The sequence below is a fragment of the Mucilaginibacter sp. genome, assembly GCF_025362475.1.
Taxonomy (GTDB): domain Bacteria; phylum Bacteroidota; class Bacteroidia; order Sphingobacteriales; family Sphingobacteriaceae; genus Mucilaginibacter.
Window position 1 is genome coordinate 115343 of the sequence record NZ_JANYGH010000055.1, and the last position, 57671, is coordinate 173013.

The window sequence follows — 57671 nt, forward strand, 5'->3', positions numbered from 1 at the left end:
TTTCGTGAATTATTTTGGGGCGTTAAATACCTCGGTTAAGGATTTTATAACCAGCGCTGAAGCCGCTTCTCCAAAATCAAGCCCGGAATAATCCGGGTTAAAGCCGCCGATAAAAGGTACTGCCATAATATAGATCCGTTCATTAAAAGCATTATATTCATCTACCACCTGGAATGAATCATTAATCGTGATACCGGGAACATTCAGGTAATACCTGCCGTCACTATCGGTTTTAACTTTTTCATTGCCTTTATCATGCAAAGTTTTCCCATAGTTTTGATCCCGGAAATATAACCTGGCCCGGCTTACCGTTTTATTGTTGATCAGGCCAGGAAAAGGCAATTCTTCAAATGATAAATGCGGCTGTCCGATACAATCTACAAAAGTTTCAAATGCCTCATGTTTTTCCTGTCCGTCTATGCTATAGTGATATATAATACCGCCTGTTTCTACGGGTTCTACTTCGTTATCATCACCAACCGCAACAATATCCAGTACACCCGCTTCGTGCATAGCCAGCATTTCCGCCGCTGAACTTTGTGGCACATAAGCGATCACCACGGAAATCAGTGGCATCAACACTTTTTGTAGCCGGAGCATATCTTCTGCACTAAAATATTTGGCTGGGTAATTCATAGCGAAGCTTAACACGCCCAGCATTTCTTTCCAATAGATCGACACCCTGCGCTTAATTGATTTTTCTGCCTCAGCATATTCTGCTGCTAACAATTGGAATGGGTCCAGCTTTTCCCGGAGCTCCATTACATCGTTTACAAAATCCTCTAAAGTGAAATCTTTGATGCGCTCATAAAACTCCCGATCATTTTCTTTTATACCCTGCCTGAAATTCTTATCGAAAACATAATCGAGTGGCAAAAATCCATCATTGGCTGCTCGTACACTTTTGATTTCTTCCGCAGTCAGCACGGTATTCTTTCCAAAATGCGAGTCTTCTAAATGAAAACGCAATGCCGGCAGCAGGCCATTCCTGGAATGCATCACGATTTTAAAATTCGGTGTATCAGTTTGACCGTGTAGGTGAGCTTACTATTTTTATCTTTAGCAAAATCACCGTTGTAACGTCCCAAGGTCCTGATGGCGTCAACCGCCGTAAGTGAAGAACCACGTACAGCTATTGGGTGGTCAGCTTTAAATCCAAGCTTGACCGGCGGGTATGGTGAATCAAAATAGCCCGGGATCTTTCCCTCATGTTTTTTGGGCCATAAATGGCCGGTGCAAATCACGATTGCATCAAAGTCACGCTTCTCCTGGTCATTCGCAATTACCGTGGTAATTTTGGTTTCTTTATCGTCAATGATATCAGCCACCTCTGTATTAAAGAGAATATTGGTTTGAATACCCTTATCCTTGGCTATCTTTTCCAGCATTTTAAATTGAGCTGTCAAATATTGACCAAATAGCAAACGGGGCAGTGTTTTGTATTCATTGAACCGAGAGGCATCAATATGGAATTTATCTAAAGTGTCCTTAGGTACTGTGTTGATCCAATCCGCAATTGAAGTAACAATTTCAGGGATCTCATTGCCGGATACATTAGTGATATGTTCATCATTAGCCCCTTCCATACTGTAAGGCATACCCTCGCCTAAGCGGCTTCGCTTCTCAAAAATTGTGATCTCCATATTGGGGAGATCTGCATCCACCAATCTTTTATAAATAAAAAGCGCGCTCGGGCCTCCGCCTAAAATTCCGATTTTAAAGTGTTGATGTGTTGCCATAATCTTAATTTTTGAATTCGAGCTAACAACATGTGTTCCAAACAAATGTGTGAGGCAGTGACGAATAAAGTTTTGCTCAGGGAAATACATTTTAGTGTTGAACTAAATAATTTAAGCTTCCTGATACTTGTGTAAAAAATTGGTCAGTTTTTAAACAATTTGTAGAAATAATCCTTTTATAGCTCGATATGGAAACGAAAACATTAACCCCGGGAAATAAGGTCGCCGGAATGGGCGCGATAATAACTGATAAAGGCACTTACTTCAGGGTTTGGGCACCAAACGCAGAAGCTGTATTTATAGCCGGAAGTTTTAACAATTTTGACAAGGGGGCTTGTCCATTAGAAAATGAAGGCAATGGTTATTGGGCGGGATTCGCTGAAAATGCCAAAGCTGGTGATGAATATAAATACTTCCTTCAAACTCCTTTTGGCGAGTTTTTTAGGAATGACCCCTATGCCCGGCAGATGACCAATTCTGTGGGTAACGGCGTGATCTACGACAGTAATTAGTTCTATTGGGGTAATGCAGAATATAATATGCCTTCCTGGAATAAATTGGTGGTATACGAGCTTCACGTTGGCACCTTTAATGTGAAGGAAGAAGGTAAGCCCGGCGACCTTTACGGCGTGATCGAAAAACTACCCTACCTGAAAGATCTGGGCATCAATGCCATTGAGGTGATGCCGCCCTTTGAATTTCCCGGTGATTTTTCCTGGGGCTATAATCCCTCCCAGCCTTTTGCTATAGAATCAGCATATGGCGGGCCGGATGCATTCAAGAGCCTGGTGAAAGCTGCCCATGAATTGGGCATTGCAGTAATTCTCGATGTGGTTTATAATCATTTCGGCCCAAGTGACCTTGACCTGTGGCAGTTCGATGGCTGGTCTGAAAATAATAAAGGCGGCATCTACTTTTATAACGATTGGAAATCAGAAACACCCTGGGGAGATACCCGCCCGGATTATGGGCGTGCAGAAGTTCGCCAGTACCTGCGTGATAATGCTATGATGTGGCTGGAGGAATACCAGGTAGACGGGTTACGCATGGACATGATCCCATATATCCGTAACGTTCATGCAGATGAAAGTCCGGACAGCATGCTGGAAGACGGTATGAGCTTATTGCGGTGGATCAACAGCGAAATTGCTGAAAAATTCCCTTGGAAACTGACCATTGCAGAGGACCTGCACGGCCTTGATGAGATAACGGATAAAGTGGAAAACGGTGGACTGGGTTTTGGCGCACAATGGGACGGCGATTTTGTACACCCCGTTCGCAACGCCATTATCGCACCCGAAGATGAGGAGCGCGATATGTTTGCCATGGAAGCAGCTCTTATCCGGCGCTACAGCGGCAATCCTTTTCACCGGGTAGTTTACACCGAAAGTCATGATGAAGTGGCAAACGGTAAGGCCCGGGTAGCTGAAGAAATCGCTGATGGTGACGTCAATAATTACTACTCAAAAAAGCGTGCTTCGCTTGGGATGTCTATGGTGTTAACAGTGCCCGGTATTCCCATGATCTTCCAGGGTCATGAATTGCTGGAGGATCAATGGTTTTCGGATACCGACCCGATCGACTGGAAACGAAAAAAAGAATTTAACGGCTTCGTTAACCTGCACCGCGATTTGATACGCTTGCGTTTGAATTATAATGGACAAACCGATGGGCTAAGCGGGGAACATTCAGAAGTAATTAGAGTGGATAATGAAAAGAAAGTCTTGGTTTATCAGCGCTGGCAGGAAGGTGGTGCAGGCGATACCACCGTGGTCGTATTGAATTTTTCAGGGCAGGCCTATGAAGATTACCGTATCGGTATGCCTGATCTGGGGCTTTGGAAAGTTCGCTTCAACAGCGATTGGGAAGGCTACGATAAGGAATTCGGGGATTTTAAGGCTTTTGACACGGAAGCAGAGCAGCTGGAATGTGACGGCTATGCGCAATCTACAAACGTTGCCGTAGGTGCTTATTCAGCTATCATTTTGTCACAGGATAAATAATGTTAATTTAAATTATTAATAAATATTAAATTATTAAACAGCGCCGGGTGTAAAGTAAAGACTAAGGGTTTATGTAGTAATAAAGTTGCCTTTAAAGGATAATTTGTTTCTTTCTAACTAAAAATCTAACTTTACTTTACATCCGGCTCGTCCTTTTAAACATTTAAAACTTGTTCAAGAAGGCTGTTTATTTATAGAATAAGTTTATATGTCTAAAAAAAAATATGACTCGGACTTCTGTGGAAGTCTTCCTTTAAATCACATTAACGTTATTCAATCTTACGGCTATTTGCTGGTGGTCGAAAATCACACCTTCAAAGTTTTACAAGTCAGTGAAAACGCGGTAGAATTATTTGATAGGCCTTTACAGGAGATCATCGGGACGTTGCTTGGTGAAGAATTTGATCTAAGTCAGTTGAAGGAATTGCAGGGCCGTTTCGAAACTAAAGCCAATCAAAAAATTCCATTTACCATCATGATTAGCCACCGGAAAACTCCGGTATTGGCTCATTTCAAACCCGGCTATATCATTCTGGAAGTGGAGAAAAGCGAGGTGGAATATGAACGCACTTTCACCAAGGTTTTTGAAGAGGTGAAATATGCCATGGCGGCAATCGAATCAGCTTCATCGGTCATCGAGGTGAGCCAGGCTGCCGTCCATGAATTACGGAAAGTGACGGGCTTCGATGGCATTATGATGTACCGGTTTGATGATGACTGGAACGGTACCGTGATCGCTGAAGAAAAGGTAGATGAGCTTGAAAATTATTTAGGTCATACCTTCCCCGGTTCTGATGTGCCCAAGCAGGCGCGCGACCTTTATTTAAAAAATCCCTATCGGTTGATACCTGATCGTCAGTACGAACCGATCAGGCTGTACCCGGTGGTTAACCCGGTAACTAACGCGTTTATCGACCTTTCTGACTGTAACCTTCGTGGCGTTGCCGCCGTTCATCTGGAATACCTGAAAAATATGAACGTCAAAGCGTCCATGTCTTTCCGAGTGATTGACAATGATAAATTATGGGGCTTGATCGCCTGCCATCATATTGAGCCGCTCTATCTTAATTTTGAGTTGTGCGCAATATGTGAGTTGATCTCCTCGGTAACCTCTAACCGGATCGCTAGTATCCTGCATAAAACAGCACGGGAAATAGAAAGTGATCTCCAAAATCAGCAAACTGAACTTTTCGCTCAGGTCTATACGCTTAATGATATCAACAAAGGCTTATTAAATGCCGGGGGTAATAATTTAATGCACTTACTCCATGCGACCGGCGTCGTTTCAAATTTCCAAAACGATTATCAGCAGATCGGCGCTGTGCCTGACCGGGACATGATCGAAAACTTGTTTCTTTGGCTTCAAAATAAGCAGGTTGAAAAGATTTTTTATACCGATCACCTGCCGGAACTTTTTGAAGAAGCTTTACCTTATCCTGAATTGGCGAGCGGCCTTTTAGCTATTCCCCTCAATCTTGAAAGCGGCGAATTTATTATTGCTTTTCGGCCTGAAGTTGTTCAAACTATTAACTGGGGTGGCGATCCAAATAAAACGATCAATTTTGAACCAGATGGTAAGAAATATCATCCCCGGGCATCTTTTAAGATTTGGAAACAACAGGTAAATAATACTTCCAGTCCATGGTCTAAACAGGAATTAGCAGTTGCTGAAAACTTGAGAACCTTTTTATATGAACTTATCACCAAATCTAAAGGTTAATTAAGTGACTGATATTAAACAAGATTATTTTCTGGGTGCCAGGTCCGCAGAGCTTTGTGTGGTAGCTATTGGCGCGTCAGCCGGTGGTTTGGAAGCAATCAATGAATTTTTTGACCATATGCCGGAGGATTCCGGGCTTACCTTTATCGTTATCCAGCATTTATCGCCGGATTATAAAAGCTTGCTGGTAGAATTGGTGGCAAAACATACCACTATGCAGGTTTTCGAGGCAGCTAACGATCTGAAACTTCAGCGCAATTGTATCTATATCATTCCGAATAAAAAGTTGATGACCATTAAAGGTGCTAAGCTTAAACTGGCCGATAAAATAGCTGACAAATCCCCGAACACTGCGATCGATCATTTCTTTTTTAGTTTAGCCCAGGATAAAAAAGATAAAGCGATTGCCATTGTATTATCGGGCACAGGCACCGATGGTTCTAAAGGAATTGCGGCAATCAAGGAATTCGGCGGAACGGTTATCGTGCAGGAACCAACTACGGCAAAATTTGATGGTATGCCCAATAGTGCAATTACCTCCGGTAATGCAGATCATATCGCGGCACCAAAAAAAATGTACCTGGAACTGGAATCTTTTCTGAGTAAAAGAGCTGAACCGGAATTAAATGAGGACAATTTCGATAATGTTGTCCTTAACGAATTATTTCAGCTGGTAAGTGCCAGCAGTGGTCAGGATTTCGACCTCTATAAAACACCAACCATACTGCGGCGGATCGCACGGCGGATGAATGTGGTGGAAGTTGCCGATTTGAAAGCTTATGTAGAATTCCTAAAAGAAAATGATAAAGAAATTAAACTTTTAGCCAAAGATTTCCTGATCAATGTGACCAAATTCTTTAGGGATAAGCCAGCGTTTGAGATTATGGCGAAAGATATCATTCCGGAGATTATAAGTCATAAAAAAGACGGCGACCTGTTCAAGATATGGGTTTGCGCCTGTAGTACTGGTGAAGAAGCTTACACTATTGCGATACTGATCGATGATTGTTTGGATAAGGCCGGGAGGCACCTGGACGTCAAAATCTTCGCCAGTGACCTCGATGATGCTAGTATTGAAGTGGCCGCAAAGAACAGCTACCCGTTGACCATCGCCAAAGAAATCCCGTCACCACTACTGAAAAAGTATTTCATAAAAGACCGTACCTCCTATTCTGTTATTCCTGCGATCCGTAAACAGATCGTTTTTGCCAAGCATAACGTAGTAAAGTCGCCACCTTTTATTAAGAATGACCTGATCACCTGCCGCAATATGCTGATCTACATGAATAATGTGTTGCAGCAAAAGATCATGGCGACTTTTCATTTTTCCTTACTGAAAGAAGGTTATTTATTTTTAGGTTCCAGTGAAAATGCTTCGAGCATAAAAGATGGAATTACGGAGATCAACGGCAAATGGAAGATCTATCAGAAAACGGGAACCATCAATTACGGGCTACATCACACTTACACAACAGTTACGCCGCTGATCAAAAAAGCACCGGAGAAAAAAGAGGTTAGCAATGCCTTACCTGAAAATACGGTGGAGCAGGATTTTTTAAATCTGATCGTTGAAGAGTTTGATTCGGTTGCGGTATTTATTGACAAAAATTATACAGTCCGGGATACGATAGGTAATTACCGGCAATACCTTAATCTACCGGAAAAGAAGATCGATCTGAATATATTGAACCTGGTTAGCCGCAACGTCGCCGTGATCCTGAATACCGCCATTCGTAAAGCCTGGAAAGAGAACAAAAAAACCTACTTGAACAAGATCAGGATGAGCCGGGCTGGTGAGGATGTGTTTTTGCAGATCACCGTAAAGCCACCCGAGCCTGCCTCAGTCCATGGCTATACCATTCTGATGCTTACGGAAAGTAAAGCTGAGCCGGGCAACAGGGAGGGCATTGCACTTTCCCCGATTGGACCGGAAGATCAGCAGGAACATTTACTGGAGGTGGAAGCGGAACTGATCGAAACCAGATCAAATCTCCAAATGGCTGTCGAGGAAATGGAGACCACTAATGAGGAACTCCAGTCCAGTAACGAAGAACTGATGTCGGCCAATGAGGAATTACAATCCGGTAATGAGGAGTTACAGTCTTTAAACGAGGAGTTGCACACTTTAAATACGGAACATCAGGCTAAGATCAGGGAACTGGTTGAGTTGAATGATGATCTTGATAACTATTTTAAATCAACCGATATTGGCCAGATCTTTATTGACAGCAACCTTAATATCCGCAAATTTAACCCGGCAGCTATCAAGCTGGTTAATCTGATCAACGCAGATATTGGCAGGCCAATCAACCACATTTCCCGTAACATCCAGTACGACAATTTTATCAATGATATTCACGCCGTTTTAGCAAACGGTTCTACCATTGAAAAGGAAATAGAACTTATAAACGGGGCGACCAATCTGATGCGTATTATGCCTTATATCCGCAAGGATAGGCAGAAAGACGGCGTAATAGTTTCCTTTATTGATATTTCCAGAATTACGGAACTCAGTAACATTATTTCCGGTGTATTTAACGCCAGCTCTGCTGCTATATTTGCTTTTAAAGAGATTCGCGAGGACGGCAAAAAAGTATTAGATTACAATTGTATCGCTTATAACGAAGCTGCGCTATCCTTACTATCGCAAACAAATGCTGAGTTCGACGCAAATCCTTCCTATAAGTCACTAGGGCTCATTTCAGGTACGATAAGTTTGGATAAGCTATTTCATGTTGTTGATACCGGCAATCCTTTACAATCCGAACTCCAGGTTGCTGATGGCAATTGGTACCAGGTACTGACGGCAAAAATGAATGACGGTTTTGTAATGAGCCTGACCAGGGTAACAGAAAGAAGAAACGCAGAACAAAAACTTCGTAAAAATTACCAGGAATTGATCACTGTGCGTGAAGGCCTTAAAACGCTTAACCTGGAATTGGAAGACCGGGTGAGTGAGCGAACCCGAAAGCTGGCCGAAAGTGAGGAACGGTTTAACCTGGTGGCTAAAGCGACCAATGATACCATCTGGGACTGGAACCTGGTAGACAATACGATGTGGCGGAGTGAAACTTTTGTCAGCATGTTTGGCTATGAGCGGAATGAAGAGGCCAACTCTATTAATTTCTGGTACGACAAAATTCACCCCGAGGACCGCGAGCAGGTTAAACAGAGCGTCAATGAGGCCATTAACAGCCATCAGAAACAATGGACTTCGGAATACCGGGTTCTGAAAGCCGACGGTGATTATGCGTTTATTTTGGACCGTGTCAGCATTTTGGAAGATGAATACAGTACGCCATTCCGCTTAGTAGGTTCTATTGTAGATGTCACCGCCCGAAAGGAAGCAGAGATCCGCCGTATCGAATTGCTTGACCTGATTAAAAAACAGCGCGACGAATTTTACAGCATCTTTAATAACGCGCCGGCCTTGATCACGATCAGGCGGGGTACGGATCTGATATATGAATTTGCCAATTTATCTTTCCGCGAATTTGTTGGCCGGGAAGAGTACATCGGTCGTAAGTCGGTAGATGTGCATAACGAATTTAACCAGCTGGAGCTTTCAGCAATTGAACAAAAAGTGATCACCAATGGCGAAGCCTATATAGGTAAAGCCTGTCATTTAAAGAAAAAAGCTCTGGGAGATAATGATGTGGAGGACTATTGGTTTGACCTTATCATCAACCCGGTATATGCGGCTAACGGAGAAATAGATGGCATTGCTTTTTTCGGATTTGATGTAACCACTTTGATCCGTGCTAACGAGGCAACGGAAGAGCTGATGCACAAAAAAGATGAATTTATGAGCATCGCCAGTCACGAGTTGAAAACACCCGTTACCAGTTTGAAAGGATCACTGCAGATCTTGCAGCGAATGGCCGTCAAATTGGAAAAGAACGACCAAATGATTTCATTCATTGAGAAAGCGGCTAAACAGACCGGTAAACTGACCGTGTTGCTCGATGATCTTTTGGATGTAACCAAAATCCAGGAAGGTAAACTATTATTGAATTATAGCCGCTTTGATGCCTGGAGCATGGTCAAAGAAAGCGTGGACGAAGTACGGGTTCAGAGTCATTCCCATGAATTGATCATTGATGGCGACGAATGTATCATGGAGATCAGTGCTGACCGCATCAGGTTAGAACAGGTGATGAATAATTTTCTGACAAATGCCATCAAATATTCTCCCAATGGTAAAAAGGTGGTCGTTAAATGTGCTATCGTTAAGAATGAATTTCGGGTGGATATACAGGACTTTGGTATCGGTATACCTAAAAGTAAAAAGGATTATCTGTTTGACCGGTTTTACCGGGTGCAGGAGTCATCTACGCACTTCGCCGGTTTGGGTTTAGGATTATATATCACTGCGGAGATCGTGAAACAGCACCACGGTACTTTAGGCGTGGAAAGTAGCCCGGGTGAAGGTTCGACCTTTTGGTTTTCCGTGCCTATTCATGGGGGGCATTAAATTTTAAAAGGTATATTTTATATATGAATTCAACAAACCGCAAAATCATAATATTTGATGACGATGAATATGTTGTATCAATCTGCCAGTATATTTTAGAAGAAAATGGCTGGGAGGTTCATTTTTATACGGACTGTATTAATGCAATTGAGAAGGTTTCGGCAGTTATGCCTGATATCATCCTCATGGATAACTGGATTCCTGATGAAGGCGGAATTGTTACCACTCAACTATTAAAAAGTTCGCCTGCTTTAAAAAACACACCGGTAATTTATTTTTCCGCCAATAATGATATCCAAGCTTTAGCCAATACTGCCGGAGCGGACGAATTCCTGGCTAAGCGATTTGATCTGGAAGATTTAGAAAGGATTATTGAAGCTTCTTTGAGAAAGGATTAGACCCAAGTCTTATTAAAATTACTGTGTTTTATAATGAATATCAAACCATTCGCTAAATTTCTGAAAAGTTTGATTAGCGGAATTGATCACCTGTTCATTTGTCTCCGGTGAATTCAATTTATCTAGCGCAGATTTAAAAGAAGCCCACATCTTCATCGTATCATCCCCATACCCGTTAAAAAAAGAGGTAGCGTAATTTTCAGCAATACCTAATTGCTTACCCAGCATCTTCTTAATGATCTGGCCACCAAGCGTTGAACCTTCCATGACATATAAAGCACCTAAGGCTTCTGCCGTATTGGTAATGTTGGGCAAATGGTCATCACTGGCGAACATTGGAGTTTTGGCTTTAAGAATTAGCAGATCAGAGGATAGCAAAACCGCCTTCCTTCTTTCAATATAATCAGGCAATGTTTTAGCGCTGATATGTGGATTGATCAAATTTTCCAATCCACCAAAATAGCTGTAAAATAATTGCAGCAACAAAGCATAATCTATTACACTTTGCATAGACCGCATTTTACCGACCAGTTTTTTTTCCAGTTCCTGGTGCTTAACTAAAGTTTGTTCTTTTAATTTTTCTGACAGCATGTGATACGGCTAAGGTAAAGGTTTTTGCTATCGTATCACTATCTTCTTCGGTTAAAAAGCGTAGCAGATCGTACAATAAGGAACCATCTCCGTACAAAGATTGACCAGCTCATCCACAAATTCTCTTTTAAAATTACTTTTGTAGCGAACATTCCGCTGCCCGGTTTGGCTGTATTTAACCTGCTGGATATCCGGTCGCCACAGGGCATCTGTGCAGTCTATGAACTTTAATGGAATAACCTTTGATGTCCTGCTGATATTAAGACAGGGAGGTCTTGTCCATGAAATAAGTTTTTTACTGCGGCAGCCCAGGGTGACGCCAATCAAAAAATTTAAGACATAAACTGTGCCGTTGTTTAATTATTTAAATTATCGTTATAATATATTTATTTAATTAAAAAGTAGACTTTGGACTTAAAATTGTATGTAGGTTAGTTCACCATATAAAAATCTATAACTATGTTTCACCACGTCAAATCTCTACAATTCAATGCCAGGGTTTCCCGCCCTGATCCACGCTTTGCAAACCTTTTATTGGAGCAATTCGGTGGAGAAAACGGAGAGCTGGCCGCAGCCATGCAGTATTTTACACAAGCATTCGGCGCGAAGGTGCCGCACCCCGACAAATACGATATGTTGATGGATATCGCCACCGAGGAATTTAGTCACCTCGAAATTGTCGGCGCTACTATACAGATGTTGTTAAAAGGGGTCAATGGCGAATTAAAGGATGCCGCTGAACAAAGCGAGATCATGGTAGCCATGAATGGGAAGGCTGAAAAAGAAAGTGTTATCCATGCCGCTCTTTCTGCCAATCCCCAATTCCCGATCATAACCGGTGGCGGTCCAACGCCAAGGAATAGCCAGGGGATTCCCTGGTGCGCGTCATATATCAATTCAAACGGCGATCTGACAGTTGATTTACGCACGAATCTGGCATCTGAATCAAGAGCCAAATTGGTTTACGAGCACCTGATGAAATTTACGGATGATCCATATATCCATGAAACACTTTCTTTCCTCATGACCAGGGAAGTGACCCACTACAAAATGTTCGAAGCAGCTTTAAATAGCATCCAGCCCAATTTTCCTCCGGGCGTTCTTGCAGCAGACCCTCGTTACTTGCAAAACGTTTACAACTTATCGGAAGGCAGCGTTCGTGGCCCTTGGAACGAAGGTGAGATAAAAGGTATGGGCAAAGATTTTGTCTACATAGAAAAACCTTTAGAGCAGGTTCAGGAAACTCAGGGCCAGACCAAACTGGCTGATGATTTCAGCAAGGAGTTGAAAGATACTGAAAAACTGGACAAGGAAATGAGCGCTGTAAAAAGTGCCGAAGTGAAGGATGCTGAACCAAGAGGCGTAGCACAATGGAGTACCTATTAATCTTATAAAACGATGAATAATTTAACAACAGGTCAACGTATTACCTCTCCCGAAGGATCGGGAGAGATCTTAACTACTTTTGAAGAAAAGGTCGTTATAAAATTAGATAACGGGAAAACGACCACGCTACCCGCTGCTCAGGTGTCAGCTGAATACAACAACAATGATGGCTTCACTGATTTAACGCAGGAATCACCAGAAGTTGCTGAAGCACGGGCAGAGCATGCCGGAGAGATCGTTGCAAAACTTGACCATTTGGATAATGAAAACTATAACCGGAATAACGAACAAATACCTACGGAAATGTTAGAAAATTCACTTGATGTAATCAACGATCTGATCAAGATCAATAACGACCGTGTAGCAGGCTTCGAAAAAGCGGCTGCTGATCTGGATTCAGAAGATACCGAAATTATTGCTGTATTTAATAAACTGGCCGCTGAAAGCCAGCAGTATGTTACAGAGCTGACCGATATTATACAGCAATACGGAGGTGAGGCCGCTGAAGGCACAAGCACTTCAGGTGATTTGCATCGCGCTTGGATCGACATTAAAGCAACCTTCACAGGGAGTGATCTTTTGGCAGTATTAAATGAATGTGAGCGCGGGGAAGATGTAGCTAAGGCAGCTTATCGTGATGCCTTAGATCCTGAAAATGAATTTACACCTGAATCGGCACAAGTATTAAGGTTACAGCAGCAAGGTATTAATCAAGGTCATGACCTGATCAAATCATTTCGTGACAAGGTAGATAAAGCAGATGATATTGACGAAACGCCATCATCACAGGATCCAGGTTTTCCCTTCAACAACGGTTCGGTAGATTCAGCATCGCAGGAATTTACCTCTCAGCCTACCTATGAAAGTGCAGCCGGGGAATATGACCGCGAAGTAACTTTGGCTCCTGAGCCCGAAAGAATTGCTACAGAAGAAGATTGGCAGGACGAGCCGATCGTCAGTAAAACAGATTCCAAACTTATGGAGTTTTTTGTAAATGAGTTAAAAGACCTTCTTTGGGCAGAGCGTGAATTGGCTGAAACTTTACCGGAAATGGTAGAAGCGGCTACCTCAGCTGAACTTAAAGAGGCCTTTAATTTGCACCTTCAGGAAACTTACACGCATGTAAGCAGGTTAGAACAGATCTTTGGTATTTTAGGGTTGGAAGTAGATAGCCGTAAATGTGATGCGATGGCTGGTATCCTGGATGAAGGCGATGAAATTATCAGGGCCACCGAGGAAGGTACCGCTCAACGTGATGTAGGCTTAATCTTCGCCGGCCAGAAAGCAGAGCATTATGAGATCGCTTCCTATGGTGGTATGATAGCTTTAGCCAAAACCTTAGGCTATTACGATATCGCAGAAACTTTAGTGCTCACTTTGGATGAGGAAAAAACAGCAGACGCTAAATTGACCGAGATTGCAGAAAATCAGGCTAATTACAAAGCCAGTACAGAACCGGTTGAAGATTAATTAATGCCATATTTATTTAAAAAGCCGCTTTTCAGTGGCTTTTTTTTGGATTTTAAATTTGTTATATGGTTATAAAAAAAGCCGCCATCCGGCGGCTTTTGTAAAGTGTTGTTAATTACTTTAGCTCTATCTGGCGGCTCGCCATTTTCGATTCTTCTTTCTTAGCGATATCCACCTTTAACACGCCCTCTTCATAAGCAGCCTCAATGCGGTTTTGATCAGCAAGATCAGGTAAAGTAAAAGAACGTACAAAAGTACTGTAGCTAAATTCACGCTTGCTGAAACGTTTTTCATCAGCATTTGTCTCTGATTGTTTTTCAACAGAGACCTGCAGTACGTTTCGGTCAAGGTTGATTTTAAAATCATCTTTTTTCAAACCGGGCGCAGCCAGTTCTAAATGATAATGATCTGCAGTTTCGCTGATATTTACCGCAGGCACACGGGTCATCAGACGATCATTAAAAAAAGTGTCATTAAAGATTGATTCAAAAACGTCATTAAAGCCTGGCATTAATGCGTTCGCTCCTTTGTTGTTGTTAAATTTTATCAGTGTCATGGCTCTTATAATTTTAATACTACAAAGAGATTGCACAACCAATATGCCAGTCCTGAAAAAGTGAAAAATTTGCAGTTTTGACTGAAAATTTTTCATCTTCAAATGTCAGTTTTTCAGAGACTAAGATTTCTGAGGACGGAATTGGCGGCTACCTCATCCGGTTCCTTCCAGTACGAAATCAATACCAACATTTATGGTATGTGTTGTTTCCCAGCTCAATTTGCTATTAGCCGCGTTCGAAACATAAAATGAGCTTCCGTTTACGGCATCGGTTTGTGCACTAAGTATATCAAACGTAGACCCTGCACCCACATAAGGCGAGTTTCCGGTTATACCATAGGTAGCCCGTAAGCCCAGATCATTTAGCCACGCTATCTCTTTCATACAATCCTCTTGTTTGACCAACTGCGATGTTAGAAATACTCAATTATTTTTAAATTACAAGATAACTATAGTACAATATTATTTTAATTTACAGATATTGGTACTATATTGCACAAATGTAATTACCATTACATTTCGAAGCTATTGATCGAATCGTTGAAATGGCCTGGGAAGACCGCACCTCATTTGATGCCATTAAGCTGTAATTTGGGATTAGTGAACAGCTGGTGATCAAATTAATGCGAAAGGAATTGAAGCCTTCCAGTTTTAGAATGTGGCGGGAACGGGTACAAGAAAGAAAAATACATGGCAGTTTATCCGGTAGATTTAAATGCGACAGTCAAAGTCAAATAAGCGGTAATAGGATCAGTAAAGAAATTAATCACTTTAATGGACACAAAAAAGATTGCCCTGGTCTGGTTTAAAACAAACCTTCGCTTGCGAGATAATGAATGTTTAGTCAGAGCGATAGCTGAAAATGATTTCATCGTGCCGTTTTATTGCCTTGATGATTTACTTTTTGCGACAACCTCGTTTGGATTTAAAAAGACGGAAGATTTCCGGCTGAAGTTTCTGCGTGAAAGTTTGAGGCAACTGGAGAATGAATTAAGGAACTTAGGTTCCGGGTTAGTTTTATTGAACGGAAATCCCGAACAGGAGATTTTTAAATTAGCTGAAGATTATGATGCTCACCGTATTTATGCTGAAAAAGAACGTGCACCTGAAGAGTTGAATACGCAGCAGAAAGTAGCTGCTGAACTTTTAAAATTAAACTGCACCTTTTTAACTTCTGAGTGCCGTAATCTGCTGGATACAGCTGATCTGCCATTTCCAATTACCAACTTGCCCGAAGTATTTACCGAGTTTAGAAAACGAACGGAAAGGACGGTTGCCATCAGGCCCGTATTGCCGATACCAGTTTTTATAGCCTCTCCTGGTCTGCCTCCTATAAATTTAGCGCTGCTTCCGGATCAGGTGATCGCAGACCCACGCGCTGTTCTGCAATATCAAGGTGGTATGTTAGCAGCACATGATCGCTTGCGGCACTATTTTTACGATACGCAGGCATTGTCATCTTATAAGGTAACCCGTAACGGAATGGTGGGTGAAAAGTATTCCTCCAAATTTTCTGCCTGGCTGGCATTAGGCTGTATTTCCGCAAGAGAAATTTATCATGCCATCAAAGCGTATGAAACTAACCATGGCGCAAACGAATCCACGTATTGGTTGTTCTTTGAGTTGCTGTGGAGGGACTATTTTGGATTTTGTATGGAGAAAAACGGATCACAATACTTTTTAAGGGCAGGAAACCAACAACTTAAAGCGGTTGATCCCAATAAATTCAACTCGGCGTTAAATAAATGGGTTAATGGCCAAACCGGTGTGAAATTTATAGACGCCAATATGATCGAATTAAAACTAACGGGGTTTATGAGCAACCGCGGCAGACAGAACGTTGCCAGTTATTTTTGTAATGACCTGAAGCTGGACTGGCGCTATGGCGCAGCTTATTTTGAGCAGCAACTAATTGACTATGATGTTTGTAATAACTGGGGGAACTGGGCTTATCTTGCAGGTGTAGGCCACGGTCCCAAAGCTAACCGGTATTTTAACATTGCCAAACAGGCTGCAACCTACGATCCGAATAACCTGTTTCAAAATCTTTGGTTGACATGAATCACTCCGCAACCCTTATTTTTCCTCACCAGTTATTCCAGCACCATCCGGCCTTGCAAAGAGCCCGCGTTGTCTATCTGGCAGAAGAGTGGTTGTTTTTCCGGCAGTATAATTTTCACTGCCAAAAATTGGTATTACATAGGGCGAGCATGAAATTTTACGAGGACTGGTTGCAGCAACAGGACTATACCGTTCATTATATAGAATCCAATACCCCGGAAAACGATTGCAGGCAATTAATGGCAACCCTGGCTGCTCAGCAAATCGATCAGGTTCATATGGCTGCGGTATCAGATGACTGGCTATATAAAAGAGTGCAGCACGCCTGTGATCAGAATGATATTTCGCTGCGCGTTTACGATAGCCCCAACTTTTTAAATACGACAGAAAGCACGGCCGATTATTTCAGCAAAAAGAAAACTTATTTTCAAACCGACTTTTATAAATGGCAACGGCAACAGCGTAGTGTTTTGCTGGAAAATAATGGCCAGCCCATTGGCGGACAATGGACCTATGATTCGGATAATCGGCAGAAGTATCCTAAAAAAGAAAAAGCGCCAATAATTGAATTACCGGAAGAAAACAAATTCATTAATGAAGCGAAAGATTATGTTAAAACAAATTTTCCAGATAACTACGGCGACGTATACACACCCTGTTTGTTTGTCGTTACCTTTGATGATGCCGCTCAATGGCTGGATGATTTTTTACGGCACCGCTTTGAAAAATTTGGTGTTTATGAAGACGCTATCGTTGCTCAGGAAACCGTGCTTAATCATTCCGTGTTAACACCGATGCTTAACATCGGGTTATTATTGCCCGGCCAGATTATTGAAGCGGCATTATCCGCTGCCCAAGACTACGATATCCCCTTGAATTCTTTAGAGGGATTTATTCGCCAGGTTATGGGCTGGAGAGAGTTCATCCACCTGGTTTACGAACGAGAAGGCGTTAAGCAACGTACCACTAACTACTGGAAATTTAAAAGAAAGATCCCGCATAGTTTTTGGACAGGCGATACCGGCATTGCACCTATCGATATCACCATCAAAAAAATCTTAAAGACAGGCTATTGTCATCATATTGAAAGGCTGATGGTGCTGGGGAATTTTATGCAACTATGCGAGTTTGATCCCGATGATGTTTACCGCTGGTTCATGGAAATGTTTATTGATGCGTATGACTGGGTAATGGTGCCCAATGTTTATGGAATGACGCAATTTGCCGATGGTGGCCTGATGGTGACCAAACCTTATATCAGCGGCAGTAACTATCTAATGAAAGTGAGTGACTACGAAAAAGGCGACTGGCAAAGGATATGGGAGGCGCTTTTCTGGAGGTTTATGCATGTTCACCGCAGCTTCTTTTTGTCCAATCCGCGTTTAGGCATGCTGATTAGCACATTTGATAAAATGAGTAGTGAAAAGCAACAACATCACTTAACTGCCGCCGAAAACTTTTTAATAAAATTGGATCAGTGAAGCAAGTAAATAAGCAAGATTTACCTGCCAAAACCTGCCCGGTTTGTAGCCGCCCTTTTTCGTGGCGGAAGAAATGGGCAAAGAATTGGGAAGAGGTAAAATATTGCAGTGAAAAATGCAGAAATACCAAGTGATCTTTTAACGATCCATGTTTTAAATAAATATGCAGTCAAAATCACCGAAACTTTTGGCCTTTCGGCAATAAGGCAATTGATGGGCGCTAGTTGCTATTTCCCAATACGTCCAACAGGCTGCTCCACGTTACAGCATAGCGGGCATTATCCAAGGTTTCATTGTGCGCACTGAACATGTTGTGGATGTACTGGCTTTGCTGCCAGTTAGCGTATGTTAATTTTCAAGTGCATCTTCAATATTCTGTGAGCCAAGGTATATGTAAGATGTAGCGTAAAGCTTACAAAATGACCTAATTTGCTATTTAGGAACGGAGTAATCAAAGCTTTGAAACGTGCAGTTTATCATCCATATGAACTCAACCGCCTTGATTGCTGATTCCACTTGTATGGCTAATCATATGTTTGGTGAGCCTGTGTAGCCGAAAAGTGGCCCTGAGAAAGGAATTTTTAGCATTGAAAATCTCTATCTTTATAGGACGTAATTCACACATTGTTAACATTTTATATTAATAAAAGAAGATTATGATAAAATATAAACATTTAGGTATACTTTTTTTTATCATGGCTGACACATAAAATGCTTGTTTTATTATTGTGCCTGCCCTCAAAATTCATCACATAACTCTCAAACAATTATTATGAAAAACCTTTCACAAATTAAAGAAACCGACAAATTCAGGAGAATTGCGGTAGCCATCAAGGTCCGATGGAAAAGAAAAACAGATGATCTCTTTAAAAAACAGAACACTCATTTATTTTGGCCGGCAATTAAAACAAAGCGAAAGTCGCTTTTTGAATTTAATGTAGCTGACCTTAATGTCTTTAAGTTTAGTGCAATTTAGTATTTGGCCAATTAATGGCTAAGGCGAGATAGAAACAGTATTTTAAGCTTAATCATCACTATTGCGGCGAACTTGAAATTTACACATAAATTAAAACTATGAATTAAATTCAATTTCATAATAAATTAAAGGCCGCTGATGCTCATGGTTTAAGATCTTATTTTTTTAAACTTTTAAATGATGCTACTGTGGAAAAACATTACGGACAAATTGTGGAAATGCTGGTTAGAAAAAAAGGATTCAGCATTAGTGAAATCGCTCGTTTAACGCATGTTAATCGTAGATCTGTGTATAATTGGTTTAATCAGAAATATTTAAAAACAGAAATAATTTATAGAATTGGACTAATTCTTAAACATGACTTTTCATCTGAATTCCCCAATTTATTTACTAAAGAAGATTTTGGAGAAATTCTTAATTACAAACAACCAGATAGCGATGATCCAATATTCTGGGAATTGCCGACGCACCATGTATGGAAAGACCGATACATTACACTTTTAGAAAACTATAATAAACTGCTTTTAGATTTCACAAAGCTTTACGCTTCTGACAATCAAAATGACGCATCACCCTCACAAATGCGGCAATAACATGTCATAATTAAAATGTTTCAATAGCATACAGGCAGTCTGAAGGTTGCCTGTATGCATATTTATCTGGTACAAGTTTGCAATACTTAAGAATGAATTTGGCTTGGGGTTTGGCCTTCAGTTATTCTATTATTACTTTACTACTATGTGTAATGCCTGAATAGGTAACATTTATAATGTAAATACCTTTAGGTAAAGATTCGCTGTTAATATTTATTTTATTTTCTCCGTTAACAACCTCAATTGTTTTTTTGTAAACCTTTAAGCCAGTAAAATTGGTAACGATCACCTCTCCGCGATGTGCTTTAGATGCATTGAATTTTAAATTTATTGCATTTCGTGCCGGATTTGGATAAACCAATAATTCCTCGGAAACTATATCTGTAGGCGCAGCTACTGAATCTGTTGAGGTAAATTTTGCCTGTGCAGACTGAATAAAGGGCGACAAGCGGTTGCATGATATGGGGGTTTCCATACTGCCACCAGGCAATTGCCAGCTAACTGATAAATTATCACCGCCGGTGTTTTCTTTTTGAAGGGCCTCAATATAATACCTGGTTCCGGCCTTTAAAGCTATGGGGGCGGACTTTTGAGTTGCATATTTGTTATATTGCCTTGAATAAGAATAAGCGTTAACAGTAGCTATCTTCTTTTTGTGCGTTGTTGTAGCATCTGTACTTACCCAAAGTTCGGCTACATCATCGGCAGCTAAGAAAAAGGTGTAGTTACCATTTGCGGGCGCTGTAACATACCCCCTGATGCGTACACCATAGCTATCGCCCGTGTTCAGTGGAGATTCAAATGAAGTTAGCCTGGTTGTAATAGTAGGATGATCGGGATAGTTTTTATTAGCAGTTAAATTACTTACCAGGTTACCAGGAATATTATTATATTGCTCCCTGGTAACATATGATTGATTACCGCAGGGCGCAGGTACAGGCATCTCTACCTTCCATATCTTGGGCGACGAGCCACCGTATTCAAGTACATATATTATATTTCCCACCAATTCCGCATCTACGGGATTGTTAAATTTCCATGCTATGCGGTGAGTTTGGATTCTATAATTGTCAGTAACGTTATCGTATATAAATTGTACATGAAGTAAATCCTGACCCGGGTCTGCAAATGGACCAATTTCCTTGGATGTATCTGAAACACCCGCCGTCCAGCCCAATAAAAAACCATGCCCTTTAAACTCATCTGTCAAAAGGCTATCTCTGTCAAACACGAGCCCTAGGGGCGACCGATGGCTTGTAAATGTGGTCATTTTTAGCCCCGTTCCGTTCGCATCCAAAATTTCGCCGGTTTTAGGATCTCTAACTTTATCAGCATCAGTACCGATATTTACAATTCCCGCTGTAAAAATGCGGTTAGGCTTCTTTGGATACGCCAGATCGTTATAAAAAAAACCTTTTTTTGCGCCGTTGCAATTGGGATTAAGTAATTTATCGGTAGCTGGGTTATATCCTGCAAATTGCATGGGCGTTTCATTGCCACCCAAATTCCACGGAAAGCCGTAAAAATGGCCCTGCCTTATCCAATTTAATTCGTCTGGATCGTCTCTGTCGCCTGAGTTTTCGCATCCGTACAAATTCCCGTCGGTCCCGAAAGCCAGATCAAAACTATTTCTCGTTCCATCCGCATAAAGATACCCCAACGTCGCCAATCTTGCCGAATCATTTGGCAACACCAGGTTTGACGAATTGATGGGGATTCTAAATATTGCAGACGTAAGGGGTTCTTCTCTCAAATCTGTTTTTAAGCCCTTCCTTGTCTGAATTTCGCCGTGATCAGTTCTGGATCCACTGCTGATAAAAAGATAGTTGCTGTCCGGACTAACTACTAATCCACTATACCCATGATTATAAGCGGTGTTGGTATAACCATATTTTTCGGTTGTCATGACCTGTGTCCAGGTTCTCTTTCCTGTATTCTGCAATGTACCCTTTACAATTTTGCCTTCATAACTAATGCTATCCGCATTTCGGTTACCTATCAGGAAAAGCGATTTTCCCTTAAATGCCATTCCCTGAAGTAATGTTATTCCATGATCTGTTGCTGTGGCTCTCAACACACTGGTGTAAGTGCCGTTGCTATTCATAACCTCATAAACATCTCCGTTTTGATTTACAAAAAACAAGTGGCCAGATACGGGATCTCGGGCCAGCCTTGAGCAGCCGGTTGGTACATCTAAAAGCTTGGTGACTTTTATATCAGTCCTGAGTGAAACTGGTAAACCTTGCGCCTTCACAGATTTGATCATTACAATTTCTGACACTAACAGAAATGCTAACTGTAGTAACTTTGTGCTGCGTTTCATGATAAAGGTTATTTAGATATATATTAGCTTATGACCAGAAATGGTAACCCAGGGACAGCTTATAGTATCAAACATTGGCTTAAGGTAAATTCAAATATTTAAACTTATCGTAAGTATTTAGATTACTGCAAGTTATAATCTATAATACAAAAATTTAACAATTAGTAATTATTGTATATCCAACTGTGAAATATTGGCAAATTTTATTCCTTTTTAATCAACTCATAATTAAATTGATTTCTTTTATTGAAGGCTATCCCGGAAATCTTGCTGTATTGTTTTATTGATGCAAACGTGTCTAAAAAAAACAAAGCTCACGACCATTAAGGTGCGTGAGCTTCTGCATTTTTGTTAATCAATAACCCTATTAACTAATAGTGAAATCAACAAGCAACTTATTAATTTGTTTATAAAAACGTATTCCTAATACTACTATTTTAACAGTTATAGCTAATTCTACTTGTAAATAATTGAAATTATAACACAAAAAAATATTCTTTAAATAAGGAAAGAGGCTGCATCTATTGATGAACCAGCCTCTTTCAACCAAGTAATAAGTTTTTTTTAACCGGTTACTTTTCTATTTATTAGCTACAAAGGTTTGTGCTACTATTTTCATTGAATATTTATCATACATGGATGTCCATTTTAATAAACCAAAACTTTTCTCGGCCGACGCTCTCTCCGGTTCATCAAAAAGCTCATAGCATAACACTGCTCCTACTTTAGGATTTTTCTTCACTTTTTTTACAAAGTTGGATAAGAAATCGCTTTGAACTTGCTCAATATTAGCAACCGCATCCGGCCTTTGACCAACCTCTGTAAACCAAATAGGTTTATTAAACAAACTTGTCAGCTTTAATGAAATATCGGGTATTTTAATTCTTGTAGCAGTTGCTTCCATATCAGAATACCAATGCCATGCAACAATATTAAATTTATTCCCGTACGATATCATATACTGAAGGAAGTAGTAATGCAACCAACCTGCATCAATCATAGTTTGAGCAGTTGGCTGTATGGATTTAATACCATCATCCAAGCCTTTTAAGTAAGCCGCCGCTATTTTAAGCTTGTTGGCGTCATAATCTGTTGATACGTCACCATTGCCTCCTTTAAGTACCTTGTTGTCAATCTCATTACCCAACTCATAGTATTTAAAGTATCCGGCATTTTTAGTTGCGGTTTTTACACCAAGCGATTTCCCGGTAGCATAAGCGCTGCTTTCGCTGGCAGAAAAATCAAGGCTTGTGGTATTAATCATCGGCAAAATTGTAACACCGTTGGCCGAAGCCGCCTTATAAAGTGGCAAAAAGATATTTGAAAGCGGGATGGAACCGTCGGAATTGATGTTAATATTTTGACGGTAACAGCTCATCCCCATTTTAGTTAGAAGTGATATTTGATCTTCCTGGCTAACTGTCATGTAAGCCGGTAATCCTAATGAATGTCCGTTAACACCTAACATAAAAGAATTGGTACTGCCGGTTGTTTCATCTGATGGTGTGGCAATAGGCGCTGATGTTTTAACTTTAGCTTTAGCAAAAACAAAATATTGATTTAATATGCCTGCAGCACCGCTCGCATTAGCACCGCCAAGTTTTACAGTGCCTGCATCAAAAACTTTACTGTATAGTGCATAATAGGTAACTTTTGAGTCATTCAGAGAAACCGTGGCTTTAAGCTTTGTCCAGGCTTTTAACCAGGTTGGTAAAGACGTTGCTCTCGGATCGAAGGCAACGTAAACCGTTGAAGCTTGACTCAAGTTAAAAGACATGTACGACGATGAGGCGTTACTCTTATCGGCATTGGCCGTTTTGATCATGTCAAGATTAGCGAGGGAATCAGGTACGCCTGTAATGGCATAATTCCGGTCAATGTAGTAGGCTGAACCTTTTATTAAAACAGATACTTGATTAGTTAAACCGCTTGCAACAACTACATTGCTAATGACGGATGAACTGGTTGCGGAGGTTGCAAAACTTGTAGTTGCATTGTTTGACAGTGTTAAATCTGGGCTGGTAGCTTCCTTTTTACAAGCAGAGAATGAAAAAGCAAGCGCAGCAAAAAGGGCAATTCTTTTTGGATACGACATGAATTTAATATTTTAATCAATAGTTAATTTCCGCTCTTAACGGGAGAATTAACGTCTTAGTTACATTTTTTCTTTTGTTATTTTTTAATCAACTGAACCTCAACTGATTTCTTTTCAATTTTTACAGAAAAAGGCTCATTCTGATCATTTTTATCAACCAATTTAAATTGTCATTATATTATTTTAACGTTTATTGTTAATTTATTTAACCCAATGCTATATTCATGAAACAAAAAAGCCTCACCAATTCAATCAAGTCGAATTTGATAGCAATAAGTGTTAAGAAAACGTCAATAACCTTCCAAATCTTATACGCGAAGACAAAAAATAGACAATTTGATTGATTATTGAGAAAATAACACAAAAAAATGCTATATTTTGGTTAGATAAGTGTTTTTAGGCATTAAATTGTTAGAAATATAGATACGAAAATTGCGACATGAGTTATAGTTAAGGCAATTTAAACCTATAATTAATAACAAAACTAAAACCCATCTGTTTAATTTACAGTTATTTACCACAATCGGCGAACATGAATAAATTAACAGAAAGCGCAAGTAAAGTTTTAAAAAATAATAGCTTCCTAATGAAAGGAGATTGCGAAATTATACCCTATAAAAGTGGCAAACACACCAAACTGATATTTAAAATAAATGGGGAGATACGAAACATTGAATTTTACTTTTCAACTTCGGAACTAAAATTGATATTTGATCTGATAGAAAATCTTTAATTATTTTAACATCCCTCCTTCTTTGAGATGTAGATTAATGTCATGTAACTCAACGAGATCAAATTTTTATATGTTTTCTTTTTAAATGAAAACGGCTTCTCTCGTAAAATGGCCAAATCACATAAGCCCATTTAATTTTGCTTTTCCATATTTGAGAAACCTTTCAAAGCAAAAACTTGCGATAGGATATTTGCGTATCACTATCGTATAGACGTACTCATTGGCAGATTTTGCGAATGTTGTTATCTATCTATCAATTCGCAGCCGATAATTATACTAAAAAGTTGACTCTCAATAAGTTCATACTTTTTTACAACTTTTTATCGTTTCACACCCAATTAACATTTTTGATAAAAAAAAATATCACTTTTGCGCCTTATAGCGTTTTGAGGTTTCAAAAGAAAATGCTGTCATAAAAATTAGGTTAAGCCGAATAAAGGTTTATCAATAATAAAGAGATAAAGCAGCCTTAAGGGATAACTTATGAATGTATAGTACTTATTCTTAGAATATCTAATACCATGAAAAAATAATTGATATTCATTGGAATAACAAAGATTAATCTGGATAAAAAACAAGAATAATATATTGTAACAATACTGATAATGACGTTCAATTTAAAGTGGTTTTGATTCCTTAACGAAAAAAAAGTCGTTTTTTTTCGTTAAGGAAAAATCACTCCTCAAAAGGCGATAAACCGCTTATATACAAATAGTTTTAGCCTACAACCTATTGTTTTAAAATGATTGTTTTTTGATATAATTTCAAATTATCAATCGATTTAATACAACTTTTTAACATTTTTTAACGTTAAGTTTCCACAAACGCATTTTTATTAACTTTTAAATAACCCTATTAAAACAACTCAAATGAAGCTTTTTAAAAAAACTATCATCGCGAGCTCCTTATTATTGACACTTTTTTCATGTAATAAAGAAAATAATATTACGCCCGCTCCAGACCCTGAAAGCCCTTCGACGATCGACGCTGCATCGTCCATGAGCTTTGCAGCAACATCCTCGGCCCTCGTTACAAATGTCAAATCAGGAACGTCAAAACCCTATCTAACACAAACGGTAGCTGCAAACGCCGTTTATTACACCGACAGAACTTATAAAATCACTTCTGTTCCTTCTGTTTTATCAGGAGCTACCTTGATTAAAACTGCTTGCGATGATAAAACCAACAAAACTTCCAGCCTCAGTTTTACATTAACAACTTCAGCTACCGTTTACGTAGCTTACGATTCACGTGCAACTATCATACCAGACTGGCTCAGCGACTGGACAAAAACAAATACTGAAATTCCCGTTACAGACAACGTTTCTTCTTTAGAAATATACAGCAAAACATTTGAAGCAGGAACCGTTACACTCGGCGCCAATATGGCTTCACCGGCATTAAATGTAAGCTGCCAATACATTGTTTTGGCTAAGGCATCAACATTATCGTCTGCCCCTTCAACATCAGGCTTAATGCTGGGTGTTAATGGCCATTCATTAAGTATTAAAGCCTATTTATCCGTATCGGTGGCTCAGCAAATAGCAATGATGAAAAAAATGGGGATGAAAGTTTATCGTCAGGATATTGTTTTCAATGCTGATGGTTCAATTCCGTCATGGACACCATTTGATGAGCTTTATGCAGCAGCCAGTGCTGCCGGCATAACAATTTTGCCGATGATTAACACTAGAACTTTAGATTTTAAGAAAACAGAAAGTCAATCATACACAGCCGGGAAAACATTAGGAACTAACATTGCCGCAAAAAACTCAAAATATTTTAAATATTACGAACTAGGCAATGAGCTTGATAACCGTGTAATTAAGGCGGCAAGCAATGGCAATCTCACTACAGATTATAATGCAAAAGATTTTAAAATATTGGCTGCCTATTTAAAGGGCATGGATGATGGTATAAAATCAAAACAACCAACAGCACAAACAATGGTAGATGCAGGTTGGGTACATTATACATTTTTGCAGATGCTACAGTCATATGGTGTAAAGTTCAACATTATTGCCTACCACTGGTATTCTGATATGGAAGGCGCTGCCAAAAGTAAGGGCATCCCAGATATCACCCAAAAGCTTTCAAGCCTATTTACCCAACCAATTTGGTTTACGGAAGTTGGCCAGCGTTATAAGAAAGTAGCTAACTTTGAACAAATACAAAGCGACTTTACCGAATCGTTTATTAAAAAATGTAAGGCAAATTCACAAGTGAAGTCTTTACAGTTTTATGAACTTATAGACCAACCAGACCGGGTTGCAATTGAAGGTAACTTTGGCTTTGTTAAGTGGACTATTCCATACGTTAAATGGGCATATAAACTTTCGGCACAAGACCTATTTGTAAACTAAAAACTAGATTTTTTGCATTTAAAAAGAAGAGTGTGTAAAAGCACTCTTTTTTTATGTCCGATATTTTATTTGGAATTTACCCGGATTCTGTGATGCCAGTTCGAACTTACTTTAATAACCTATCATGGCATTACACACTATTCCACACTTTTTTACCATCTAAACCTCGCTCCCATATAAAGCTTTCTTAAAAGCATATATTAGCTAAGCTGCATCAATAATGTAATCAGCAAAATATAGTTTCTACGGTATGCTATTAACAAAGGCTATAATATGTTCGTACTTGCTTATATTTTTATCAACAAGTGGAATAGCCCAAATATCCAATAATTCTTTTCGTTGGGGAGTAAATGGTCATCCGCTTACGCAATCCGACTACAACAAAACAACCTGGGATAAACAGATATCTTTTTTAAAGGAATTAAATTTAAACACATATCGTGTTGATGTAATGCTTGATACCCAAGGCTTACCCAAAAATGAATATTCATTTCAAGAACTTAATAGCAAGCTAAACTCAAATTCAATTAGCATGTTCCCCGTACTCATCATCACCGGGTTATCTGGTTTGGATGCCGGCCAGATATACACGCAATGTTATAATCAGGGCAAAACCTTTGGATTAAAATATGGCAACAAATTTCCATGGCTGGAAGTAGGTAATGAGGAAGACAATAAAGTAATAGCATCAGGAAATGGCATAAAAGCATCTGATTATAATGATCAGAAAATACCGAATGTTATGGCCAAACTTAAAGGCTTTATTGATGGGTTAAAATCTGTAAGTCCGGATATTAAAGTAAGCATTTCTTTTGGTTGGGTTCACTTCTATTACCTGGAGTTGTTAAAACAAAACAATGTGAATTATGATATTATTGGTTACCACTGGTATTCAAACATGGGTGGCGGTGATATTACAAACGTTCATACGCCTTTTGTATCCGGCAATTTATTAAAATCTGTTAGTGATAAGTTTAATAAAGAAATTTGGATCACCGAATTCAATTATTACAGAGGAACCAAAAATGGCGACTATACCAAGCAAGCCGATTATATAAGTCAAAGTATAAAATCCATTATCTCACAAAACATCATCAAAGGCTTTTTCATATACGAGTTGTTTGATCAGTCGGCATCAGGTCAACGGTCTCCTAACGAAGCTAATTATGGGCTGGTTATGAAGCAAGATGCAAATTCTGATTATACAAAAAAGGAAGTATACACACGTTATCAATCGTTGATTAATGACTACAAAAAATAATATCATGACAAAAATACCGGTAAATAGACTTCAATGGGTTGATTCGCTTCGCGGCTTAGCTGCTGTAGCTGTTGTGGTTGTTCATTTGTTTAACAAATCGAGACGATTGTATCCACATGATTCATTTTTTAGTTTGGATGGCATTCCTGGATTAATCATTAATGACTTTTTAAACTGGGGTAAAATTGGAGTTGTTGTGTTTTTTTTTGTGAGTGGTTATGTAATACCCTACAGTTTAAATAACAGAACCTTAGATGAGTTTGCTATTACGCGTTTTTTTCGTTTATACCCTGCTTATTGGGTTTCAATAATATTATCAGTTATTTTTGTTGGCGTACCTTCTTTACTGGTATTACTCACAAACATTACCATGTTTCAAAGATTTGTAGGCGTAGCCGATTTAAATGTTGGTTATTGGACTCTACAAATTGAATTGATATTTTATGTTATTTGTGCTTATTTATTTTACAAGGGGTTGCTGTACAATGCCAAAACAATTGTTAAAGGTTTTTACCTTTTCCTGGTGGTTGCTGTGCTTTTATCCGTAGTGCGATATTTCACCGGGCTAAAATTACCGGTTGCTGTTCCTGTTTCGCTCAATGTAATGTTTTTAGGTTTAATGGCCAGGAAGCTTAGCAACAATGATGAGATTTTTACACGTAGCTATATTTTAAAGCATGTAGCAGTATTTGTGATAACCTTGTTACCAATTTGCTTTTTGGCTTATAACAAAGATTATGGCTATGACGAAAAATGGTATAAATATTTTTCATCTTATATTACCGCGACAGCTTTCTTTGCCCTGTTTTTCCACTACAAATGGAGCAATAAGGCATTCGCCTTTTTGGGCGCCATTAGTTATTCTCTTTATTTACTTCACCCTGTTGTAGGGTTTGGTGCAATGAAATATATAAGGAACATATTTCCGCATATATCATCACTCAATTACATATTGTTATTTATGCTCTTTTCAATAATTTCAGCACTCCTGTGCTATTATTTAATTGAAAAACCAGCAATTGCTATCGGGAAATCATTTATAAAGTCGAGAAAAAAACCTTCCATAGTAATACAGGCCACTGCAGCTGTCGAACCCTAATATTGCTGGCATCGCACCTATTCGCCTGTCAGTTGTTAACTGTAAATTGATTTAATATCGCAATATTAACTTTTGGTATACACAATTTCCCAAAGTATGCACAACAATAAATGTGTATCTGCTTTGGGTTGTAAAAGGGCTTATCTTTAATAGAAGAATTTGTTGCTTTCTGCGCCGGTTCTGATTGATAATTAATATACCTATCAATTATGAGAAAAATCACTTGGGTTTGTTATGCCAAAGCTGCGTATACATTAAAGCCCTTCATTAAATTTGCACATATAATCCTGATAATCAATTTAATGACAGGGTTGTCCTTTGCTAATACCAATACGCGTCCGGCTTTTACAACAATAAACATTGCATTTTTACCGTCAACCTCCACGGCACCTGCTGGCTACCTGGCCGATAATGGTTTAGCCTACAGTTCAACCAAGGGTTACGGCTGGATAAATCCAACAACAAAAGCAGCACAATCAATGACTGCAAATATGCGTATACGTACGGGTACGAGCGCCAAACAATTGCTTGGCCTTGTTCAAATGCAGGCCTCAGACAAAGACCAGTTGCCCGGCACATGGGAATATGCAGTACCTAACGGCAAATACAGGGTGACAATTGGTGCCGGCGACGAAGGGTATTTTGATAGCGATCATCAAATAAATGCCGAGGGTTTGCCAGTTATTTCCGATTTGATTACCAGCTCAGTCGCCAAACACAAAGTCGCTATAGCCGTGGTAACCGTTACAGATGGCAAGCTTACTATTGATGCCAACGGCGGTATAAACAGTAAAATGAATTTTATAACAATTGCTGATTCCGGCACTGTTACAGATACAGCTGTGCCAACTGCAAGTTTAAGATTAGTCGGTTCAACTCAATCCGCAGGTGTTTATACTGATCAGGCACAAGTATTTATAACAGCCACTGATAACGGAAACTCGGGCCTGGCTCAGGTACAGTATTCAATAAATGCTGCAGCTTATGTTAATTTCATGGCTCCATTTACCTTAAATACAGCCGGCAATTACACTATAACTATAAAGGCTACAGATGCAAATAATAATCAATTTATAACTGCTGCTTATAAATTTAGCATAGTTAGCAGCGCGGGTCAAAAAACACCGGGCGTTTACATGGTTTTGAAAAATCCCGATGGCTTCCCTGGTGATGACCAGCTTGTTTTTTCATTAATACAAACGCCCTGGAGGCGCACGAGCCCCGATACTACACCCTATAACTTAAATCATGACAATATAAAACTCAGAGTCAATAATAAGGGAACAGGAAAACTTACTGTAAGTAATTTGAAACTATCAAATCCTGGCTCATGGAAGATTACAGCAATTAACACGGATAGTACTGCAAAGTTACCCTTTAGCGTTAATTCTGAAGCTTTTACAGATGTAACCGTAAAGTTTATAGCTAAAAATGCCGCTTCGAGGATCAAAATCTTTAGCGATACATTAACAATAATTAGCAATGACAGTATTGCACCGGTAAAGAAAGTTGGGCTTCACGGCATTTGGCAAATAGCAGGCGAAGGCTTAAATGAACCTTATGCCCAGCAGATTATACAAGCATTCGGTTTAGGAACAACCACGGGTTATGCCCATGATGATGGCAATATAAATGGAACAACAATAGTGCCGAGCTCAAGTGAAGTGAAAGCAGATTATTTTGTAATGGCCGATCCCTCAAAACCAGTAACGGTCCGTCAATTAGCGGCCTATCATGGGTGTTGTGCAGCAACAGAAGCTATTCGGTATTTTGCTAAAGGATCTTCATCTACCAAAATGGTTTTTACGCATAATAATCTTTATGGTCAATCTGTAGTACCCAGAATTTACGGTAGTAATACTAACCCTTCGGTTGGAACCTTCACCATTACCGGCTCATTCGGTTTTAAAGCTGGCAGTGCCTCATCAGATAGGACCCAAAACGTTAATGGACTTATAGGTATGAGAATTTTAAAGGCTATAGATGCCGCCGGAAATGTAATACCAAACGCCTATTTGTTGGATTGTGATTACCTGGGTACACAGTTTACCAATTACGATTATCAGGACAATGTATATTACGTTGAAAACATTATGCCCGAATCGGGATCAAAACATCATGCCGATCTGGCATCGCTTCCGAATACGGCTATTAACTTTACGCCGTCTTTAACAGGAACCTCTTCATCTATTAATGTTACATTAAAGAATACGGGAATGAACTATCCCGATAGCTCAACTGATGGCGCAATAACATTACAAAGCTTACAAATTGTAGGGCCCAATGCCAGTGAATTTTCGGCAGGAACGTTTGCAACTACATCGTTGGCAACACAGGGCACAACCGCTATAACTGTAAAATTCACCCCCAATAGCGTAGGTATAAAAAATGCGGCGTTATTGGTGAATTACAAAAACGGAACGTCGCCGCTGCGGATCCCTTTGTATGGAATTGGCAACACCTCTACATCTACAGTAACTGCTTTGAAAAGAATAAAAGGAGGATCCGATGCTGCTGTCACGATTGGCGGAAATACTTATGAGGCAGATGCTACTTACAGAAAAGGGTCTATTAAGCTGGATAAACAGGTTATAGCCAGCGGTGTAGCCGGTACAGATATAGATTTATTATATCAAACATACTTATCGGCCAATGCGGAACTGGCACAAACAAGTTATGAAATCCCTATAGCAAATGGCAATTACCTGGTACGGATGCATTTTGTAGAAAATTATTGGACAGCAGTTGGTATGAGGGTATTTCATATTGCGATGGAAAACAAACAGGTGCTCAACAATTTCGATATTTATAACGAAGTAGGTTACCGTGCCGCGCTGGTGAAGGATTTTAGTACAACAGTGGCAGATGGGAGTTTAAGCATTAAATTTGACCCTACAGCCAACCGGGTGGGCATTGCTGCGGTTGAGATATTCCAAGTGAAAACTACCGCAGGCGCATCAGCCTTATCTGCTAACGCTACCGACAGCCTGGCGGAAAAACAACGAACAATTACGGTTTATCCTAACCCCAATAACGGTGCTGCATTCTATTTAAACGCTAATAATTTCCAAAAGTCAGAAAAAGTAACATTATCTGTTACAAGCATGTCGGGGAGACTGTTGCAGAAACAGACATTTGTTACTGATGAAACTGGTGCTGCTAATACACTAATTAAATTAAATAGCAGTTTGGGTAAAGGAGTTTATATTATAACTGCAGAGTCTCAAACAGGAGTTTTAAGCTCAAAACTATTAGTTGAATAATATCCTTTCGCTTATTAAATAACTTTATTACCTTTTTGCATCATCCCCTGCTTTACTAAAGAAGAAAAATGCCGGTTTCGTCATGTTTAATTTATGAAGAAACAAAAAACGGCAACCAATAGCCCGATATCTGCTATTGATTGCCGTTTTTGTGTTATTTAAAATAACAGTTAATCCGGGCAAATAATTTTGATGATGGTAAAACATTCAAGCATGTATTACCTTATTCCTTAGTGAGAATTAAACGTCAGTTTGCAGCAATGCAAATTATCAACTTAGGTGATTAGATCTATTGAATGGCGACCTCTTTAGTAGTAGCCTGCCGCGATGATTTATTGTATTGAAACAGCCATCCAAATTTAGGTTGATGAATCGACAGGTATTTTAATCCTAATGGGAAACATAAGCCAACTAACGTATTAAACACAATGTGCACTATAGCATTGTCTACATGCAAAATTTTCTGTAAAAATATCCTGAAACCGGCCGTAAAAAGTACGTGCGACAAAAATATAATCATTGAGTTTTCACCGAGGAAATTAATTACTGTTTTTGACCTGGTTTTTACGGCATAAAAAGATAATTGTATCACAAGTAAGGTGCCCAAAACCTGGGTATCTAATGTGTTAAACCATGTCCATCTTCCGTATCTGAAATATAAAAATTCAGCGCCAACAAAGAGGAGAAAAGTTAAAAGAATACACAGTTTGTTTTCAAGTACAAACTTCAAATATGTCATGTTCCTGGCCAGTAAAATACCAAAGTTAAAATAGATCAAATTATAGAATGTTTTATCAAATGATCCAAAATGAGGCTTAAATACATAAATTAAAAGCCAAATTGAGCAGGAGATCAATAAGCCGTATTTTCTTGAAACTTTATAGATAAGTACATTAACAACATTAATAAAAAACAGGGCAAACAAAAACCAATAAACAGAACGAGGAATAAACAAACATGTGTACAATGCCTGAATTGGCAATTTCGCGTTGGTCTGGCTGGAAAAAGCAACCTCAAAAGCTGTTTGTATTATTGACCAAATTACAAATGGATAAAGAATAGTCTGCAGTTTATTTATCAAAAATTTCTTCTCGTGATGATTATCTAAGCTTTTCTCGAAAAAGAATCCGGACAAAGCAAAAAACAAAGACATATGAAAACTATAAATAAATGTAAATAGGGAATTAATCACAAATAGATTTGTTGGTATATGGGCTTCTTTTATACCCACTAAAGCATGCCCCAGTACAACAAGGATAATTCCTAAACCCTTGGCATAATCGACCCAGTCTACTCTTAGATGCTCTGTTTTCATTTGCTAATTATTTGATTAATGTTGATGGTTTATTAAACTAAAGTGTTATTATTTGGACGTTACTTTTTTGTGCAACCTTTTGGTTACTTAAAAATGTTGTGGCAAGAGGCTTGAATCAAAGCTTACTTTTAAATAAGCCTTTTAGGAGAGAAATCTAATTTTGAAAAAAAATGGAAATGAGAAAACCAACGACGAGCTTATGTCGTATATAAAGAGTAGTAGAAAAATAATTTATTATAAAAAATAAAGAGGATGTATTGAAATACACCCTCTGATTCAGGCACATAACTCTCACATTTGTACCAATTATGAAAAACAAGTTTCATTTAAATCTTATACGATAAATATTTATATATGTTGTAGGAGTTTTAAAAAAAAGAATAAAGGCTTAACTCGCTTGGTGTAATTGATCTATATCAAATCTATAAATTATTTACGATAAAAAGAAAACTTACTATTAAGTTATTCAAAATTGTGCTATTATGTATAAATTTTGTGAAGTTGATGCTGTAATTTGATAGTCTTTCTTCCTCAAAATAAGAATATTACGGCACTAAGATGATACTTCGCCATACCTCAGCGCCTGTTCTTTTTGCTGTGTTATGAAATATTTGTCTTTGCTCCCTGCTGTAAACATTCAGCGTTATGTTTTGATCTTCTACTGGTGTAACTTTGATATCTAAATCATATTTGGATTGATACCTAAAAACATACGTGGCCATTGTTCCCTCAACATCAAAATCATTTAGCTTATCATCTGCGCCGAACGTAACATGACATTTCTTTTCGCAGTCAACAGTTAGCTTTCCGTATCCATAATAGCTTACATCATCGACCGAACTTTTTTTGCAGCCGGTAAATAAAAAGATAGAGGAACTAAGAAAGATTGCACAAACGATGCATTTTCTTATTGTGGGGATGGTAAATAACCCGCTTCTTCCTGAAGCATGTAATAGAGTTTGATTTTGTTTCATGATTTTTTAATTTGTAATTATTAAGATAATATTAGCGTGAATTTCAAGTGCGCAGTTTGCAAATGGTATGCATTTTAAAAGGTAGTATGCGATACTATAAAAGAAGAAATTTTGTATCACGGCTATTTTCCTGTGGCAGAGTATAAAAACTTACCCAGGCAATATGACGGCAGATAGTCGTCTGAAATTTGTATAAAAGCTAAAAAGAGGCTATTTTTTTACGCTGGCTATATCAACATTTTTTTTATCAATTATTATCAGCTTCTTTTGTTCGTCACCAAATGGTCTTACGTTAGCTACCAAATAAACATTATCCTGGTAATCATAATTGGTTCTAGGTTGCCCAATAAAGTCGCAGGCTATGATATAACTATTTTTTAGCTCCTCACCTTTTAAATTAATGGCTTTCCAAACACGCACACCGATTTTGTTTTTATAATTTTTCATACGGTCTGTACTTGATGAGCCCATTATAAAGCCGAATTTTTTTTGCGGATAAAAAGAAATAAAATTTACAGATGGTTTAACAAGCATTCTAGGTAATAACAACTGCGCAGCACCTGGTTCGTTATTGAATAGTGTTATTGCTGTTTTATCTCCTTTATAAAAAAACTTCAACGCATCATCTTCATTGAGTGAATTAAACGCGTGGTAAGCAGCAAGCTGAATTATTTTAACGCCTGTAGTATCACTAACTCTTTCAAAATAGGATGCAGCAATCTCATCCGAATTAGAGATGGTTGCATCGCCGTTGGAGCCGTTATCGAAATATTTGAATCCGACGTTGGTTTTAAAATTTAAATTTGTAAGTATTTTTTGCAAATCTGGTTCCCAGTCGCCCTCTGCCCTATATTGCCATAGGCCATTTAGATACAGTCTTTTAAACACTTTATCCTGTGTGTATAAGATCAGTTCATTACGAACTGTTATACAGCTGCTTAATAAGTCAGATTGGCAGTTTAATGATTTTGTATATCGCAATAAGTTCCACTGTAATTTAAATAGTGCATTCCAGCCCACCCGCCTTGCCCGCTTTTCAAATATATCCGCAGTAAAGTTTAATGTGATCTCTGCAAAATTATTTACTCCGATTGTAATTGGAAATGCACTTTCATCAACATTGAGATTATTTATTCTACATATTTTCCAAAGGTCATTTTTTAAAAAAACAGCTTTATTTATAGTCAAATCCTTATCACTATTATTTTCAATACGAATGGTTACCAGGCCATGATCCTTTATATTAAACTTAGCGTTCTTTTTTTTACTAAGTATTTTTCGACCCTTATCACTCAAACGAGAAAAAAATAAATAGTCATTACTTGAAAAATCATTTATCACTTCAACTTTTACGCCGGCACCGTTAACGTTGATATGCCTATCTGATACCAAATGAAAATCATTTACGGCTTTATTATTTAATAAAACATCTTCTTTTACAGGACTTTCCTGAGAAGAGTATTTAGTTTTTAATAATGTTCCGAAAATCAAATTTGAAACTATACAAAGCACAATTAAAATTTTCCGGAAATAGACCTCTTTAACGGAAAGAAATGCCGGCACAAGAAACATGGCCGATAAAATACCCCAAATTAATGGTAAGAAAACATTTAATAATGCATGAAGTCCATCTTGGCTGAAATCAATTGAGGTAGATATAAACTCCGAAATAAGAATGCTTGATAGTAAAAAAAAAAGTAATAAATTAACAGAAAGCTTCTTCATAATTAATAGGGGTAAAAAATAAAAAGCATTTTTTGATTGTATATTAAAAGTTCATAAAATCAACATCTAATTTGGCTCGCTGGCCGATCCAAAACTGTATCCGATACTAAATCGCAAAGTATTGGCAAGGGGGCTTTTGTCTTGGCTGGCTGCTAGATATGAAAAGTCAATATTGATGTTTTTTGTAACCAAACCCAGGCCAAGGGTTACATAACTTCTGTTTCCTTTGTTAGGGTTTTCGTAAAAGTATCCGGCTCTTAATGCAAACTTGTTGTCGTACCAGTATTCCAATCCGGTTGAGTAATTTATTTCCCGAAATTCTTCTTTAAAGCCGCCAGGAGCATCACTAAATGAGCCGAATATGCCTGAAACAACTGAACGGTCATCATTCCTCCCCCTCACTATTTTATTTGTACTATCTCTTATCGGTGGTGTTGGAACAAGCAATTTATTCAAATCAATTGCAAGTGTCACCTTATTGATATTATCTAAAAACAGCGTATTGGCAAATCCTATTCTTAAATTGGCCGGTAAAAATAGCTGGGGCCCCTGAGCAGAGTAATTTATTTTTGTACCTATATTAGAAATATTTACCCCGAAGCCAAAAGTAGCATCTTTGCCAAATTGCTCGGTATTATGATTGTTAAACAGGGATATATCTGTAGCAACAGCATTAACACTGTTTGACCCTGGGCTATTTGAGCTAAAGCCTCTGTAAAGCCCAGAATGTATATACCGTAAAGTAAGACCTAACGACAATTCTTCACCAAATTTGCGAGCGAAAGATCCGTCAATTGAATATTCATTTGGGTGATAAGTACCCTGTGATACAAGATTATCATCAATTAAATCGATCCTGCCTAAATTAAAATATCTGATTGAAAAGCCGATGCTATTTCTATCATCTAATTTATTTGCGTAACTTAAATAAGCAAGATTGATATCTGAAACAAGCTTCCTTAACCATGGTGAATATGAAAGGCTAAAAGATGAATTGTTTTGCAAAAACGGGAGTTTCGCTGCATTCCAGTAAGTGGCATTTGCATCAGGAGCTATAGCCACCCCAGCATCTCCCATCGCGCCAGAACGGGCATCGGGAGATATTGTTAAAAACGGTACAGCAATTGGTATGGCGGTATTACTGCTTCCATTAGTATTAAAGCTTGCTTGCGCCTTTGATTCCAGGCACATGATACAGCAGCCAACTATAAATAAAGCATAAAATTTAAAGGTATGAATTGCCATATTATATACAATGTAAAAACAGGTTAGCGTAAGCTTTTAAAATAATTGGGAAACACTTAGTATGCGTTTTTCTCGCCTTTAAATATGTTATAGATGGTTAGGAAAATTATTTTAACATCCAGTTTTAACGACCAGTTTTCTAAATACCAGATATCATGCTCAACGCGTTTCTCCATTAACGCGTCATTTTTTGTTTCCCCTCTAAAACCATTAACCTGAGCCCACCCGGTTATACCCGATTTTAAAAAATGACGAACCATATATTGATTAATTAATTGGCCATATTGTTCTGTCATTGACAGGATATGGGGTCGGGGGCCGATAACGCTCATATCACCTAACAACACATTTATAAATTGCGGAATTTCATCTACGCTGGTTCTGCGGATAAATTTGCCAATTGGCGTAGTTCTTGAATCATTTTTGGTGGCCTGAACAAACTTTGTCTCATCCTGGATCCTCATGCTCCTGAATTTATAGCAAATGAAAGGTTGATTATCTTTACCGGTGCGTAATTGTTTATATAGTATAGGACCGGGGCTTTGCAGTTTAATTATTAACCCTAATATTGGATAAAGCCAGCTTAGAATAAATACGATCACCAACGAGCTGAAAATTATATCAAAAAGCCTTTTTGCAAATCGGTTTTCCATTTCTTCCAACGGCTCCTTTCTTAAACTCAAAATTGGAAAGTCATCCATATAATTTACTTTACAGGACGATTTAAAATAGGTATCCCAATCAGGCACAAATTTCAACCGAACGCAATGCTTTTCGGCCATCTTTAACAAGTAATTGGCATCGGCCAGTTTATCAATTGGCATCGTGAGATATACTTCGTTTATTCCGCTTGCCGACGCGTTCCTTATGTATTCTTCAACCACCTCATCACTTGAATTCTCTTCAGGCTCGATGGTTCCATCACCTTTGTTTAAAAAGCCTTTAAAGGAAAAATTATTTTCAGCATTTTCAAAAAATGTCGCCAACTTCAAACTCATACTATCGTTACCTATCACCGCCACAGACTTATTTATATTGAAGAAACGTTTAAAATAAAACTCAAATAATGTTCCTAGAAAACGGCTCAGAATGAGCCCTGCAAATATGAAGTTGTAGTAAACTATTGTAACCTTTAATACACTTATAGAATCTTTTGGAACTAAGATGAGCGACGTAAAAAAAAATACGAATAAAATAAAAGCCTTAATTGATCCCGTGTAAATCCTTATATGCTTCTGTGATATAGCAGCTTTATAAACACCTGATAATGAAGTTGCTAAAACCCACAAATAGTTACATAAAAGCAAATAGATCAGATAATCCTCAAATGGTTTATTAACAAATTTAAAAGCCAGGATGAAACAGGCGTTCACCAAAATCTGGTCTGTAACTTTTAGTACAAAGTATAATAGATATAAGTACTGTGTTTTCATATAATTTGATTTATAAAGTGATTGTAACCATCATTTTGAAACAAGCCGATTTGTTTAACCAGTTTTAACTCACTTAAATTCGCCGGCACTCAAATTGTTATTGCTAACAACATCAGGAAATATAATAGTAGCTATTCGCTGCAGGATCTGTTGTGGATCTGCGCCAGGGATGGGAAGTGCCTGGCGTAGTATATGTTAACAAATTAATGATTTGCCAGATAGTATACAACGGTACTGCCGGGATGATGTGATATTGTGTAGTTTTGAGATACCCCCACGCATTAGGCTGTTAAATCACGATTATTTTCTGAGTAAAATTTCGCCTCTATTGCTAATTCATACAATTTATCTTTGTGGTTGCCCCATAAATCCTTCCACCAGTATAAATATTTGCGTGGGTATTTTAGCTGCTCGTAATGATCAGCGCGCGATAATCCTTCAAGCGCCATCAATTTATGCATTACTCTACGGCAATGATCCATCACAGAGTGCGATTGCGACGTATAACCGTATTCTATTCCAATTTTCCTGGACGTTTTATCGAGCAGTATTTGGCTAAATAATTCGATATGATAAGTAGACAAGCCCTTTGTTTTTAAATAAGGCTTATTTTTATATCCTTTGGTTTGCATAAACTTCGGGTTTTAACATTAATTATCGCACACATCGTTAGCCCTTTAATGAGCCATTGCGGTAAACAGTGCGATAGTTGATACTTGTTAATGGGCGTCCTATGCTGTTATAATAAAAGCCCATTTCGTCCATTAAGTCAACATTATATAAGTTCCGTCCGTCAAAAATCATTTTGTACTTTAAAAGATCTCCAATTTTAACAAAGTCGGGATTACGAAAAACGGCCCATTCTGTTAAGATCAGTAATGAATCACACCCTGCCAGCATTGTATAAGGATCATCACCGTAGCTGATCTTTAAATTTGTATAGTTGCTGAAATTATTCATTGCTTCAGGATCAAAAGCTACAACATCGGCCCCTTCTGCTAAAAGCTCCCTTATTATAGTAATAGCCGGCGCTTCTCTGATATCATCTGTTTCCGGTTTAAATGCTAAACCCCACACAGCAAACTTTTTTCCATGAAGATCATGATTAAAGTGTTTTTTTACCTTTTGTACAAGCACAGATTTTTGCGCGGTATTAACTTCCATTACGGCATTCAAAATTTTAAAGTCGTAGTCATTTTCGTTAGCTGATTTAGACAAAGCCTGCACATCCTTGGGAAAGCAGCTTCCGCCATAACCAATTCCCGAAAAAAGGAAGCGTTTACCAATGCGATCATCTGTACCAATGCCCAACCGTATCATATCAACGTCTGCTCCTACTTTTTCGCAAAGGTTGGCTATTTCATTCATGAAAGTGATTTTTGTAGCCAGGAATGAGTTAGCAGCATACTTTGTTAATTCAGACGAACGCTGATCCATAAATATAATGGGATTCCCCTGCCTTACATAGGGTTGATATAAGCGGCTCATCAAAACTTTAACCTTGTCGCTATCCGTCCCTATAACAATCCGATCGGGCTTCATAAAATCATCAACCGCAACACCTTCCCTCAAAAATTCGGGGTTGGATACTACGTCAACCTTTATATCAGTATTGGCCAGAAACACCTCTTTAACCCAATCGGCTGTTCCAACCGGCACCGTTGATTTGGTTACTATCACCTTATAATCTTTAATTAATTTAGCGATCTCTGCAGAAGCATTAAGTATAAAAGTTAAGTCGGCTGAGCCATCAGCTCCCGGAGGGGTTGGCAATGCCATAAAGATAATCTCAGCATCGGTTATGGCTTCTTCCAGTTCTGTGGTAAAATGCAGGCGATTCTGAATAATGTTTCTATGAAAAAGCTGCTCCAAACCAGGCTCATAAATAGGTAACTGACCTTCCTGCATCATTTTTACCTTTTGTTTATTAATGTCAACGCAAATAACATTATTCCCTGTTTCTGCTAAACAAGTTCCCGTAACAAGGCCTACATAGCCGGTTCCTACTATTGCAATATTCATAAATGATAATAAGTTAAATTATGTTTGATTAATTATTTGAAAGTATAACTGCTGTTGGGCGTTAAGCCCGAGAAGCTTTTTTACCTTTACTCACTAAAAATTTTTCGTATGCTGTAACGATAGAAAGATAATACCTCAACCTGAATACGGTGATTTTTTGACTTAGGGTCAAATCTTTACCTCTGCTATTTATAAGCTTAATACTTTTAATTGGAGGGCGTAAATCATATATGAATCGCGAAATTAATTTGATAGATTTTCCGTCTCCGCCGCGGGAAAACTTGGCTTGCCCCCCTCCTACACGTTTTGCCTTTTTCAAAAGCTCACCTAAATGATACCGGGCCGGGTGTTTTACAGTGGCATTATCTAAATAGCGTATTAATATCCCGCCTTTTTGTGCTCTTACAGACCATTCATAATCGCCACCCGACATTAGGTTTTCATCAAAAAAACCAACCTTATCGAATGAACTTCTATAGGTAAAAAGGTTTGCTGTAACCGCTGTTGCATCGTTTTTTACATAAAGCTCCTGGTTAAAGGCATATACCTTTTCATACAGTTCAACATTTACGAGTTTAGAGGACCGATAAAACAGCTCGATTTTTCCGGCAATACGGCCAATATTAGGATGGGCAAGCATATATGTGCGGGCATTTTTTATCCAATCTTTATCCGGGATACAATCAGCATCAGTAAAAGCCATAATTTTACCCTTTGAAATTCTGATCCCGGCATTGCGTGACGCATATGAGCCCGGTTTATTTTCGTCAATTAATATACAATTGTCCGGAAGTTTATAATTTTCAGGAGGCTTTGACCCGGGCATGTTATTTATAACAATAATTTCAAATAACTCCTTTGGATAAGATTGCTTTGACAATGCCTCGAGACAAAGAGACAAACAATCCCAGTCGTTATAGGTAGGTATTATAACTGATATAAAAGCTTTGTTCATCGGATTAATTTGATTGTTTATGATACTAAACTTAAAAGCACGAAGATTTGGATTGCTGGTCAGGCTTTAAATAAGCGCTTTACCTTAGTTTTGAAAACTTTCCTTTTTGAAACGTCCAGGCGATTGTTTTGGAGGTATAAACCCACAAATTCGGGCAAAACATCCAACCAGGTCGTTAATTCGGTGTAGATGTAGGTATCAATTAATCGATTTAATTTGGGGGAAAATAAACCCATTTGTGTAAGGTACATCCTGATTGCAATCCGCAGGTTTATTCTGTTTTTAACAATTTCAACTAAGCGGCGTTTATTGCCACTTTTGGATATCGAGCTATCTGATTTATATATATTGGTTTGTACCAGGTTGTGGTAAACAAAGGTTGCTCCTATTTTTAGCAAATTGAATAAAAGATTATACTCCTGAGAAGACGTTAAAGAAGTATCCCATCCGCCAACATCCAAAAGTGTTTCCTTTTTCCAGAGAATGGAACTCGTGATTCCTAAATTTGATTCTATTAAACCTTCCCAGGGTTTAGGATTGGCATATTTAATATGCTTTTTAATTTTACCATCTGTTGAATAAATCAAAACATGATTACCAATAACTACATCAGCTGCAGTCAATTCAGCCATTTCATATTGCGATTCTATCTTTAATGGCATCAGTTCATCATCGGCATCTAAAAACTGAATAAATTCTCCTTTAGCTTCAAGCAGTCCTTTATTCCTGGCAGCAGGAGCGCCTTTGGTAAATTCACTAAAAACTCTTATCACATCCGGATACCTTTCCTCAAAAGAAAGCAGCTTTACTAAAGTTTGATCTGTTGAATCATTATCGACGAGTATTATTTCATAGTCTTTAATGGTTTGATTTAAAACACTTGATATCGCCCTGCCTATAAATTCCGCGCAATTGTAGCAAGGTATAATTACAGATATTTTCATAGGCTTAGGTATTAGTTGATTTGAGTTGCAGGTTTAAATATTTGGTATATCGCTTTTAGCTCGGTGTTCATTAACCAGTATACCGCTAACGAATAGCTGATGAATAAGGCAATACCCGCAGTGATGTAATTGACATGGGCTACGGATAAAGCGTAAGCTACAGCATATGAAATAAAAGATGCAATTACCGCCCCCTTAATAGCCATGCACAGGTCAATTACTTTAATCTTTACAGCCGAAATTTGCCGGAAGCTGTATTGGGCTACGATAACAACTACCAGCTTATTAAACAAAATGGCCCAGGCCGCGCCTACAATGCCATATTTTTCAATTCCGAAAGCAAGCGTTGGTAAAAAAACGAGTGCCTTTACTATTTGTAGTTTCATTTCAAGACCTGGCCTTCCAACACCTCTTAAAAGTGCAGTGTTACCACTTACCAGGATATGGAACATAACAGATCCTGCTAATATTTGAAGCGGCACAACCGCTTCCTGCCATTTTAAACCAAATACATTTACAATAAATGGTTGCCCTAAAACAATAAAGAAAACCATAATAGGGAAAATTAAAATGCAATTGAACTGTACTACTTTTAGGTAATAGCTTTTTAAAGCTGTAAAATCATTTTGCTTGCGGCCGTAAACAGGATACATTACATTATTAATAACTGCCATAACTCTGCTGCGAAATGTATCAGTTAAGACAAACGCAAGCGTATAAACACCCAGAACAGAGGCTCCTAAAAGCTTGCCTATCAGTAAATAATCAATATTATTATACATGTAGTTCATTATATTTGAACCGGTTGTATAGGCGCCAAAACCAAAAATATCTTTAAAAGCCTGTTTGCTCCACATAAACTTTGGCAGCCACCTGGTTGCTTTAAAATACAGAGGCATGGCTATTATGACAATTGCAACTGAGTTGAAAACCAAGGCCCAAACGCCAGCCCCTAAAAAAGCAAGTACTAAGGATATTACTCCGGCAACTATATTTGAAATGTTATCGATAAATGCTATTTTCTTAAAATCCATCAGCTTTGTAAGCTGGGCTTTATGAACCAGATTGACAGGACTAAACAAAATTGCTAAACTTAATACAGGGATTATGGTAGTTAACATAGGCTGTTTGTAAAAAACGGCAGCTAAAGGGCCTATGATAAAACTCATAATCAAATACAATCCTACAGACCAGGTAACCCCGGTCCAAAAAGCGGTATGAAAATGTTCTTCGAATAAATTTTTGTCCTTACGCTGTACTAATGCTGCACCTACTCCCAAATCATTAAGTACCTGAACAAATCCGGTAAAAATTGTTGCCATGCCAATTAAACCAAACTGTTCAGGAAAAAGCAGTTTTGCTAAAACCAGTTTGATGATAAAGGCGAATGATTGATTTACAACCATTTGTACGCAATTCCATAGAATTCCTTGTGCTACGAGCTTTTTATCAGATTTTACTGCAGAATCTGTCATTTATATATGTAATAAGTAAGTTAAGATTTGGTTTTTGAGCTCCGATTCGGGCTGCATATATGTGTGTAGAAGTACAATATTTTAGCTACCTGCTGCTAAAGAGCAACCCGCTTTTTATCTGACATTGATTTAGAGGTATCTTTTATAGTTTCATAAATATTTTGATAACCTTCTATGTATTTAATTTCATTGAACCGTTGGGCACTGCTTAAGCAATGTATTTTTTTAAGCTCTATACTTTGCTGGTTATTGACGATATTTTCGATTAATTGTGTCAGGCGGCTTTCCTCCGGCGCATATAGCCAGGTACTGATGTCATCATGCAATTCTGTTAATCCACCGCTATCTGAAATACAAACCGGTACCCCGAATGACAGGGCTTCGATAACCGTGCGGCCAAATGGCTCGGGCCATAATGAGGGCACTATTAAAACATCAATCTGCCTGAAAAAAGCCTCCGGCTTAACAACTCCAACAAACTCAATTTCAACCCCAACGGCCAACGCGTTAAGTTTATTGATAAAATCGTTCTCGCCCCGCCCCGCCAGCATCACTTTAAATTTAGTTTTACTTTGGGGGGCACATGCGGCCAATTCTTTTACCATGTATTCAACACCCTTATCTGTTGATATCCGGCCCATATAACCGAAGGTTAACTTATCTGAATACGGAAGTTTTATACTTATTTCATTATGATTGGTTTTTACCCCGTTATATACTACAGACCGTGGCTTTTCATCTCCTATAATCGAATTATGCCTGTTCAGTATATATTTACTTATCCCAACGAAGTAATCAGGACACTGCATAAACCCACTTTTTAAACTATGCGTAATTTTGCAATCCTTACACAAACCGTCACAGGAATGATTGTTATTGAACATATTGGTTCGATGACAAATAAGATAATAGTCACGAATAGTATGCACAATTGGAATTTTACTGAACTTGATCACGGCCCAGAGCGAGGGAGAAAAGCCCATTATATTATTTGTATGGATAACATCCGGCTTTATTCGCTTGAGGAATACATTTATAAAAAATAGGTATAGCGGATTAAATGAGTCAACCAAATGCCAAAGGATTTTGGCTGATGCCGACCGGTGTTTGTTTGCTGTATAGCTGGAATAAATATTCCGTTGTTTAACCCTAATTACAACTACTCCGTTAACTCGCTTTATTTCAAACTTTTCACCAAAAGTTATTACAAAAATTTCATTCCCCTTCTTAACAAGCCCTTCAGCTAAAAGCTGAACAGAAACTTCCGCGCCGCCTATAAATTTGGGGAAATAAAAGGTATTAAAAATTAAAATACGCACTGTTGTTAATATTAAGCTTCGTTAGCAATCAGGTTCTTTTTATCATGGGTGCGATATTTTTCGTCGACGAAATCCCGGATTTTTTTAACAAAGCATGTATCGTCAAATTCTTCGGCATGTTTTCGTATAAATTGAGAATCAAAATTTGATAACTCAAAAATATCTATAGCATGTTTCAATGCTTCTACAGTTTGTTTTGGGAAAAATACGGCTGTAGCTTTTGAGGCATCTTCCTGCAATGGTATCATTGTTTCTAATACACCACCTTTGCCGTATGCTATTACTGGTCTTCCGGATGCATTGGCTTCCAAAGGTGTAATGCCGTAATCCTCTAATTGTGGAAAGATGAAAGCTTTGCAGTTTGCATACAAATTGGCAAGCTCAATGGCAGACAGACCGCTAAGAAACACAACATTATCTCCAGCTATTTCCTTAAGTTCCTTTTCTCTGGATCCTTTGCCAACAACTATTAACTTTTTGTCGGGCATTAATTTAAAGGTTTCGATAACCAGATCAACTTTTTTATAAAATTCAAACCTGGAAACAACCAGATAGTAGTCGCCTATATTTTCGGAAATATAAAAATTATCGCATTTTACCGAAGGATTTATTACTTTAATCTCAAGCGAAGGGTTATAAGCTTCTTCAATACGCGGCACAACAGTTCTGGAATTGGTAATAAAATAATCTGTCCTTAGTGCCGATTGTTTATCTATGCTTTTAAGTTTTTCAATAATCAAATAGTATAATTTTCGCTTCCAGAATCCACCATTTGATATGGCCTCGTAAGATTCCGGATTCCATACCAACCTAAACGGCGTATGGCAATACGTAATCACAATTGTGCCCGGGTCTGTTTTGATGTATTTGGCGCAATGCGTTGTTGATTGCAGTATAACATCAAAGCCCTTTAGGTAAAGTTGCTTCATCGCCATAATACCAAAAGGGAAAAAGAAACGCTTTAAGTTCTTTTCACTTTTAATAAATTTCCCAAACCACGTAGTCTTAATATTACACACCTTAAATTCCGGATAGGAGGTTACAGGATTGTAATTAAGTGTGTAAATTGGAGCATCCGGAAACGCATTATGAAAGCTTAAAACAACCTGTTCAGCTCCACCTTTTCGAACAATTTCATCTTGAACTATTGCTATGTTCATAATATTAGTAAATTATTTTAGCTTGAAGTGATCTCATTTCAAATACGGAGGTTTGGATCTTTATTAATGTATTGGCGGGGATGGAATCCATGACTACACAATTCGGTCCTACGATACTATTTTGTCCAATTTTTATTGGGCCAATTATCTTTGCTCCTGCCCCCAAAACACAATTGCACTGAATTATCGGAAAGCCGTCACCAGGGGCAATTATAGCTCCTTGTTTTTTACGGCCAAGTGTAACTCCGTGATAAATAGTTGTATTAGATTTTACAATAGCACCCTGGCCAATTACAATTCCAACGCCATGAATTATTACAATTCCGCCTTCCAGGTCCGCCTTATAATCAATGTCGATAGCATATAATATTTGTATGATACGGGTTAACAGTAATGGAAGAATAGGTATTCCTTTAATAAACAGGTAATGCGAAAACCGGTAATTTATCAGTGCATGTATTCCTCTATTTGCCAATAAGGCCATCAAATTACTTACCTCAAACTCGGTGCGTAAGCGAAAAAGGTCAAGTTTTATATCTTTAATAACGCCCATTACTTAATTTATTGATCAGGTAAACTAATTGGCTACCTGACGTTTTCCAATCGTAATTAAAACTAAACTGATAATTTTTGGTGATCAATAACTTTACTTCCGAATCCGTTTTCTTTAGAAAATTATTTAAAGCTATTTTAAGTGTGGACAGCGAGTGTGGATCGAAATAAATGGCCTTTCTTTGAGCAATTTCAACAAATGCGGGGATGTTTGAAATAATCAAAGGGCAGCCGCTTGCCATAGCCTCAACAACTGGTAATCCAAACCCTTCATAAAAAGATCCATTAATTAACGCCCTGGCTCTTTGGTAATAATCGGCCAACAACAAATCATCGCAGTTGGTAATAAATTTAATATTGCTCGCAGGTTTATAATTTTCATTTTGAAAGGAGCCGGCCGCAGCGCCAATCACAACCAATTTTAAAGAACTATATTCTTTAAGAGAGAATACTTTGATAAGCAATTGGATGTTTTTCCTGGGATCATGAGAGCCCACAAACAGGAAAAAGTTATCTTTTTGAAAATTAAGTGAATCCATATTGCGGACCACAAATTTTTCGGAAGGGGCGTTATTAATAACCGAGACCTTGGTGGTTGGTACATTTAGATTTTCGCAAATTTCTCTTTTCGAAAATTCGCTTACTGTAATAACGTGTAAAGCTTTTTTTGCTAACCTGGGTATTAAAAATTTATAGTATCGGGAAAAACTATTGGAAAACCACTTTGGATTGAAGTGATATGACATATCGTGTATACATATGATGTGGTTTCTTAGCAAAAACGGCCCCGTATTGCAAAAACTTATCAATAATGAACCCTTTTTCCGGGTCACATAAGCTGTCAAATCAATTTGCTCCCATAACGTTAATCTTTTAAAAAAACCTGTTTTGATAAAAGCATCTTCAGGAAAATCAAGAGCAGTTACATCAGCTATTACAGGAACCAGGATTTTAACCTCCAACTCCGACTTGAGAAGCAGATTGGTTAGCTCATAGGCGTAGCGCTGGACGCCTGTTCTGCGTTGTAACAAAAACTTACCGTTGATAAAAATCATGAGGAAGTATAAAATATCAAAGTTTAAGGAGGGGGATGATTTTTGTAAGATCACCTGATTATCAAATACTTGTATTTAATTATTTATAAGCTTCAAATCGCGGGTTCTTATCGAAATACTGGATTTGAATAATTCTTTTTTATTATCTGCCGATAATACATAGCCTAATCCTAAAAAGATCCAAAGGCTTGGATATGCAAATTCAGGAACGGTAGTCATCAATATGATATATAATAACACTAATCCTATGCGATAGCTTAACTGCACTTGTTCGGGCTTAATTTTAAATGACAGCTTATCATAAAAAAATGAGGTAAATAAAAGAAACCCGATAACCCCGTTGTTTACCATTACGGTACTAAAAAAATCCGTCGACCTCACATAGCCAAAGCCTATTCCCACAATTTCGTTATAAATATTCAAGTTGGCCCAGTACGTTATGTGTGTTGTAAAGTGTCCTGATCTATCTTTTGAAGACGCTGATGAACCATCAAGTTTACTGGCGAAAACTATTTTATAAATACTATCAAGCTGATGACTGAAAACATCCAACTGCAGGATTATGCAAAATGCGGCCAGCCCCACAAGCCCGTAAAATATTAGATGAAATTCTTGTTTGTAAATCATCCAAAAGGCTGAGAATATTAAAATAGCCAGGTAAGCTGTAGTTGAAAATGTTAACAACAAACATCCTAAAATCAAAACGCTATCAAACTTACGTTTCAAAGCTACTGCCAATACCCAAAAAGGATATGCGGTAAAAACAAACATCGAAGGCTCGCCAGTATAACTCGTCATACGAATTAAGCTTATCCCTCCCATATTCATAGTTTGAAACTGGGAGGCCGGTTTGTTTTCGTAACCAAAAGTTCTGTTTACAATAAAATCGCCATTTTGGTGAAATATCATGTAATATAACAGCTCGTAGATACCATAGATACACATTAACCTAACACCCCAGAAAACATATGTTAGCGTTTTTTCATCCGCGAAATACTTTATATACAGGTAAATGGTAAATCCTACTATTAAACTGAGCGTTTGAGTTAAATGTGATATCCGGAAAAATGTTTGTGTGTAGTTTTTGATATTGAGCAGCAAAAGATCATCCGGTAATTTAAGATCAACCCAAAGATTTACCATTTGGGAACATATGCTTAAAACCGTAATTATTGAAAAGAAGATGAAAAGCTCCTTTATGAATTTTTGCTTAGGTAACCCAAGAGGAGTTAAAAATATGATTATACATAATATTCCAGCAAAAAAGGTAATGATTGTAGTGCCTGGGATAGAAGGTATTATTAAAAAAGAAATCACAGGAAAAACCAGCATTAACAAGTTAACATAACGTTTAACAAATTTCAGCCTGGAATCTTTATTTGATTCTGCGGGTTGGATTGCTATGTGCATCTTTTAATTATTAATCGTTTACAGTTTAATATCAATGTGAGCTACATTAATATCTTATCAGTCGTTACCGTAGCCCAGCCCATAGCCGTACCCAAAGTAACCGGCTTTAGCAAAGTCGACATCATTAATAACCAAGTACATATTTTCGACGTTATCTTTGGAGCGTAACTGGTTTACAAGATTAATTTGCTCGGTATTGGTGTAATTATGCCTGCATATATAAACCGTCATATCCACGTACTTCTCTAGGATTAATGCATCTGAAACCAAGCCGAGCGGTGAACTATCAATTATTATATAGTCGAATTTTTCCTTTAGGATATCCAACATCATTTTTGTTTTCTTATTTAACAGCATTTCGCTTGCATTGGCAACCACTGGGCCTGAAGAGATAAGGAACAGGTTTTCACTTAATTCGGTAGATTTAATAATATCTGCTAAATCCACAGAGCCCTGCAAATAATCAGAGTAGCCCGCGGCTTCACTACTATGATTAAACATCTCTGATAACTTTGGTTTACGAAGATCAAGCTCCATCAACAGTACTTTTTTATCGGCCTTAGCTAAGATGTTTGCGAGATTCGCACTTATAAATGTTTTCCCCTCCCCATTAACACTCGAGGTGACCATTATGATCTTATTATCCTCGGAGTTTAATATATTCTGGATCTTAGTTCTCAACGTTCTGAAACTTTCGGTAACTGCTGATTTAGCTGAATTTTCAATCATCACCCCCTTGGATATATTGCTGTGTCCTATTTTTCCGATAATAGAAACATCTGTGTAATTTTGAATATCCTGTTCTGAATTAATAATTATGTGCTGTTGAGTTTTGTTATTTACATAAGCAAAAGGCACGATGAAACCTAACAAAGCGGAAAGCAAATAAATAACCGGTTTAAGAGGTTTTGCAGGCTCTTTAGAGCTTTTTGCATTATCTATTATATGAGATGTTGGGATATTTGAAGTTTTGGCGAGTGCAGTTTCTTCCCGTTTTTGTAATAAGTAAACGTACAATTGTTGTTTAAGTTCCTGCTGCCTGCCGTAATCATTTAAAGCACGTTGTTTTTGAGGCACACCTTTTAAATTACCCTTCGCCAAATTAGTTTGATCGCCAAGTCTGGCCGTCTTAAGCTCTATCGACTGTCTGTAATATTTTATAGTTTGCAAAAGGTTTTGGCGCGCTATTGCTAATTGTTCGTCAATATTGACAACCAACGGGCTGGCATCGGTATATGATAATAATTTTTTCTGCCTCTGCAGAATTAAGGCGTTATAATCATTTAAACCAGAAGTGAACGACGCATCCTGTACTATTAGTGAACCAGGTATGCTTTGTTTGTTTTCGGGGTCTTTTAAAAACTTTTCAAGCTGATAGATAACCGACAACTGAACCTTTTGATTAGTATATTGATTATCATAATCATTTGCGTTGCCAACCAAAACTTTAGATTGCTCATTTATATCTGCAATTCCCTGGTTGGATTTATACTGTTCGTAATTCCCTTCAATATTGGCCAATTCACTTCCAACAATAGCAATACGGTTATTGATAAAGGTAAGCATACTATCAATCTTGGCTTTTTTGGTGGCTATGTTATCTTTCAAATATTGACGCATAATATGATCAACTATAATTTCGCCCCGTTTCGCTACCGGATAATACAGGGTTATATCTACGGCTGTAGTTGTTTTATCAGAAAACTCGGCATCGTAGCTTTTCAGCAAAGTTCCAATGGCTTCATCTTCGGATGTTACTTGTACAGAATAAGTTGCCTGGGAAAAAGATGCACCTGCCCTTGGCTGCAGCATTAAATCAAATTGCTGCAACTTTAATGGCTTGCCAAATGTTCCGTTTACATCCAGATTTTCGTCAGCGTTGGAGATATGAAAAGTATTTCTGTTGATTACGTTAATTTCATACGCTCTCTTCTTTATAGTATCAACCTTTTGATTAACTGTGGCTGCGTCAAAAGGCGATTCATCATAAATCTCTTTGGACAATAACCCTGATCCTGAAAATAGCTTTATATTGAGATTCAGGGTTTTAACCGTTTCTTCTATCAGATTGCGGGTTCGTAACACATCTCCTTCATTTTTTAAATTCTCATTGCTGTTTATAGTGGATATACCACCGCCAAAAGCTGAAGACGGCGCCGCCTGAGTAGGTTGAGCTTCTACCACAAGTGCACTACTGATTAGATATTGCGGCGGCGCTATCTTTAAGTATGCATAGCCCAATGCTACAAATACAATCATGCTGAGCAGAAATAATTTCCAGTGATTTAAAAGCATTATTTTAAAACTTTTAAACCCATTCTTTTTTTGGGGCTCTAATTCAATTGTCATGTTTGTGCTATTATAGGTGAGGTAAAAATTAAACTGTTAATTAAAGACTATAACGATGTAGTAAAACAATGGCAGTAAGAACGGTGGCAGCTACAGTGATATATTTTAGCACTGTATTCTCAGTATTAGCATCTTGTCTGCCCCTGCGTGGCTCTACATAAACCACGTCGTTTTGTTTAAGATAAAAATATGGAGAGTTAATAATGTCCTTCTTTGTCATATCAACAGTAACCACAAAGTTTTTACCTTCGGTATTTTTCCTCATGATGAGTACGTTGTTTCTTTTTCCGTATATGGTCATATCACCCGCATAGCCAATGGCATCAAGCACTGTTACCCTTTCATTCGGCAGAAAGTAAGAGGCCGGGTGATTAACTTCGCCAAGAACGGTAACTTTAAAATTTGAAAACCGTACATCAACAATCGGATCCTTAAAATATTTTTTTGCAGCCGTTCTAACAGCTTCCTTGGCTACCGATGTGGTTAATCCAGATAAATGAACCTTACCCAGAATCGGAATTTCAACCAATCCATCTTTGTCAACTAAATACCCTGCTCCAACACCGATAGATCCTGTTGCGCTGTTTATACCTGCAGTTAGATTAACACCATTGCGCGCATTAATAATTTGACCCGCATCTGCCTCTGTTGTATTAACATTAATTGACAATATGTCATCGGCCTGAATAACGGGTTCTGTAAATTGCGACTGGCCGATTTCTTTCAGCTGGGTATTCTCAGGCAAATCTTGAAAGTACTTTAACTTTTTTGATGTGGTGCAAGAGTTTAATACCATTAGGCATACTATAAACGAAAGATATACCCACGTTTTAGCGTTTGATTTTGTGCTCATAATTATTAAGAGTTGTTTGTTTGAGTGTGTAGTATTCTTCAGTTAACTGAACAGGGAAATCAAATGACCAGGAGGGTTTGAAAGTTCAAGGATTGAAGAATTTGGTATGCCTTAACGGGCTTCGCATTCTCACTAACAGAGTGACTATATTTGGGTGATCAAGGATATTATGATTTGATAAATTTTAATCACAAACAAATATTAAAAATATATCACTAATAAAAGATGAAATTTTGGGAATGAGTGCTTTTTGTGTAATTATGTGAAATGGTGAAAAATACGCTAATAAAACTCCATAACACCCTGGATACACACCTATTTATTTTTATATATTTAATAATTATTCTTGTTTAGAGTAATTATTAAACACATTAAGCACATCTGCAGCAACTGATAATTACTGCGTTAATATCTATTCACATCAATCAATTTAGAGGAGATGAGTGTGAATGTTCAACAATCATAAACATTCCTTTAATCCTTACTTATTTGCTTTTGCATTAGTTGAATATTTTTCATTAACCTTAAGTAAAGTAATCTGAGACATTAAATTGGGGTTGTTATTCCAATTAAATTCACTTACGTACAAATTCCCCGTTTGCGTATCTTCTACAAGATCCAAAGGGTTTGCAAAGCCAGACATTCCTATCAAACCCATATTACCGGATCCGCGCGCACTGTTAACTATATCATACTCTTTATCACTTGCACCAATGGCCAACCGCGTATTTTTAACCATCGATCCGGGTTCGAGAACAATGATATCTCCCCCTCCACTAAACCTGCAAACAAGTAATTTTCCTTTTAAAGCGCCGCCAAAGGCGTTGCTTTTATACTCAATTACTCCGTTAGGTGAGTGATTTAAACCAAAATCAAAGGCAGCGCCCCTGTAATTGATATCCGGTTGTATATCTTTACTATATAGTGGATTATCCGGATATCCCCTGTTAACCGTATATTCTCCTCTTAAAGGGTTAGGATGGCCAAAATATCCAACTCCCCTATTGGGGTCTACTCTAAACAGCCAGTCATGCTGCACCTGAACAGATTTTGTGGCAGGTATATTAGGGCCGTTATAAATTGTCCCATCCGGCCTCCTGGTTCCATTTAACGAAGCCGGAGAATTACCGCCGCCTCCGGAACCATTAGCCGGAATATATAATTGTCCGTTAGTATGCCAAACCAGGTCATAAGCATTGCGAATACCCGATGCATAAATAGTTAAAGGGGATTTGATGCTATAAGGGTTATACTTGCCATCTGCTGTTTTAATATCATTTAGGGGTGCCTGATTGATAAGCTTTTGGTTGTCGCTGGTTTCTACATTTAGTGGAAGTTTCAGATTAGCCAATTTTTTAATATCCAATCTAAGTATAGCTCCTGCAAGCAAGGTTTCCTCTCTTTGCCATCCCTTATCAAAAGCGCCCGCCGAGCTGTTGCTACCCTGGCATATGTATATAGCACCATCCGGACCAAACGCCAATCCGTTTACCATATGATCTCTTGTAGACCGTGGCAGCTTACTCACGATCAACTCCTCCGCCGATAGATCAGATCCAGTTAAACGGGAGATATTTCCATCGAATGGTGGCGCACTCGTTAAGCTACCAGAGCAATGAGTTACCCAGGCAATTAACGTTTGTGAGGTTGAGGAAGGATCAAACGTTAAACCAATTGCAGTACGCTCGCCATATTTTGCTTTGAGGGTATTTATTGTTTTGAGTCCGCTTAATGCACCTGTTTGATGATTAACCTCAAATCGTTCAATTACTCCATCCATTCTTAACGCGTAAAATTTACCATCCGGTCCAAATGTGAGCGTCGTATAATTTTTATTCTGTGTGCCGGGAACCGGTATTTTAGTAAAATCGGCATTGTAAAACTTACTCGAGTCAACGGGAATGGTGCCGGTAAAAAAATTGCTCTCAAATCTTTCTATCGATGTTCCTGCATATGATCTTACCCCATTTGTAATTACAAATTTGTAATGCGTTGTTGGATCAAGAGGTTCACTTGGCGAAAAACTTATCGCATCTCCACCACCCGTACCCTGCATTACTCCTTTTACACTAACATATTTGCCCTCAACTTCCCTTAAAAGTTTTACCGTGTTGTTATTAATTGTGCTATTATCTATTCCTCCTTTAAAACCATTTACCTGGGGCACAGAAAGGCTGTTTGCCGCAATATTTGAAGTGTTGATACTTACAGACGTTGCCCCATTAACGGGATTTGATGCAATAACATAAGATTTTGAAGCATCAACAACTCGTAACTGATAAGCTACCTGTTGCGTGCTATAACCTTTAGCGCTTATAGTTAATTTTATAGTATAAATACCGGGTGGCAGTTTTTTTGCTTCCGAATAATCGAAGTTTAAATTATCAGCGCTTGATTTATTATTGGCAATTAAGTGCAACCATCTCGGAGTGTCGTCCAGATAATCGATATGCAGACCATAATTGATTCCTTTAACCGGGCTAATTAACTCTATATGCAGTAAGTGATTGCCTGTGTCTTGTTTAGTAACTGAAAGATTTGGATTAGATGGCTTTATATAGAAATAGGGATCAAGCTTTGCCGGACTGATTTGAATATTATTAATTTTTGTGTTAACTCCACCATCGGCATTAATTGTCAGAAAACCATCTAGCACGTGTACTCTTATTTTAGCTATTTTAAAACGACCGAAACTGCCTTCCTTTCCAAATGGAACAAAATCAGTAATAGCTTTCTTCCCCTCTACGTTTATGCAATGTTTTTCTTTAGCTTTCCCTACCAAACCATCACCGGCAGTTACAACAACATCGTAATAGCCATTTAAAACTTTGATTTCCCAATAACCTTCTTCTTTTGTGCCCTTGAACGGCCCGTAATACCAACTGATATCATTAGCCTGCATATGTATAAGGCCATCAAGTAAAACATCATCAGGGTTATTCCTGTTCCTGGCATTGTTAACTAAATTCAACGGAGTTCCATCGGCTCTTTTTTTCCACCCATATTGTAAACTGCCGGTTTCAAATATCCCAGGCTTAGTACCAAATGGAAAACCGCAATCCTTAACCCAGCCAACCGGTTCTGAGCCTGAAGAATCCTGGAAATTTATTTTTAATGTTTCCATTAAAGGTTGCGAAAATTCAATAACCGGCACATCTGTGGGTTGGGCGATTTTTTTAGAATGAACAAGCCCAAAAGTGTTATTTAAAAGATAATTAGGGACAATTATAATTCCTACAAAAAGCAACATGGTAGCAGCTGACAAAATGAATACTTTTTTCATGCCGTAATAAAAATTAATGATAAATGAGGGGATAAATAAGGTAAAGGAATAGATTTAAAATGCTGACTTATTTAAAACCAAAACAATTGTTGGCTTATTAAAAAATGTCAAAATATTATCGGGAAGTATTGAACCGGATTTTTGCAAACTCCTGCAAAGTCTGTATAATTATTTGATGGAAGTAATTAATTTACTTCCATCAAATAATTAACTGATAGGGTTATCAACTTAATTTTGGATTATAAGTTTAGCTTCTTTAGAGCCGGTAGTATTTACAGCCCTTACAATAAAATAGGCTGTACCTAATACTTTGGGTAATTGTATTGTGGTGTTACAATTTCCCTGTAAATCAGTAGTAACGTCCATTGATCTAAGTTTAACACCCATGATATTAAATAACGAAATATTTACCTTCTCTAACTTTCTGTAGTTTGCCAGTTGAACGTGAGCCCAATCTCCAACATTAGGGTTAGGATAAACTTTCAATGTACTTTCAGCTTTATTTTTTTTAAGGTTTGCACTATCTGATGAAGAATTTGTAATTGACTGTGGTTGTAATGACAAGTCAACTTCTTTAACAGTATCTTCAACGCTGGTTACCCTAAGCTTTACAGCTTTTTCTAAAGCTGTATTTATAGGCGCACGAACAGTAAACGTTAGCGTGGTGTTTTTCTTCATCACTAAAAGGCTATCCTTTGTAGGCAAAGCTATTCCTTCGATATTATAATTTGACGCATCGTTTCCGCTTAACTTAATATCCTTTATTTTCAAATCTCCATCGCCCTTATTAGCAACCGATATATCATAATTTTTATAGGCTATTAACCCTTGTACATCAGGCGCCGGACTTGAAAATACACTCAAAAGACCAGCTGGAGCCGTTGGGGTATCGTTTACCTTTAATAGTGTAATTTGTGTAACAAGGCTAGGATTTACGTTCCAATTATATTCAATTACATATAAATTCCCATTCAGGGTATCTTCAACCAAATTAATTGGATTAGCAAAGCCCGACAT

General features: G+C 38.1%; 43 protein-coding genes and 1 pseudogene (1 of these 44 cut by a window edge). 18 read left to right on the forward strand and 26 right to left on the reverse strand.

The window, feature by feature from the left end:
• Positions 1-9: 9 nt before the first annotated feature.
• Both Q0R88_RS17970 and Q0R88_RS17975 read right to left on the reverse strand, forming a co-directional pair.
• Positions 10-1002 carry a hypothetical protein gene (locus Q0R88_RS17970; protein ID WP_295718754.1) on the reverse strand — a complete coding sequence of 331 codons (993 nt, stop codon included), beginning with the start codon at positions 1000-1002 and terminating at the stop codon, positions 10-12.
• Positions 999-1739 (reverse strand): FAD/NAD(P)-binding protein, encoded by a 741-nt coding sequence (locus Q0R88_RS17975; protein WP_295718755.1) that lies wholly within the window; start codon positions 1737-1739, stop codon positions 999-1001. Before Q0R88_RS17975 ends, Q0R88_RS17970 begins: the two co-directional genes overlap by 4 nt.
• Positions 1740-1927: 188 nt before the next feature.
• Between Q0R88_RS17975 and Q0R88_RS17980 the strand changes: the two genes are divergently transcribed.
• The 5 genes from Q0R88_RS17980 (at position 1928) to Q0R88_RS18000 (ending at position 10334) form a co-directional block, all read left to right on the forward strand.
• Complete coding sequence (locus Q0R88_RS17980) at positions 1928-2251, forward strand: hypothetical protein (RefSeq protein ID WP_295718757.1); 324 nt, start codon at positions 1928-1930, stop codon at positions 2249-2251.
• 27 nt (positions 2252-2278) lie between these two features.
• The gene (locus Q0R88_RS17985; protein WP_295718759.1) at positions 2279-3742 is read left to right on the forward strand and encodes an alpha-amylase family glycosyl hydrolase; all 1464 of its coding nucleotides are present in this window, start codon (positions 2279-2281) and stop codon (positions 3740-3742) included.
• 208 nt (positions 3743-3950) lie between these two features.
• The gene (locus Q0R88_RS17990) at positions 3951-5462 is read left to right on the forward strand and encodes a GAF domain-containing protein (RefSeq protein ID WP_295718760.1); all 1512 of its coding nucleotides are present in this window, start codon (positions 3951-3953) and stop codon (positions 5460-5462) included.
• Positions 5463-5466: 4 nt separating this feature from the next.
• Positions 5467-9936 carry a chemotaxis protein CheB gene (locus tag Q0R88_RS17995; RefSeq protein ID WP_295718763.1) on the forward strand — a complete coding sequence of 1490 codons (4470 nt, stop codon included), beginning with the start codon at positions 5467-5469 and terminating at the stop codon, positions 9934-9936.
• 23 nt (positions 9937-9959) lie between these two features.
• Complete coding sequence (locus tag Q0R88_RS18000; protein WP_295718766.1) at positions 9960-10334, forward strand: response regulator; 375 nt, start codon at positions 9960-9962, stop codon at positions 10332-10334.
• Between the two features lie 18 nt (positions 10335-10352).
• On the opposite strand, the gene Q0R88_RS18005 is transcribed toward Q0R88_RS18000, so the two are convergent.
• On the reverse strand, positions 10353-10925 hold the full coding sequence (locus Q0R88_RS18005) for a biliverdin-producing heme oxygenase (RefSeq protein ID WP_295718770.1): 573 nt from the start codon (positions 10923-10925) through the stop codon (positions 10353-10355).
• Between the two features lie 459 nt (positions 10926-11384).
• On the opposite strand from Q0R88_RS18005, the gene Q0R88_RS18010 reads away from it, so the two are divergent.
• Both Q0R88_RS18010 and Q0R88_RS18015 read left to right on the forward strand, forming a co-directional pair.
• Positions 11385-12311 (forward strand): manganese catalase family protein, encoded by a 927-nt coding sequence (locus Q0R88_RS18010; protein ID WP_295718773.1) that lies wholly within the window; start codon positions 11385-11387, stop codon positions 12309-12311.
• A gap of 12 nt (positions 12312-12323) precedes the next feature.
• On the forward strand, positions 12324-13781 hold the full coding sequence (locus Q0R88_RS18015) for a DUF892 family protein (RefSeq protein ID WP_295718776.1): 1458 nt from the start codon (positions 12324-12326) through the stop codon (positions 13779-13781).
• 115 nt (positions 13782-13896) lie between these two features.
• Here the strand turns inward: Q0R88_RS18015 and Q0R88_RS18020 are convergent, their stop codons facing one another.
• Complete coding sequence (locus Q0R88_RS18020; RefSeq protein ID WP_295718778.1) at positions 13897-14337, reverse strand: Hsp20/alpha crystallin family protein; 441 nt, start codon at positions 14335-14337, stop codon at positions 13897-13899.
• A 153-nt stretch (positions 14338-14490) separates the two neighbouring features.
• Entirely contained in the window at positions 14491-14721 is a 231-nt protein-coding gene (locus Q0R88_RS18025) for a TonB-dependent receptor (protein ID WP_295718779.1), read from the reverse strand.
• A gap of 152 nt (positions 14722-14873) precedes the next feature.
• Between Q0R88_RS18025 and Q0R88_RS18030 the strand changes: the two are divergent.
• From Q0R88_RS18030 to Q0R88_RS18050, 5 genes and pseudogenes are all read left to right on the forward strand, one after another.
• Positions 14874-15146: pseudogene (locus Q0R88_RS18030) on the forward strand (TIGR03643 family protein).
• The gene (locus Q0R88_RS18035; RefSeq protein ID WP_295718781.1) at positions 15112-16398 is read left to right on the forward strand and encodes a DASH family cryptochrome; all 1287 of its coding nucleotides are present in this window, start codon (positions 15112-15114) and stop codon (positions 16396-16398) included. The pseudogene Q0R88_RS18030 and the gene Q0R88_RS18035 overlap by 35 nt, the downstream one beginning before the upstream one ends.
• A complete protein-coding gene (locus Q0R88_RS18040) occupies positions 16395-17879 on the forward strand; it encodes a cryptochrome/photolyase family protein (protein WP_295718783.1) in 1485 nt (494 codons plus the stop codon). Before Q0R88_RS18035 ends, Q0R88_RS18040 begins: the two co-directional genes overlap by 4 nt.
• Positions 17876-18013: a DUF2256 domain-containing protein gene (locus Q0R88_RS18045; RefSeq protein ID WP_295718784.1), complete on the forward strand. Its 138-nt coding sequence runs from the start codon at positions 17876-17878 to the stop codon at positions 18011-18013. The genes Q0R88_RS18040 and Q0R88_RS18045 overlap by 4 nt, the downstream gene beginning before the upstream one ends.
• 1030 nt (positions 18014-19043) lie before the next feature.
• A complete protein-coding gene (locus Q0R88_RS18050; protein ID WP_295718788.1) occupies positions 19044-19448 on the forward strand; it encodes a helix-turn-helix domain-containing protein in 405 nt (134 codons plus the stop codon).
• 121 nt (positions 19449-19569) lie between these two features.
• On the opposite strand, the gene Q0R88_RS18055 is transcribed toward Q0R88_RS18050, so the two are convergent.
• Together Q0R88_RS18055 and Q0R88_RS18060 are read right to left on the reverse strand one after the other, a co-directional pair.
• Complete coding sequence (locus tag Q0R88_RS18055; RefSeq protein ID WP_295718792.1) at positions 19570-21771, reverse strand: T9SS type A sorting domain-containing protein; 2202 nt, start codon at positions 21769-21771, stop codon at positions 19570-19572.
• Between the two features lie 580 nt (positions 21772-22351).
• Positions 22352-23866, reverse strand: a complete 1515-nt coding sequence (locus Q0R88_RS18060; protein WP_295718795.1) for a glycosyl hydrolase — start codon at positions 23864-23866, stop codon at positions 22352-22354.
• A gap of 532 nt (positions 23867-24398) precedes the next feature.
• Between Q0R88_RS18060 and Q0R88_RS18065 the strand changes: the two genes are divergently transcribed.
• From Q0R88_RS18065 to Q0R88_RS18085, 5 genes are all read left to right on the forward strand, one after another.
• Complete coding sequence (locus tag Q0R88_RS18065; RefSeq protein ID WP_295718798.1) at positions 24399-24599, forward strand: hypothetical protein; 201 nt, start codon at positions 24399-24401, stop codon at positions 24597-24599.
• A gap of 869 nt (positions 24600-25468) precedes the next feature.
• Positions 25469-26962: a glycosyl hydrolase gene (locus tag Q0R88_RS18070; RefSeq protein ID WP_295718802.1), complete on the forward strand. Its 1494-nt coding sequence runs from the start codon at positions 25469-25471 to the stop codon at positions 26960-26962.
• 283 nt (positions 26963-27245) lie between these two features.
• Positions 27246-28223 (forward strand): glycosyl hydrolase, encoded by a 978-nt coding sequence (locus Q0R88_RS18075; RefSeq protein ID WP_295718804.1) that lies wholly within the window; start codon positions 27246-27248, stop codon positions 28221-28223.
• Between the two features lie 4 nt (positions 28224-28227).
• A complete protein-coding gene (locus tag Q0R88_RS18080) occupies positions 28228-29322 on the forward strand; it encodes an acyltransferase (protein ID WP_295718806.1) in 1095 nt (364 codons plus the stop codon).
• Between the two features lie 209 nt (positions 29323-29531).
• Complete coding sequence (locus Q0R88_RS18085; RefSeq protein WP_295718808.1) at positions 29532-32585, forward strand: malectin domain-containing carbohydrate-binding protein; 3054 nt, start codon at positions 29532-29534, stop codon at positions 32583-32585.
• 289 nt (positions 32586-32874) lie between these two features.
• On the opposite strand, the gene Q0R88_RS18090 is transcribed toward Q0R88_RS18085, so the two are convergent.
• The 15 genes from Q0R88_RS18090 to Q0R88_RS18160 all read right to left on the reverse strand — a co-directional run bounded on the left by Q0R88_RS18090 (position 32875) and on the right by Q0R88_RS18160 (position 49902).
• Positions 32875-33900, reverse strand: coding sequence for an acyltransferase (locus tag Q0R88_RS18090; protein WP_295718810.1), 1026 nt, complete (start codon positions 33898-33900; stop codon positions 32875-32877).
• Between the two features lie 545 nt (positions 33901-34445).
• A complete protein-coding gene (locus Q0R88_RS18095; protein WP_295718812.1) occupies positions 34446-34874 on the reverse strand; it encodes a hypothetical protein in 429 nt (142 codons plus the stop codon).
• A gap of 210 nt (positions 34875-35084) precedes the next feature.
• The gene (locus Q0R88_RS18100) at positions 35085-36599 is read right to left on the reverse strand and encodes a hypothetical protein (RefSeq protein ID WP_295718815.1); all 1515 of its coding nucleotides are present in this window, start codon (positions 36597-36599) and stop codon (positions 35085-35087) included.
• Positions 36600-36665: 66 nt separating this feature from the next.
• Positions 36666-37844 carry a type IX secretion system outer membrane channel protein PorV gene (gene porV / locus Q0R88_RS18105; RefSeq protein ID WP_295718817.1) on the reverse strand — a complete coding sequence of 393 codons (1179 nt, stop codon included), beginning with the start codon at positions 37842-37844 and terminating at the stop codon, positions 36666-36668.
• Positions 37845-37900: 56 nt separating this feature from the next.
• Positions 37901-39277, reverse strand: a complete 1377-nt coding sequence (locus Q0R88_RS18110; protein ID WP_295718819.1) for an undecaprenyl-phosphate glucose phosphotransferase — start codon at positions 39275-39277, stop codon at positions 37901-37903.
• Positions 39278-39558: 281 nt separating this feature from the next.
• Positions 39559-39909, reverse strand: a complete 351-nt coding sequence (locus Q0R88_RS18115; protein WP_295718820.1) for a hypothetical protein — start codon at positions 39907-39909, stop codon at positions 39559-39561.
• A 37-nt stretch (positions 39910-39946) separates the two neighbouring features.
• Positions 39947-41299, reverse strand: coding sequence for a UDP-glucose/GDP-mannose dehydrogenase family protein (locus Q0R88_RS18120; RefSeq protein WP_295718821.1), 1353 nt, complete (start codon positions 41297-41299; stop codon positions 39947-39949).
• A 61-nt stretch (positions 41300-41360) separates the two neighbouring features.
• Entirely contained in the window at positions 41361-42254 is an 894-nt protein-coding gene (locus Q0R88_RS18125) for a glycosyltransferase (RefSeq protein ID WP_295718822.1), read from the reverse strand.
• A gap of 59 nt (positions 42255-42313) precedes the next feature.
• Positions 42314-43198 carry a glycosyltransferase family 2 protein gene (locus tag Q0R88_RS18130; RefSeq protein ID WP_295718824.1) on the reverse strand — a complete coding sequence of 295 codons (885 nt, stop codon included), beginning with the start codon at positions 43196-43198 and terminating at the stop codon, positions 42314-42316.
• An 11-nt stretch (positions 43199-43209) separates the two neighbouring features.
• Positions 43210-44673 carry a lipopolysaccharide biosynthesis protein gene (locus Q0R88_RS18135; RefSeq protein ID WP_295718827.1) on the reverse strand — a complete coding sequence of 488 codons (1464 nt, stop codon included), beginning with the start codon at positions 44671-44673 and terminating at the stop codon, positions 43210-43212.
• 95 nt (positions 44674-44768) lie between these two features.
• Positions 44769-45992: a glycosyltransferase family 4 protein gene (locus Q0R88_RS18140; RefSeq protein WP_295718829.1), complete on the reverse strand. Its 1224-nt coding sequence runs from the start codon at positions 45990-45992 to the stop codon at positions 44769-44771.
• An 11-nt stretch (positions 45993-46003) separates the two neighbouring features.
• Positions 46004-47152 carry a glycosyltransferase gene (locus tag Q0R88_RS18145; protein ID WP_295718831.1) on the reverse strand — a complete coding sequence of 383 codons (1149 nt, stop codon included), beginning with the start codon at positions 47150-47152 and terminating at the stop codon, positions 46004-46006.
• Positions 47153-47156: 4 nt separating this feature from the next.
• Positions 47157-47705: a serine acetyltransferase gene (locus Q0R88_RS18150; protein ID WP_295718833.1), complete on the reverse strand. Its 549-nt coding sequence runs from the start codon at positions 47703-47705 to the stop codon at positions 47157-47159.
• Entirely contained in the window at positions 47692-48759 is a 1068-nt protein-coding gene (locus Q0R88_RS18155; RefSeq protein ID WP_295718837.1) for a glycosyltransferase family 1 protein, read from the reverse strand. Before Q0R88_RS18155 ends, Q0R88_RS18150 begins: the two co-directional genes overlap by 14 nt.
• A 75-nt stretch (positions 48760-48834) precedes the next feature.
• Positions 48835-49902: a hypothetical protein gene (locus Q0R88_RS18160; RefSeq protein ID WP_295718838.1), complete on the reverse strand. Its 1068-nt coding sequence runs from the start codon at positions 49900-49902 to the stop codon at positions 48835-48837.
• Positions 49903-49912: 10 nt separating this feature from the next.
• On the opposite strand from Q0R88_RS18160, the gene Q0R88_RS18165 reads away from it, so the two are divergent.
• Positions 49913-50107 carry a hypothetical protein gene (locus tag Q0R88_RS18165; RefSeq protein ID WP_295718840.1) on the forward strand — a complete coding sequence of 65 codons (195 nt, stop codon included), beginning with the start codon at positions 49913-49915 and terminating at the stop codon, positions 50105-50107.
• Positions 50108-50226: 119 nt separating this feature from the next.
• Here Q0R88_RS18165 and Q0R88_RS18170 read toward each other — a convergent pair whose 3' ends face one another.
• From Q0R88_RS18170 to Q0R88_RS18185, 4 genes are all read right to left on the reverse strand, one after another.
• On the reverse strand, positions 50227-52518 hold the full coding sequence (locus tag Q0R88_RS18170) for a tyrosine-protein kinase family protein (RefSeq protein ID WP_295718843.1): 2292 nt from the start codon (positions 52516-52518) through the stop codon (positions 50227-50229).
• A gap of 40 nt (positions 52519-52558) precedes the next feature.
• Positions 52559-53314, reverse strand: coding sequence for a polysaccharide biosynthesis/export family protein (locus Q0R88_RS18175; RefSeq protein WP_295718844.1), 756 nt, complete (start codon positions 53312-53314; stop codon positions 52559-52561).
• A gap of 538 nt (positions 53315-53852) precedes the next feature.
• Complete coding sequence (locus Q0R88_RS18180) at positions 53853-56654, reverse strand: Ig-like domain-containing protein (RefSeq protein ID WP_295718846.1); 2802 nt, start codon at positions 56652-56654, stop codon at positions 53853-53855.
• 228 nt (positions 56655-56882) lie between these two features.
• Positions 56883-57671: the 3' portion of an Ig-like domain-containing protein gene (locus tag Q0R88_RS18185; protein WP_295718847.1), read on the reverse strand. Its footprint extends 3663 nt past the window's final position; only the last 789 of its 4452 coding nucleotides appear in the window; the start codon falls outside the window, past its right edge; the stop codon is at positions 56883-56885.

What these genes read in the sequence shown, in the direction of transcription:
- Q0R88_RS17975 (WP_295718755.1), bottom strand. Translation starts at nt 1,739, where the DNA reads ATGGCAACACATCAACACTTTAAAATCGGAATTTTAGGCGGAGGCCCG.
- Q0R88_RS17980 (WP_295718757.1), top strand. Translation starts at nt 1,928, where the DNA reads ATGGAAACGAAAACATTAACCCCGGGAAATAAGGTCGCCGGAATGGGC.
- Q0R88_RS17985 (WP_295718759.1), top strand. Translation starts at nt 2,279, where the DNA reads ATGCCTTCCTGGAATAAATTGGTGGTATACGAGCTTCACGTTGGCACC.
- Q0R88_RS17990 (WP_295718760.1), top strand. Translation starts at nt 3,951, where the DNA reads ATGTCTAAAAAAAAATATGACTCGGACTTCTGTGGAAGTCTTCCTTTA.
- Q0R88_RS18000 (WP_295718766.1), top strand. Translation starts at nt 9,960, where the DNA reads ATGAATTCAACAAACCGCAAAATCATAATATTTGATGACGATGAATAT.
- Q0R88_RS18005 (WP_295718770.1), bottom strand. Translation starts at nt 10,925, where the DNA reads ATGCTGTCAGAAAAATTAAAAGAACAAACTTTAGTTAAGCACCAGGAA.
- Q0R88_RS18010 (WP_295718773.1), top strand. Translation starts at nt 11,385, where the DNA reads ATGTTTCACCACGTCAAATCTCTACAATTCAATGCCAGGGTTTCCCGC.
- Q0R88_RS18015 (WP_295718776.1), top strand. Translation starts at nt 12,324, where the DNA reads ATGAATAATTTAACAACAGGTCAACGTATTACCTCTCCCGAAGGATCG.
- Q0R88_RS18020 (WP_295718778.1), bottom strand. Translation starts at nt 14,337, where the DNA reads ATGACACTGATAAAATTTAACAACAACAAAGGAGCGAACGCATTAATG.
- Q0R88_RS18025 (WP_295718779.1), bottom strand. Translation starts at nt 14,721, where the DNA reads ATGAAAGAGATAGCGTGGCTAAATGATCTGGGCTTACGGGCTACCTAT.
- Q0R88_RS18035 (WP_295718781.1), top strand. Translation starts at nt 15,112, where the DNA reads ATGGACACAAAAAAGATTGCCCTGGTCTGGTTTAAAACAAACCTTCGC.
- Q0R88_RS18040 (WP_295718783.1), top strand. Translation starts at nt 16,395, where the DNA reads ATGAATCACTCCGCAACCCTTATTTTTCCTCACCAGTTATTCCAGCAC.
- Q0R88_RS18055 (WP_295718792.1), bottom strand. Translation starts at nt 21,771, where the DNA reads ATGAAACGCAGCACAAAGTTACTACAGTTAGCATTTCTGTTAGTGTCA.
- Q0R88_RS18060 (WP_295718795.1), bottom strand. Translation starts at nt 23,866, where the DNA reads ATGTCGTATCCAAAAAGAATTGCCCTTTTTGCTGCGCTTGCTTTTTCA.
- Q0R88_RS18065 (WP_295718798.1), top strand. Translation starts at nt 24,399, where the DNA reads ATGAATAAATTAACAGAAAGCGCAAGTAAAGTTTTAAAAAATAATAGC.
- Q0R88_RS18070 (WP_295718802.1), top strand. Translation starts at nt 25,469, where the DNA reads ATGAAGCTTTTTAAAAAAACTATCATCGCGAGCTCCTTATTATTGACA.
- Q0R88_RS18080 (WP_295718806.1), top strand. Translation starts at nt 28,228, where the DNA reads ATGACAAAAATACCGGTAAATAGACTTCAATGGGTTGATTCGCTTCGC.
- Q0R88_RS18085 (WP_295718808.1), top strand. Translation starts at nt 29,532, where the DNA reads ATGAGAAAAATCACTTGGGTTTGTTATGCCAAAGCTGCGTATACATTA.
- Q0R88_RS18090 (WP_295718810.1), bottom strand. Translation starts at nt 33,900, where the DNA reads ATGAAAACAGAGCATCTAAGAGTAGACTGGGTCGATTATGCCAAGGGT.
- Q0R88_RS18095 (WP_295718812.1), bottom strand. Translation starts at nt 34,874, where the DNA reads ATGAAACAAAATCAAACTCTATTACATGCTTCAGGAAGAAGCGGGTTA.
- Q0R88_RS18100 (WP_295718815.1), bottom strand. Translation starts at nt 36,599, where the DNA reads ATGAAGAAGCTTTCTGTTAATTTATTACTTTTTTTTTTACTATCAAGC.
- porV (WP_295718817.1), bottom strand. Translation starts at nt 37,844, where the DNA reads ATGGCAATTCATACCTTTAAATTTTATGCTTTATTTATAGTTGGCTGC.
- Q0R88_RS18110 (WP_295718819.1), bottom strand. Translation starts at nt 39,277, where the DNA reads ATGAAAACACAGTACTTATATCTATTATACTTTGTACTAAAAGTTACA.
- Q0R88_RS18115 (WP_295718820.1), bottom strand. Translation starts at nt 39,909, where the DNA reads ATGCAAACCAAAGGATATAAAAATAAGCCTTATTTAAAAACAAAGGGC.
- Q0R88_RS18120 (WP_295718821.1), bottom strand. Translation starts at nt 41,299, where the DNA reads ATGAATATTGCAATAGTAGGAACCGGCTATGTAGGCCTTGTTACGGGA.
- Q0R88_RS18125 (WP_295718822.1), bottom strand. Translation starts at nt 42,254, where the DNA reads ATGAACAAAGCTTTTATATCAGTTATAATACCTACCTATAACGACTGG.
- Q0R88_RS18130 (WP_295718824.1), bottom strand. Translation starts at nt 43,198, where the DNA reads ATGAAAATATCTGTAATTATACCTTGCTACAATTGCGCGGAATTTATA.
- Q0R88_RS18135 (WP_295718827.1), bottom strand. Translation starts at nt 44,673, where the DNA reads ATGACAGATTCTGCAGTAAAATCTGATAAAAAGCTCGTAGCACAAGGA.
- Q0R88_RS18145 (WP_295718831.1), bottom strand. Translation starts at nt 47,152, where the DNA reads ATGAACATAGCAATAGTTCAAGATGAAATTGTTCGAAAAGGTGGAGCT.
- Q0R88_RS18150 (WP_295718833.1), bottom strand. Translation starts at nt 47,705, where the DNA reads ATGGGCGTTATTAAAGATATAAAACTTGACCTTTTTCGCTTACGCACC.
- Q0R88_RS18155 (WP_295718837.1), bottom strand. Translation starts at nt 48,759, where the DNA reads ATGATTTTTATCAACGGTAAGTTTTTGTTACAACGCAGAACAGGCGTC.
- Q0R88_RS18160 (WP_295718838.1), bottom strand. Translation starts at nt 49,902, where the DNA reads ATGGTAAATCTTTGGGTTGATCTTAAATTACCGGATGATCTTTTGCTG.
- Q0R88_RS18165 (WP_295718840.1), top strand. Translation starts at nt 49,913, where the DNA reads ATGCTTAAAACCGTAATTATTGAAAAGAAGATGAAAAGCTCCTTTATG.
- Q0R88_RS18170 (WP_295718843.1), bottom strand. Translation starts at nt 52,518, where the DNA reads ATGACAATTGAATTAGAGCCCCAAAAAAAGAATGGGTTTAAAAGTTTT.
- Q0R88_RS18175 (WP_295718844.1), bottom strand. Translation starts at nt 53,314, where the DNA reads ATGGTATTAAACTCTTGCACCACATCAAAAAAGTTAAAGTACTTTCAA.
- Q0R88_RS18180 (WP_295718846.1), bottom strand. Translation starts at nt 56,654, where the DNA reads ATGAAAAAAGTATTCATTTTGTCAGCTGCTACCATGTTGCTTTTTGTA.